Here is a 49,746-nt window from a genome sequence, read left to right on the forward strand (position 1 = left end):
GCGACCGCATCGGCTTAATTGGCCATAACGGCTGCGGCAAAAGTACCCTGCTGAAACTGCTGGACGGCACCCTGCTGCCAAATAGCGGCTCGGTAACACGGGCCAGCGCCTGCCTGATGGCAAGGGTTGAACAACATCTGCCGGAAAGTCTCAATGAGATGACTATGCTGGACGCCGTGCTGGCTCAAATTGAGACGGGTCTGCGCGAGAGTGAACGCTGGCGCGCGGAGGCTCTGCTGGCAAGCATGGGCTTCAACGAAGCCGACTGGCTGCTTACCTCGGGCACGCTGAGCGGCGGGCAGCATACGCGCCTGCTTCTGGCGCGCGCGTTGATTAGCGAACCGGACCTGCTGCTGCTGGATGAGCCGAGCAACCACCTCGACCTGCCTACGCTGCTATGGCTTGAGCAGTTCCTGCGTGGCTGGAACGGCAGCTTCGTGCTGGTTTCACACGACCGCAGCCTGCTGGATAACGTCACCAACGGCAGCTGGATTTTGCGCGACCGCACGCTGCATTTCTTTGCTCTGCCCTGCTCTCAGGCGCGTGCCGCGCTGGATGAACGAGATAAAACCGATGCCCACCGCCGCCAGGCGGAGCAGAAGGAAATTGACCGTATCGCCGCCAGCGCCAAACGCCTTGCTATCTGGGGCAAGGTCTACGACAACGAAGATCTGTCGCGTAAAGCTAAGCAGATGGAAAAGCGCATCGACAAGCTCAAGGATGAGCAAACCGAGCTAACCGCCGGGACACAGTGGCAATTGCGGCTGAAAGGCGAAGCGCTACCGGCCGACCGCCTGCTGGAGCTGGAAGCGCTGGACGTACGCCCCGCGCCCGAGTGCGAGCCGCTGTTTAATCTCCCCTTACAGCGGATTAAAAGCGGCGACCGCGTGGCGATTATTGGCCGCAACGGCTGCGGGAAATCTTCGCTATTGCGCCTACTCTGGCAACAGTATCAGCAGCCGGAGCAGGAGGAAGGCATCCGCCTGCATCCTCGCGTTCATCTCGGTTATTATGACCAGACGCTGCACCAGCTAAAAGACGGCAACACGCTGCTCGAAGCGCTTGAGCCCTTTGCCGCGCTTAGCGAACAGGACCGGAAGATGGCGCTGATTAACGCTGGCTTTCCGTGGCTGCGCCACCAGCAAACCGTCAGCACGCTAAGCGGCGGAGAGCGTTCACGGTTGCTGTTTGTAGGCCTGACGCTGGCGCGCTACTCGCTGCTGATGCTCGACGAGCCGACCAACCATCTGGATATGGAAGGTAAAGAAGCGCTGGCTGAAACGCTGCAAAGCTTTGAAGGTGGCGTGATGCTGGTGACTCACGACCGCGAGCTGATAGCCAGAGGCTGTAATCGCTTCTGGCTGGTGGATAACGGCGAGCTTAGCGAGTGGCACGACCTGGATGCGCTGTACGGCCTGCTTACCGCCGAAGAAACCGGCCAACCGGTTTCCGAAGCTCGTCCTCCTCTCCGGGAGAACAGGCCAAAATCCCGGCACGAAAGCGATGAGCTACTGGAACGGCTAATCGAGCTGGAGGAAAAGCTGGCTGAGGATATGGAGCGTAAGGAAAAGCACCAGAAACCGGCGCTGCAAAGTCAGTGGCGAAGTGAGATTGAAGTGTTAAATAAAAAATTAGCGATATAACTAATAAGGCCACTGTAATGGTGGCCTTATTTTTCATGAAATACATCAGCGCCATTAATTCCCTAATATATTCTTTTCTTTTTTGCGCGGCTTACTTAACATTAATCACCCTGAGATAACCTTATGCTATTTATCGCCGACGGCAAGCCGTTATTTTAAATAGCTGATGTATTTATTGGATCGACTAAAAACGAAAGGATACGACTATGCAAATAGTAAATTTAACGCGAGCCTTGTTTTGCAATAGTGGGAAAGCAGCATACCGGTTAGTTTTAGGTAACCCGCGATTCAGCCGCTTCGCCACCTTTGTCATCTCGATAAAAAACGAAAATGCTCAATTTAAATTAGCTAACGCTAATCTAAGCAGTAAGGAAACGATTCATTTAAAAAACAAAGTAGCCACCTATAGCAGATACTTAGAAAACATAAACTTCCTTAACGCGATGAGAGGATAAATCCCAGGGTTTTCAACAACCTCCCCTGGGTTCATATCAGTTTTATGTTGCCCGGGGGATGTTTTATTGGCCGATAACGTGAAAAACGTTACCTCTTGTCTTGCTGGCGGCATTCAGAGGGAAGAAATAGCGTGCCGCAGTGCGTGCAGACCAGAATTCTGCCTTTCTTTACCTTCGCCGAACTTTGCCGTGACCGGTGCCCGCACCATGGACAGGCCAGACTCACCGAGGGAGAGAAAAACGCTTTAATAAAGCTGATATATGACATCAGGCATATCTCGTGAAGGGGTCTGCAACCTTACGCCCGTTACCCGACAATAGCCCTTTATTTAGTTTTTATTTTCTACTTTTGCGTGGTGTCAGCCACATCAGTGAAATTTTTTGCCAGATGACTCAAAACGAAGCATTAGCGTTCCCGCTCTTAACGCAAGAGAGGGAACGCTCCAAATAATTATTTCAGCGGCTCCGCCAGCTTAATCACCCACAGCTCATTCTGTGATTCTGGCTTCTCCAGCGGCTTCAGCTCGATTTTAGCATCCACTTCTTTTCCGTCTTTCAGCAGGTGACCCTTGCCGTCAACCTGATAGTCGTCGGCTTTATCCAGCACCGCCTGCAGGCCAAAATCGTTATCGTTGATAACCGCGATGGTCTGGTTATCAATCAGCGCCATTCCTTCGGCTTTCTCCTGCTGCCAGCCAAGCTTGCGCAGGTCGGCAACTTCTTTCTTGCTCGCCAGTTTGATACCGCGCGCTTTCAACTGCTCCGCGTCATCAAATTCAGGCGCTTTTTCTTTATCGAAGCTCGACAGGTCAGAAGCGTCTTTCAGGTCAACAACATAGACCAGGTTACGCATCTGTTTATTCTTGTCGCCACCCTGCTCAATCAGCAGCAGGCGATGATTGTCCAGCGCCACAATGTCACCGATTTTGGCATCTTTGGCCTTTTTGTAGACATCAACGTCTATCGGGTAGCCGTACATTTCAGTTTTGCCGGTCGCCGGATCAAGGCTGACCAGGCGAGTAAACTGTGCGCTGTTTTTGGTTTTACCGTCGATGTCGAGCGTGCTTTGCACCGCAGCGATAATACGGCCATCTGGCATACGGGTAATGCCTTCAAAACCGCGGTTCGGCTGGCGCCATTTGACGATGTTTGGCAGCCCGCCGGCCACGCCTTGCTCACCATGCTCCGCCTGCGGGCCGTATTTCTTCAGAATTTTGCCGTTAGCGTCGATGTTTAGCACAAACGGGCCATATTCATCGCAGATCCAATATCCGCCTTTACCGTCCGGCGTGATGCCTTCGGTATCCAGCCCGCGCTTGTCGCTGCTGAGCTGTTTCAACGTGTCGCTGAGCGCGATTTCATTGGTCGCACCGATAAGACCTTCCGGCAGCGGCAGGCCGCTAATTGGCCCCTGGTCATCATGCAGTGGTTTGGCATCCACGGCTTCGGCTTTGCCATTCCCGACACGAATGGTCATCAGCAGCGGGGTAAATTTGGGATTAGCAAAAATCTTTGACTCTTTTTTACCCGCCTTCGGCGAGTCAGCATTTGGCCCGCGATCGGTTACCGTAGCGAACACCAGATCATCGCCCTGCTTGCCGATAAATGTCAGGCCTGAACCCACGCCCACCGGCAAGCCATGCGGGAAGTTAGCGGCGTATTCACCTTTGTATTCCACGCTATCACCTTGCGGGAACGTGACAACGTAACGATCAGTCTGCGCATCAGCAGCGTGACCGGCCAGAGGTAAAACGGTACTGCAAAGCAAGGCAAGTGTTTTTAATTTCATGGTTTTTATACACATCAGTGGTTGAAGTACCGGAGTTATAAAATAGACAGATGACAGTAAGATTACACTTTGTGCGCTTAACTCGCGCGACGGTAAATATCCGGCTCCCTCTGCCGATAACCCTACAGCCAGCAATGACGAAGAGCGTTCGCCGCTGGCAGGGAAAGAATATTTTATCGATGTAAGGATTAATTATGTCAGTCAGGCGTTTTTCGATTTTAGTTTTCAGTACGTTACTGCTTATTTTTCTCGCCAGCACCGCCACCAATATCTGGTCTCTCACCCGCAGCAACCACGCCCTAAATGACGTAAATAGCGAAATTCGCGTTGTGTTATCGGTTATCGACCCGATCAACCATAGCCGCACCATGCGCGTACGCGCGATGCAGGCAGTCCAGGAGATGGACCTGGGTAACGCGGCACAGGCAACAAAGAGCCTTGAAGGCGCAAGCGAAGCGTTGGGCAAAGCTGATTCCAGCTTCCAGGGCTATATCAACGCCGTTAAACAGCCCGGAGAGCAGATGCTTGCCGATGACTACAAAGCAGCTTATCTCACCTATCGTGACCGGGGCCTGCAACCCCTGCTGGATGCGGCAAAAGCCAATGATAAAACGCGCTCTACCGAACTGGTAACGGCGACAATTCCAATGCTCGATCGCCAATTTGAGATAACGCTGGATAAACTGCTTGCCTTCCGGGAACAACATGCCCGCCAGCTAAATGAAAACGCCCAAAGCGGGTTCCACTCAAGCCTGGTCACCCTCGCCCTGTTTGCAGCACTGTTTATCGCTATTCTGGCCGCTATCTTTATTCTGCTTAAAGTCCGCGTGCTTAAAGAACTGGATACCGCCAAAGCCCACTGCACTGAAATTGCTAACGGCCTTCTGCATCGCTCGATTGAGATCAAGTCTAAAGATGAAATTGGTGAAATGATGCATAGCCTCGAGCAGATGCGTCTTTCCCTCACCGAAATCATCGGCCAGGTGCGCGAGTCCAGCCATACCGTGGCTCACGCCTCCGAAGAGATAGCCGCGGGCAATACCGACTTATCCGCCAGAACCGAAGAGCAAGCCGCCTCACTTGGCGAAACTGCCGCCAGTATGGAACAGCTTACGGTGACGGTAAAACGCACCTCAGAAAGCTCGCACCAGGCAAATACGCTGGCTAACGGCATGCTGGCCGCCGCCAACGACGGGCAGCAGATTGTCAATCAGGTTATTGATTCTATGCGCAATATCGAAACCAGCTCCGGCAAAATCGACAGCATTATTTCAATTATCGAGGATATCGCCTTCCAGACGAATATTCTGGCTCTCAACGCGGCGGTTGAAGCCGCCCGCGCAGGAGAGCAAGGCCGTGGCTTCGCGGTAGTTGCGTCCGAGGTGCGTAACCTGGCACAACGTTCCTCCGTCGCCGCGAAAGAGATAAAAGATTTGATTGAGCTTTCCGGGCAGCAGGTGACCAACGGCAGCGAGCTGGTGAACCGCGCCGGACAGAGTATGCAACGCATCTCCTCTTCCATTAATCAGGTCACGACTCTGATGGCAGAAATTGCGGTGTCCACCGGCGAGCAGAGCCGCGGCATCGAACAGATTAACCAGGCCGTGCTGCAAATGGACGTGGTAACCCAGCAGAATGCCGCCTTGGTGGAGCAGGCTTCCGCCGCCGCGATGTCGTTAAAAGAGCAGTCGCAGATGCTAAATGAATCAGTATCGGTATTTAAACTGGCCTGATTCGGCTGGCAAAGTGCCGCCTCGTATCTCAACGCGGCGGCATCTTGTTAATGTTTTGTAGTGATAAATGTTGATCTGGGTCACGGTCTGCCGTTAAATACAGGCTCTTGTTACTATTCTGTTACTCATCATGATCGTTCGTCCACATCAACATTGGCTGGCCCGGCTGTTTGTCTGGCATGGCTCGGTACTGGAAAAAATCTATTCCCGCCTGCTGCTGAACCTCGCACTTTCAATCAGCGTGATTTTCTTTCTGCCGTGGTATGAAACGCTTGGCATCAAGCTGACCATTGCTCCATTCAGCATCCTCGGCGTTGCTATTGCTATCTTTCTGGGGTTTCGCAATAGCGCCTGTTACGCCCGTTTTAACGAAGCGAGACTGCTTTGGGGCCAGCTGGCAATCACCTCCCGCTCGCTGCTGCGCGAGGTGAAAACGCTGTCCGGTGAGCAACCAGAGGCGGTACAGCAGTTCGTCAATTTGCAGGTTGCCTTTTGCAACAGCCTGCGCATGACGCTGCGTAAAAAGCCGCAGCACGAAACGTTGAGCCGCTTTCTTACGCCGCAGGATTTAGCCTGGGTGAGCGAGAGCCACGCGCCCTGCAACCGTATTTTAATGTTGATGGGCAGTTGGCTGAACGACTGGCGTAGGCGCGGTGTTATCTCGGACGTGCTGTGGCGCAGCCTTGATAATCATCTCAACGAGCTGTCTGCGGTTTCTGGCGGCTGCGAGCGCATCATCTCCACTCCTATGCCGTTTGCCTATAGCCTTATCCAGCACCGCACGGTCTATATTTTCTGCATTATGCTGCCGTTTGCCCTGGTGACCGACCTGCATTACATGACGCCGTTTGTCTCGGTCTTTGTTTCCTACACCTTTATCTCGCTGGACTCGCTGGCGGAAGAGCTGGAGGATCCGTTTGGCACCGAGGATAACGATCTGCCGCTGGATGCCATTTGCGTAGCCATCGAGCGTGATTTGCGGGATATGAATGACGAGGCGGAGAAACCGGAAGCCCTGAAGCCTAACCGGCATTATCGGCTGAACTAATCAGCTGCGCTGGGCCTGAAATATCCTCTCCCTGTGTGGGAGAGGAAAACGCTAAAACACCACGCCAAACACTTTCCCCAGCCTGCGCTTGCCGGTGTCGGAAATATGCAGTTCACGGCTGACTAAATCGCGTTTTACCCACCCTTTTTGCTCGCAGGTGTGCAGAAGCGCTTTTCCCAATTGGCCGCCAAGATGCTCGCGCCTTTCGCTCCAGTCCAGGCAGCCGCAGACCTGGCGCCGCCGCGACGAGCCGATATCTATATTTACCCCAAGCCCAAGCAGTTGCTCACGCCCATGATTCGTTAACTCGTAGCCTTCACCCTCCAGCCAGTTAAGCTGAAACAGCGAGTCGTGAATGGCTACCGCAACTTCTCCGGCCATGTGGTCGTAGCAGGTTCGGGCGTAGCGTAAATTGTCGGGGGTTTTGCTGCGCAAAGATGCTCTATCCATTCCCGCAAGCCCCATCAGGCCCTCAAGCGCCCCGGCTATTTGGCTGCTGTAAAGCCGGTAGTAGCGGTGCCGACCCTGCTGCACGCAGGCAATTAGCGACTGTTCCATCAGCTTTGCCAGATGGCTGCTGGCGGTAGAAGGCGCAACATTTGCCATCACGCTCAGCTCGGTAGCCGTCCAGGCGCGGCCGTCCATCAGCGCGCACAGCATGCTGGCACGGGTTTTATCGGCAATCGCGGAGGCGACGGCGGCGAGGCGGGTTTCGAGAAAATTGGTTTCCATATTTCGATGCTCAGCGAAGCGTCCGGTCCGGCGATGATTTAGGGTTAATGCGACATAACAACAAGGAGCAACCTGATGATCGCCGTGATTTTTGAAGTTCTGCCAGCAAAGAATAACTATAACCGCTATCTTGACCTGGCGGCAGAGCTTAAACCGCTGCTGGCGGAAATAGACGGGTTTATTTCAATCGAACGTTTTCAGAGCCTTAGCGAACCGCAGAAAATTCTTTCGCTCTCGTTCTGGCGTGATGAAGCCGCCGTGTTGCAGTGGCGCAATCAGGAGATGCATCGGGGCGTACAAAGCCAGGGGCGCAATTCCGTGTTTGAAAATTACCGTCTGCGGGTGGCTCACGTCGTACGTGATTACGGCATGTTTGACCGGGAGCAGGCCCCTCAGGACAGCCGCAGCGCCCACGAAGGAAATCCTCATGAATGAATTGACGCTAACGCTGGCAATTGCGGCAACCTTCGTGCTGGCGGGCACGGTCAAGGGCGTAACCGGAATGGGGCTGCCGACGGTTGCGATGGGCATTCTTGGTTCGCTTATTTCTCCGCTAGCCGCAGCAGGTATGCTGCTTCTACCCTCCTTCCTGACCAATTTGTTCCAGCTTTATGAAGGCGGCAACCTGCCTGCTTTGCTGAAGCGCCTGTGGCCGATGATGTTGACCATTGTGCTCGGCACGCTGGCCAGCAGCAGCCTGCTAGCCTCCGGGAGTAGCCACGCCACGACTATCGCCCTGGGCACAGCGCTGATTATCTATGCGCTGTGGACGCTATTTGCCAGTCCCCTGCACATTCCTCCACGCCATGAACCCTGGCTTTCGCCGCTGATAGGCCTGCTAACCGGCCTGCTGACCGGCGGAACCGGCGTGTTTGTTATCCCCGCAGTGCCTTATATCCAGTCGCTGGGTTTACAGCGCGATGAGCTGGTACAGGCTCTCGGGCTGTCGTTCACCTTCTCCACTCTCGCGCTGGCCGCCGGGCTTTGGTGGCACGGAGCTCTGCAAGATATTGCCCTGGGCACTTCGGTAATGGCGGTACTCGCCGCGCTTATCGGGCTGTTTGCCGGGCAGCGTATTCGCAAGCGCATCAGCCCGGTTGCGTTTAAGCGCGGCTTTCTGGTCTGCCTGATACTGCTTGGCGCGGATATGGTGCTACGCGCGCTGCTCTAGGCAAAGGCCAGTTTCTCATCTTCCCACCCGGTGATGCCGCCCGGCATCACTTTTACCGGCCTGCCGAGGCGGGCCAGTTTGAGCGCGGCCTGGTCGGCTCCGTTGCAGTGCGGTCCGGCACAATAAACAACGAACAGCGTATCCAACGGCCATTCAGCCATGCGATCCGCGGTAATAAAACGATGGGGTAAATGAATTGCGCCGGGAATATGGCGGCGGGAAAAAGTTTGTTCCGTTCCAACCACATGCAGAATAACGAAGTCTGTTTCGCCGCTCTGGATAGCGGCATTCACATCCGCACAGTCGGTTTCCAGAGACAATTTGTGCAGGTAATGCGCGGCGGCAATATCAGGTGCAGCGGCCGGGTAATCGGTAACATAGCTCATCATAGTCCTCCTTTTAGAATGAGCTTTGATTGTGCCGGACAGGCCCCCTCTTGACAGCTGGCATAAATGACCATTAGCGTAAAGATTATGACAAAATTAATCGCTGCCGCTAAAAATCCGCTGGTCGTCGCAATCGCTTACGACGGGCTTTGCACTTTCGAATTCGGCGTTGCCGTCGAGATCTTTGGCCTGCCGCGCCCGGAAATGGGCGAAAACTGGTATCGCTTTGCCGTTGCGGGGGTTGAACCCGGCGAACTCCGGGCAATGGGAGGTATAAGGCTGACGGTGGACGGAGGGCCCGAGCTGCTCGATACGGCCAGCCTGATAATTGTTCCCGGCTGGCGAGGCGTTGACCAACCTGTGCCGGAAGCGCTTATCCGGGCGTTGCAGGCTGCTCACCGGCGCGGAGCGCGCATCATGTCTATTTGCTCCGGCGTGTTTGTCCTGGCGGCTGCCGGGCTGCTCAACGGCAAGCGGGCAACCACCCACTGGCGCTACACCTCAGCTTTGCAGACTCGCTTCCCGGAAATTGAAGTTGTGCCGGACGTGCTCTACCTGGATAACGGCGATGTGCTGACCTCGGCAGGTAGCGCGGCAGGAATAGATTTGTGCCTTTATCTGGTGCGCCAGGATTTTGGCTCTGCCGCGGCCAATAGCGTCGCACGGCGCCTGGTCGTTCAGCCCCACCGTGACGGAGGCCAGGCTCAGTTTATTGAGCAGGCGGTGCCCGTTGAGTATGAAGGCGAACGCTTTGCTCCGCTGTTTGACCATCTCCAGCGTCATCTGGCAGATAATCATTCCGTGGCGAGCATGGCGGCCTTTGTCGGTATGAGCTCACGAACTTTTTTACGCAGGTTTGAGGCCGCAACCGGTATGACTCCGGCGCGCTGGCTGCTGCAAACCCGGCTCAAACGCAGTCGCGAACTGCTGGAGAACAGCCAGATGCAGGTGGAACAGATAGCCGAACTGGCCGGTTTTGGTTCCGCTGCGACCCTGCGGCATCATTTCCGGAAACATTTACGCACCTCTCCCGGCGCTTATAGAAGTACATTTACTTCTCAAAACGAATAATTTACCACCGGTTAGGCATTGTTTAAGTTGTGTACGCTATGATGGCTCCACTCATCTGAGTAAACCCTTTTTTATCACGCGAGGTATTTCTATAGAAATGCAGTAATCTGGAGGATTAATTATGTTAGGGAACATGAACGTATTTATGGCAGTACTCGGAATAATCTTGTTTTCCGGTTTCCTTGCCGCCTGGTTTAGCCACAAATGGGATGACTAATGAACGGTGACCTTCCCCCACCTACGACGCCTCTCGCGAAATAATATTTCCGGGAGGCGTTTTCTTTTGTACTGCACCAGAAATAAAAAACCGCCAGCAGGCTGACGGTTTGTGAATGAATCGGTCAACTATTACAGCGCTGTTTTACCATATTCAGGTGAGCGAGGCCCGTACAGCAGGCCGTTGCCCCCACCCGCTGACAGCAAACGCGCGCTGGTCACGCCCGCAACATCATGCGATTTATCGGTAGCCGTATTGGCAATCTGCGTCACAGCTGCGGTGATTAAGATACCTAACAGGCTGTTATTGCCGCTGTTATTGTTACCTTCGTCGGACGACGCGGTAGCGCTCTTTTTCCACAGCTCTTTACCGGAACGTAAATCAACCAGGCGAGCGTCAGCCGTTACGCGAGTGCTGCTATTAATAACCTGGTATGAAGTCCCATAGTCCGTCACGTTAAGATATAAAACCGCATCTGCGCCAAAAATATCGTGCAGCTTCTTAACAGGGATAGCGTTAATGTCATTCGCATTGCTCACCCCATTTTGCTTAAAGGTTTCTTCAACCACCGCGACCGGGAAAACGTAATAGCCAGACTCTGCCAGTGGCATTGTCACTTCACTCAGGAAGCTATGCCCGGCATTGATCTCCGGGGAGGCATTTTTCGGCGTCAACACCAGGATGCTGCGCGGTTTGCTCTGTTTAAAAGCTGAATAGTCCGTTTTAGGCGCGTTAGAATTCTGGGCACAACCGCTTAAGACCAGAGCAGAGGCTATGGCAAATAGAGCTAATAATGATTTCATTTCAGGGCACTCTTATTTTTGCTGGTGAGAAAATCGATATAAGTAGCAGATTCAGGGAATGCCCTTTTCTCACTATTAAATTCAGTCATCGCCAGATCCATTTTCCCCGTATTGCTATAAAGCATGCCAAGGTGAGCATGTACGCCAGGAGGAACAGGTTTTGAGCTGGCTTTCGCTTTTTCAATCAGCTGCTGCAGAGCAGCAATTTGCTCCTGCGGGTTCGCATCCTGCGAGTAATATTTGTATACCGTGTCCTGATAATTATCCCATTTATAGATTTGAGTGGGTGCCTTAGCGGCGCAACCTGCCAATAATAATGCAAAAGTAACAAGTGTAACTTTATATAAACCAGTCATTATAAATTCCGTTTAGTTTGTTTTTGCCGGGTTCCAGGCGCCGGAATCGATACCAGCAACAAGATTGTTCACCGCTTCACGAATAGCCAGATCCAGCACTTTGCCGTTTAGCGTGGAGTCATAGCTGGCGGTGCCGCCGAAGCCAATAATTTCGCGGCTGGAAAGCGCGTACTCGCCGGCCCCCTGAGACGAAAAGACCACTTCAGAAGTTTTTACATTAACGACATTGAGAGCAACTTTGGCATAGGCTATTTGCGATTTACCGCGCCCCAGAATACCGAACAGTGCGCGATCACCGGTTTCTTTACGGCCAAATTCCGTGACGTCACCGGTAATAACATAGGTGGCGCCCTTCAGCTGCTGGCTTTTGCCATTAATATCGGCTTCTGCTTTAATTTCCTGCATATTTGCGCGGTCGAGAACGTTGAAACGCCCGGTTTGCTGCAAATCGGTCTGCAAAATAGTCTTAGACTGGTTACCTAATCTGTCTACACCATCCGAAAAAATACCGTTCATGTAATCAGAGCGGTTGTCGAATTTACCAATGGAGATTGGACTGCGAGGGCCCTGCCACGGCGTGTTGTAGCTAGCTACTTTAGCCACTTCGAGCGTACGGGAACTTTCCTGTGCACAGCCGCTGAGCACCAGCGTAGCAACGCACAACGCGCCGAAAGATATTTTTTTATACATTACGTCTTCATTTCCTTGTCAAATGAACGATAAGCCTCTGCAAATCGTGAATAACCCCGAGGATATCGGCAGCGCGACATTCTTCTTTACGGCAATCGCCCCTCCTAAATTTGGTAGATATCGGCACCTTACGGAGGATTTGCTAACAAAAAAATACAGTGCGTAATGAGCAAATCAGGAAAATTCGTTGTCTTCGTTAAACGATTAAACAAAAGCGGACTGGATTTCACTCTGGAGAATTTATGCGCAAGTCGACGAAAGTGGCAGTATTGACAGCGGTATGGCTGGCGGGCGCGTTGCCCTCTTTGGCCTTTGCCTACTCGGGGGATAAACAGCTTAAAGCAACGGCGCCGGGCACGTCCGCGCAATCCTACGAACTTAAAGAATTCTCCTCAGATTTCAAAATGTATAAGATTGGCGATATCGCACCGGAAATCTACCGTAGCGAGCCTTACAACATCAAAAGCTGGCAGCTGCGCCACCTTCCCGCTCCGCAGGCTGGAAGCCACTGGACCTATATGGGCGGCAATTACGTGTTGATTACCGATGCCGAAGGGAAAATACTTCAGGCAATGGCCGGGGATATATTCTACCAGCACTAAGGATTACCCAACCCTAAGGCCGGATATCCTCAGTGTGACCATGGTTTATTTCAATAAATTTCGCAGGGGATCGATATCAGAATATTGATTGTCGATCTCCAGTTGCCCGGCAATATCCAATACCTGTCTGTATTCCTCCGGGCTAATGCGCACCTGATAATTTGCGATATGTCCGCATAGCGTTTCAAACGCCAGTACGTTTTCAGAAAAGTCGATATATTCCAGCGCAAAGTCGATAAGCGACGAATCGAGCCGGTTTTTAAGAGCCTCACCAAAGGTTTTAATTTTTTCGTTGATATCCATGTTGACCACGTAAAGTTAATTGTTATTTGCGTGCCATCATTGCGTAAGAGGATCGGCATCCTGCCGAAATACATCCTTTGGGATATCGGATTACGAGGGGATTTCTTGAGGGGAATTATCAGCTGTATTTTTAAATAACGATCGTTCTCTAACTTTCAGCCAGCCATTTGGCATAATGCTGCGGCCATTTAACAGTTGGCGTTCCGGGCTTACCCATTCCGAACCCGTGACCACCGCTGCTGTAGCGGTGCATTTCTACCGGCACATGCCGCTGCTCGCAGGCTGCCGCCATGATTAGCGTGTTCTGAGGATTGGACACCGGGTCGTCCTCCGCCTGAACCAGGAAGAACGGCGGAGAATGCGGCGTAACATAGTTTTGCACCGACCATTCAGCGTTCTGCGCCGCTGGTGCATCTTTGCCCACCAGAATTTTATGGGTTGAGGTATGGCTATAGGGCTCTTCCAGGGTAATTATCGGGTAAATCAGCGCCGCGCGGTCTGCAAACGCCGCCGTGTCGTCCAGCTTGTCCTGGCGAAGATACGAACGATAGTCCTGCCGCGTAGCGGCCAGGCCAAGCAAATGGCCACCGGCTGAAAACCCCAGCACGCTGACGTGTTTTTCGCGCTGGCGAATCACTCTTAATGCCCGCTGGGCATCCTGGAGCGCCACAAGATTGCCATCGGCCCAGCCTTCCCCCGGCAGCCGGTAGCTGAGTACATAGGCGGTATACCCTCGCTCCGCCAACCATTCGGCGGCGGGCCAGGCTTCTGAGCCCATTTCAATCCGCTTATAGCCTCCACCGGCAGCGACCAGCACCGCATGGCCGTTTGATGAAGCGGGTTCAATAACGGTAAGGACAGGGATCGCAACATTGCTTTGTGCGCCGCGCGCGGAGGTTTGAATACTCCCCGAAGGCCCACCTCCGCCGGGAGGCGAGCCGTTCCACAGCGGAATAACCGAGCGTTTAATGCCTGATGAAGCAAAGGATACGCCAGCCTTTGCGGCTAACAGACTGGCGGTAATACAGGTAATAAAATGACGACGATCCATATTAAGCTCCTGGCAACACAGGCTTTGTAATATGCCAAAACAGTGTTGCTAAACTAGCAGGATAAACGTTAATAAGGTAACCAGCCGTTTCATCAGAATTTATCTGACTACTGTTATCAGGCGCCGCGTCTCCCGAGAATACCGCGCGGCATTTCAGCAATGATGTCGCTTTTGATTTTTTCCATCTGCGACTCAGTTTGAGCCGCCCTGTTCTCATGGGCTTCACGTAGAGTGGTACGTGTTTCCTTCAACTCATCGCGCAGCCTTTCGCTAATGCGGGTTTCCATTTGCTCCATAATTCTGCTTAGCCGTTGCTCAATAACTTCATCAACAATGGCCGGTAGCCGGGATAGGCTGTTTTCGATCTCTTCCTGCTGCTTTTGTATTTCAGCGCTCTTTTCCGTTAATGCAGCAATTGTGATATTTGCCTGTTCAAATGTGCTGCCGGCGTTTTTCTGTGCATCATGAACATCCGTCAGTAAATTTCTAAGCTCTTCTACTTTGCTTATCACTTCGCCAAGCTTTTCACTGGATGCTTTCACTTTGGCAATGGCATCAAAACCTTCTTCAAAAGACATTATTTCCTCAGATTATTTGAGCTAATTCGTCAGCAACTTCCCGGAAAAGAGCGGATTTGATGGCCGCCGCCGGGAGGTCTTTATGTATAGATAAAAGCTGGTGTCGTGTTGGCTTAGCCTCGAGCAGCCAATGGGCGATAGCTTCCCGGGCGTAGGCGTTACTTCCCGCAACTTTGACCAGGAGCGTATGCCCGTCCTCTTCCCAAAAGCGAAGAACACCTTCGGGGACAGCTTGTTGAAAACGCATACGTGTTTCAGTGTCTGATGCCGTTTCATTTAATAATTGCAGGCAGGCAGCAGCAAGATTCAGACCGGGGCTTTCCTGAGTGCCCTCAAGTAAACGAGCCAACTGGGCGGATAATTTTCTCAGGATAGAAGCATCGAGGAGCTCCTCGCTATCTTTTGATGTAATTAATGCACAAAGCGCCTCCGCTGACTCGGCCAGCGTCATGTCTCGCAATGAGGCCAGCTGGAACGCATTATTGTCCACTTTAAAAAACGATTCGAGCGTGTCGCGAAAGGCAACGGCCTGCTCGGGCGTGTATTTCAAACAAGCATTGTACAAGTTCCAGGTAGATTGCAGCCTGCTGCCAAGCTGAGTCCTGCGCACCCAATCCAGCAGCAATGAATAAAGCCCTGGCCAGTTTTCTGTTTCTTTGGCCAGGACATTCAATTTGTCTATCACCACTGACTCGGCCGCTCTACCGTCAATGGACTGGATACGAGCTTTAACCGTGCCGCAAGCTTGAGAGAAGCTGGTTTTTAACCGTCGAACCTCTACCGCCTGCACCGAAAGCTCCTCACCTTGTCCTCTCCCCCAGTCAATGACGGTCCAGGGTTCAATTAATCCCATTTGATAGAGGCGGAAAAGCGTCAACTGGAAACGCAAACCGTTGTGCAAATCTCCACATACGCTCTTTATATGTATTGTTAAGCTGTCTTTCTCTGAATCGCGGATAATCCCATGGAGGCGGGTAACCAGATCCTGTTCATCCGCCAGAGAAATTAATCCCTGCCTGAGAAACCAAAGCTGTGAACGGAAATCACCTCTGGAAGCCTGGCCTCTTGAGGATATTTCGTTTTCCACCGCTTCAGGTGTCAGGTTTGCTTGCAGCTTGAGCCAGATTTGTTCCGCCTCATCGGTTTCTGCGCGGAATAACATATGGCAGTGCGACGGACGGCGATCTCTCCCGGCGCGGCCAGCCTCCTGGTAAAATGCCTCCATTGAGCCAGGCATTCCGACATGCAGCGTATGCCGAACATTAGACTTGTTGACGCCCATCCCAAAAGCCTTGGTGGTGATAATGATATCAAGCAGACCCTTCTTCCAGCATGACTGAACCACCTGCTTATATTGCTCATAATCATTTGACGCCGTCAGAGGTTTATTTTGCAATATCCGCCACGCATTTTCAGGGTTAAAGCTCTTAGGCATAGAGCCGGAAAAGAACCCTATTTTTAAATCACCCCGCTTCTTTGCAAGGCTTTGCGATAATAATTCGACACCATTTTTTCCACTGGCGTACCTCGAAAATATATGCACAGCTGGCGGTGGCTCATCACTATTTACTGGCGCTATTTTCTCAATCTTTTTAATCACTTCGCTGGACGAGTTATCTCCTTTATAGATAGAGAAATTTAACTCAGTGCGGCTTCGGTGCATTTCGTAGGCAATGAACTCATCCGGAATCTGGAATTCGGTTTGAATATCCTTCAACACATTCACGCTTGCCGTTGCCGTAAGCCCGAGAACGGGAATATCACCGGCAATTTTGCGGAGTGTACCCGGCAGGGTGAGATAGGAAGGCCGAAAATCGTGCCCCCACTCACTCATACAATGGACTTCATCAATCACAAACATTCTCAGTAAATGGGCCTGGCGTAGCCGGAGAACGATACGGCGGAACCCTTCTGTTTGAAAACGCTCTGGAGAAACAAATACAAAGCGCATATCGCCGCTTAAGATTCGTTCTTGATAAATTTTATCTCTCAACGCTGCGGGCATGTCGCTGTCAATATTGACGACTCGGCCAGAGAAGCCAGCATTTTCTAGTTCTGCACAGTGATCCCGGCCGAGAGCTTTGATCGGGACCACTACAATGGTGACCCCCTGGCTCAATAACGCAGGAATCTGAAAGCAAAGGGATTTCCCACCTCCTGTCGGCATCAGCCCCAGCGACTTTTGTCCTGATAGCGCATTTAAGATAAGCGTTTCCTGCCCGGGGCGAAAACTGCCATGCCCAAAGATTCGATAATTTAATTCATTCAGGCATTCACCAGAATATAAACCAACAAACCTTTGATCTGGATTTTTCGCGCTTAGATAAGATTTTCCTGAGCACCGCAGCCTGATTAGCTTAGCCGGAGATTGCGTCCCTATAGAGAATGAGTGAGTTTGCACCGGGCTGGTATATATCGTTATACCGGCGGCATTTCCCGCATTATCATCCGGGCGGCTGAAAAGTCGCATATCAAAAAGCAACTCATCATCATCAAAAATAAGGTCGGGAGGAGTAAACACCTGGTTGCGTATTTTTGAAAACAGTGAAAACCAACCAAATAACTCTTCGAACGCCCGACCAATCCATTTGCGCTCTGGATCGGAAATGAAGTCTTGTTTGATATTCACTCGCCAACTGGATGACAGCAAATCTAATTTGCCGCAGGAAATGGCCAGCATTATTGCAATTTGTAGTCTTAGAATGGCGGTTAATTCATACCGCACCGAGGGTTGCTGCTGCTCTCCGTCTGAGAGCATCTTTTTATATCCAGCAAGCTGCTTGCTCTTTTCAAAGTGTGCAGTTAATTGGCTGATAAAATCATAAAAATGATTGTTTTTAAGGCGCATATCCTCAGTTTTTAGGCGCAACGTTTTAATACCATGCTGTACCAGAAAGCCGTCTCTTTGCCGGTCCTTGAGTTTCTGGTGAGTTTCTCCATGCTGCCCTCCATCGATTTCAATAACCAGTTCTGCCTGTGGCAAATAGAAGTCTACTCGTTCAGAGTTGGCCCCGGACATGAGCTTGTAAGACGCACCCAGTGCGCTGAAAAGCGGGTACTCGGGAACCATAAGACCGCAGACAAATTCCCACCCTCTCAGGTAGTTGGGGATTATCTCATCAAAAAATTCCAGGGCAGGGTTGTAGCCATCGTCGCCACCGAGAATAGTCTCTCCCCAATAAGGGTGGGTTTGCGTCGATAATAACAGCGAAGTCTGGGCCAGCTGTTCCCACTGGCAGCTCATAAGCTTGAGAAGCTGAGGAGTTGGCCGGGTTGGAGCACCTCGAGTTAAAATAGCAAAACTATTTGCCACATAATCAGGTACGGCTCCGCATTCATCTGTTAAGCCATCCACCTCGAACAGAATATCTCCCTTAAAATATCCTGCACAAACCGAAATTCGTGTATTTTTTGAAGCAGCAAAGAAAGGTTGCATTACAAACAACGCTGTATAAAAAGACGATCGAAGAAAGATATTCAGCCGCCAGACTTATGTCAACTCATGCTCCAAATTAGTTAAAAAAACGACACTTAAATAGTTTACAGGTGTAACTATCAGCACCCAACATTCATCATACAAATGCACCAGTATTGATCTCGATTAATGTTCAGCTGCCACCGGCTTTTTTAAAATAGTGGCCGTCAGATTTTTTCATTCGCAAAGAGGAGCACTGAAAATGATGATGACCTGGGACCGCAATCGCAATGCCATTACCACAGGTAGCCGTGTGCTGATTAACGGCACGGGCAAAACTGGCGTGATTAAGGCTATTCACGGCGAAGGGAAAAGTGCCGAGCAGATTCGCCGCAGCAAGTGCGTGGAAGTAGAAGGCTGTGAAGGACAATATGAGCCAACGGAATTATTCCGTCTTGGGCTTCACTAATGATTAAAATTACCCGGCATTGTGCCGGGTAATAAAACTATTTGCGCAGCGCTCGTACCTGGGAAAAGCCGTGCTCAAACATGCTGTCAGCGGCGCAGATGATGACAATGACGTCTCCGCCTGAGGCTTCGCTCAGTAAACGCTCCAGTTCGGCGTCCAGCTCGCGGTTCATCTTCGGCATCGCGAGGTGCATTTCGCCCGGATAATCTTCGTCCTCATCGGGAGGCATGTCCTCGATGCGGCTGCCTTTCACCACGTAAATCAGCAACTCGTTGCCATTATGGTTAAGTTGTAGTCTTAAATATTTGCCTACCGGATGTTTAGCCATGCGTTACCTTCAATAGCGTATAAAATAGTTGTCGGCATGTTAGCAAAGCAACGAGGATAAAACGATGCAGGACTGGAACCCCGCGCTCTATTTGCAGTTTGAAGCTGAACGTACCCGCCCGGCGGCCGAGCTGGTTGCCCGAATTAACCACCCTGATGCCAAAACGTTTACCGATTTAGGCTGCGGCCCCGGCAACTCCACCGCCCTGCTGCGCAACCTTGCCCCCACGGCCGCGATTATCGGCCTTGATAACTCTCCGGCGATGCTGGCCAAAGCCGCCGCCGCGCTGCCCGACTGCCGTTTTGAAGAGGCTGATATCGCCAGCTGGCAGCCGGAAGTGAAGCAGGATGTGATTTTTGCCAACGCCTCGTTACAGTGGATACCGAATCATAAGCAGGTGTTTCCGCACCTTGCCTCACAGCTTGCCGCAGGAGGCGTGCTGGCGGTACAGATGCCGGATAACTGGCAGGAGCCGACGCATAGCCTGATGCGCCAGGTGGCGGACGAACTGGGCATTTCGCGTTCCAGCCGCGAGGCGCTGCTCGTTGCGCAGGAGTATTACGATTTGCTGGCGGGATCCGGCTGCCTGGTTGATATCTGGCGCACCACCTACTTCCACGTCATGCCCTCTGCCCGCGCGATCATCGAATGGCTCAGCTCCACCGGCCTGCGCCCTTATCTGAACGGGCTGGACAGTAATCAGCAGGAGGCGTTTCTTGAACGCTATCATCAGTTGCTCCAGCGAGCCTACCGCAAGCAACATGACGGCAACGTGCTGATGCCTTTCCCACGTTTGTTTATCGTGGCGCGTAAACCAGCCTAAAGCGAGGTGCCCTGCTGGCGCAGGGCATCGATATCCTGAAGAGGAGATGCTCCGAACGCGCGGCGGTATTCCCGGCTAAACTGCGAGGGCGAGTCATAGCCCACCTTCCAGGCAACGCTTGCCACATCGCCTTCGCTGCTCAGCAAGCGACGGCGCGCTTCCAGCAGCCTTATCTGTTTTTGATATTGCAGCGGGCTCATGATGGTCAGCGCTTTAAAGCGATGATGCAGGCCAGAGGTGCTCATGCCCACGCGCTTCGCCAGCTCATCAATTATTAGCGGTTCGGCATAATTTTGTTTTATCCAGGCGATAGCTTCCCCTACGCCTTTACCCTGCGCCCAGCCCAGGGCCTGTTTCCAGAAAGCGGCTCCCACCGGGGCAACGACCAATCGGTAAAGGATTTCCTGCTTGATAAGCGGGGCAAGGGCGTAAAGGTGTTCCGGGCTGTCCAGCAGCTGAACCAGCCGCAAAAAAGCCGCCTGAAGCTCTTCTTCCGCGTCGGCAACCCAGGCACCGGTTTTCTCCCCGCTGCCGTCCGGGAGCGTAACTTTCATGTTCACTACCAGGTCGGCTATCTCTTTGCCGTCAAGATCGATGCGCACGCCGTAATAAGGTTTCTGAGCGGTGGCCTCGGTTACCTGGCCGGAAACCGGCATATCCACCGCCGCCAGCGAGTAGCTTCCCGGCCCGTATTCGCTGACGCGTTCGCCAATCAGCATTTTTTTGCTGCCCTGAAGCACCATGCACATGGAAGGCGAAAGCATGCCGCGGTTAAGCAGCGTCGGGCCGTCCAGGCGAATAAAACTCAGCCACGGCAAGGCGCTACCCAATTCTTTCAGGCCTGAGTCTTGTGGCGAAAAACGCCCGGCAACCAACCTGCATAATTCACTGATAATGCGGCCCGCAGGCCGCTCCTCTTGTTGCATCTCACCGCCCCATAATGGCTTTTGGTTCAAGATACGCTTCCAGCCCGTAGACGCCAAACTCCCGCCCCAGACCCGACTGTTTGAAGCCGCCAAACGGTGCGAGCGGCTCGTCGTAAACGCCGTTAATAAACACGCGCCCGGCAATCAGCTGGCTGGCAATAGACGCCGTACGTTGAGCATCGTTCCCGCTGACATAAGCCTGTAGGCCATAAACCGTGTCGTTGGCAATTTGTACCGCTTCGGCATCGTCTCTGTAGGTTATAACAGACAATACCGGCCCGAAGATCTCCTGCCGGGCGATAGTCATATCATTGCGCACGTTGACGAATACCGTCGGCTTAACAAAATAGCCGCTGGTTAAGCCCGCTGGACGACCTTCCCCGCCGCACAGCAGCTCCGCACCTTCTTCGATGCCGGTACGAATGTAATTCTGCACGCGCTGATACTGGCGGGCGGTAACGGCGGTCCCGATAGTAGTCTGCGGGTCGCGCGGGTCACCCACCACCAGCGTATTCAGGTGTTTCAGTATCTGCTCTTTAACTTCTTCCAGACGGTTTTCATGCACCAGCAGCCGCGTTCCGGCAATACAGGCCTGGCCGCTGTTCCACGACATAACCTGCAAGGCCAGAGGAATTGCCCGCTCAAGATCCACATCGTCGAGCAGCACATTGGCCGATTTTCCACCCAATTCAAGCGTTACGCGCTTCATGGTCGCCGCGCCGTCACGGGCAATAGTTTTGCCCACGTCGGTTGAGCCGGTAAAGGAGATTTTGGCAACGTCCGGGTGGCGCGTTATCTCGGCTCCGACCACATTGCCGAGGCCGGTGACAATATTAATCACGCCGTCAGGAAGGCCAGACTCATGCAGACATTCGGTAATCAAGGCCGTTTGCTGCGCGCTTAGCTCGCTGGGTTTAATAACGGCCGTGCTGCCGGAGGCGATAACCATGGACAGCTTATTGGCAATAAAACCGTAATTAGCATTCCATGGCGTAATCAGGCCGACAACGCCAAGCGGCTCCATAACTACTGTAGCCGTACCAACCTGGGTTTCGAATGGATAGTTTTTCAGCAATTCGCTGGCCTGAAGAAAGCCGGTATATGAGCGGATGACGGTGCTTTGGGCAAAGCCGGTCGGGCAACCGTACTCTTCTACCATAGTTTCTATAAGCTCGGACTCACGCGCTTTTAGTGCATCATGCAGCCTTTGCAGCCAAATCATCCGCTGTTCGCGGCTTGAAAGGCGCATCTGGGGAAAAGCTGCTTTTGCGGCGGCGATGGCAAGGCGGGTATCTTCTTCATCCGCCAGGCGAACGTGGGCGACGGGCTGCTCGCTGACCGGGTGAAGCAAAGTCAGCACCTCGGTGCCGTGCGGCGTAAGGTGCTGACCGTTGATATAAATAGTATTGAGGGTTTTCATGGGTTGCGCTCCAGGGGTTGTGTCTACCGTTTAAGTCTCGGTGACTCAGGCCATTTTCCTGTAGCGCAATCCTGTTGGATGATTGCACAATCCTGCAAAAGCGGATTAAATTTTCAACTACCTGTTCTCTGCGGTCTGGAAACGACGCGCCCGTACCCAGTCGTAACACCAGTTATAAAGCACGGTATACGGCAGGAAGAACAAGAAGAAGCCGATTTCAACCATCAGCGCCTGCAGCAGAGTGACGTTAAGCATCCACGCCGCCAGCGGCAGACCGATCAGAATAAAGCCCCCTTCAAAGCCCAGCGCGTGGGCGATGCGCAGAGGCATGCCGCGTTTGCGGGACGGCGGGAAGAATTTATCAAACCCGGTGTTATAAATAATGTTCCAGACCATGGCGACGGTGGACAGCATGATCGCCAGCGCTCCCATCTGGAACAGCGGCTTATTCATCAGCCATGCGGCCGTGGGTGCACAAATACCAATGGCGATAACTTCAAAACCGACGGCGTGCACGATACGTTCGGCGAAGGTTCTGTTTTGCGATTTCATTTTTATGACTCCTGTTTCACAAGGTCGCCATTATCATCGCAATTACTGATATGATTAAGCTAACAGCCATCGATAAAAGCGATAGTTCATGCGTTACTCACCGGAATCTCTGGAAGCCTTCTTACAGGCCGTTGAAACGGGCTCTTTTTCCGCCGCCGCGCGCAAGCTGAAAAAGAGCCAGTCCACCATCAGCAGCGCGATTGCCAATCTTGAGGCGGATTTGGGCGTGACGCTGTTTGACCGCCACGCCCGCCAGCCAACGATTACCGCCCACGGTCAGCGGATTCTGCCCTACGTACAGGCCATATTTGCCGCCAGCGAGCGGCTTGATGAGGTCTCGGTAAGGTTGGCGGATAACGTCGAACCGCGCCTGAGCTTTGTGCTCTCCGACATGTGGCAAACCGCCCATCATGAGTCGATTCTTCAGCAGTTTTCCGCGCTCTACCCGGATATAGAGTTCGAGTGCATGATTGCCGAAGATGAAGACGTTATCGACCTGCTGCAATCCGGCCGCGCCCACGTAGGCGTTTTGCGTGTGCAGAAAAATTATCCGCCGGATATCACCGTCGCACGCCTGCAGGTTGGCGCCGAGATGACCATTTTTATCCATCGTGATCACCCTCTGGCCGCCCGTAAAGAGGTGCGAATGGACGAGTTACATACCGTACGGCAGCTGGTGCTGAAAACTTTTGTTCGCCCGGGTAATGTGGCCGAGCGCGGGCCCGTTTGGTCTTCACCTTCTCTGCTGTTGCTGCTGGAGATGGCGGAACAGGGATTTGGCTGGGGAATATTGCCGAGCTGGCTGGTGAAACAGTTTGGCCACGGCGTGCTGAAGGCGCTGCCGGTGGAAGGCTGGCCTCAAATGCTGGAAGTTGACGTTGCATGGTCGAATAAAACACCGCCGGGCCCTGCCGGGCGATGGATGATAGACAGGTTACGGGAGCGGCAGTAATAAATGCGCACACAGTTTCGGTTGTCAGCCTTTGTATTTTCAGGTTAAAAGTTTTGTTTCCCCACTCACAGAAAGGCCGCAGATGAGCGCTATTACCACTCTTTTCGCAATTACCGCCACCGTTACGTTGGGGGCGATGAGCCCCGGCCCCAGCTTTGTTTATGTGGCGCAGAATGCCGTTGCTCGTTCACGGGCGCACGGCCTGGTGACGGCTTTAGGCACCGGCGTTGGTGCTGCGGCGTTCTCGCTGATGGCGCTTCTGGGTTTACAGGCTTTTCTTCTGGCGGTTCCGGTGGCGTATACCGGAATAAAAATTGCGGGGGGCATTTATCTGCTGTGGCTGGCTTATAAAATCATTCGCCATTCACGCGAGCCGCTACACGTAGGCAATGTCGGCAAAAGTGAGAAGAGCATGTTTTCGACCTTTCGCGACGGGCTTTTCACCCAGCTTAGTAACCCGAAAACGGCGGTAGTTTTTGCCAGTATTTTCACCGCGTTGCTGCCGCGAGAGATCCCGACCTTCTATTATGTGGTGCTACCGTTGCTCTGTTTTGTGATTGACGCAGGCTGGTACTCGATTGTTACGCTGGTGCTCTCATCTGAAAGGCCACGCAACGCGTATCTGCGCTTTAAGACAGTTATCGACAGGCTGGCGGGCGGCGTGATGGGGATTCTGGGGCTGAAGCTGATTTTCTTTTCACGCTGAGCATTAAAACAGAAAGCCACCGCAGACGGTGGCTCATTCGAGAGGAATCAATGAATCCCCAACCGGTGCGCATGGGAGATTTCTTCGCGCAGCTCAAGGTGGGTTAAGCCCAGTAGATCGGCAAACTCCAGTTTTAGCTGCTGCAGGCGGATCAGGAATTGTGCGGGGGTCAACTGCTCCTGCTCACGGCGAAGAAATTCAAACGCTAAGGTGGTTGGGGTTATCTCGGTGTCCATGTTAATCCTCTGTTTGGTTGTGAAATCAGGACGATTGTATCACAAACGAGCTGTGCAAAAAACGGTCAAAACGGCGTTTTCTGGCGCTTTTAACTCTTACCTAAACGACATCAGGAACGAAGCATGTTTTCAAAGCATTATGAAGTTGATGAAAGCCATATTGATTTTCAGGGCGTGGTAGACGGCCTTTATTACCCGTTTTATATGGAGTGGACCCGTCACGCGTATATGCGTGAAGCGCTGGGGATTGATATCGAAGAAGAGTTTCGCCAGGGCAAGCTCTATATGGTGCTGGAATACTCCCTGCGCTTTCGCAAAAGCCTGCAAAAAGGCGACAGCGTCGAAGTCACCTGCCAATTAGAGCGCAATGAGAAGCGTAACCGCGTGAACTTCGCCCAGCAGATAAAAGTCGACGGTGTGGTTTATGCCGAGGCGACTTTTGTCGCAACCTGCCTGGCAAACGGCCGCCCTTCTATGCCGGAAGCCGTGATGAGTGCGTTAGAGCAACTCTGAATATCGTTAAGGCCTGAAAAATGGCCTTAACATTAATATCTTTAATTATTTATGGTTATTCTGTTGCCCAAATCCTGCTAACCTTTGCCGATACGTGAATTCAATTTCAGGATATTGCTATGCAAGAATTTATCCGCCCAATGTTGCAACTGCCTAATAACGAAAAGAAACTGCTGCTGCATTCCTGCTGTGCCCCCTGCTCGGGCGAAGTGATGGAGGCGATTCAGGCTTCCGGTATCGAATACACCGTTTTCTTCTACAACCCTAATATTCACCCGCAGAAAGAGTATCTGCTGCGTAAAGAAGAGAATATCCGCTTTGCCGAGCAACATGGCGTGCCGTTTGTGGATGCCGACTATGATACCGATAACTGGTTTGAGCGGGCAAAAGGGATGGAGTGGGAGCCTGAGCGCGGGGTCAGATGCACGATGTGCTTCGATATGCGTTTTGAACGCACCGCGCTGTATGCCCACGAGCACGGGTTTAACGTCATCAGTAGTTCACTCGGTATTTCTCGCTGGAAAAATATGCAGCAAATCAATGACTGCGGCCAGCGAGCGGCCGCGCCTTATGAAGGCATGAGCTACTGGGATTATAACTGGCGTAAACAGGGCGGCTCTGCACGCATGATTGAGATAAGCAAGCGCGAGCAGTTTTACCAGCAGGAGTATTGCGGCTGCGTTTATTCCCTGCGCGACACCAACCTGCACCGCAAAGCCAACGATCGCCCGCTGATTAAGATAGGCAAGCTTTACTACGGCAAAGACGACGACACTTCGCAGGCATAAATAAACGGGGCGGGTGAACGAGCGTGCGGTGGGGTTAAAAATCCGGGAGCCTGCCGACATCAGTCAGGCCCCGTAATTACTCAGTAAATCCCAGAAGTCCCCTGCACTTTCCTGAGCAGGTCTGCAATTTATAGTCAGCAACCCTGTAAATTGCACGGATATATTCTATTTGATTTTTAAGGCACTTAACGCAAATCATAGCTTTGCAGTTTGCGTTAAGTGCGATTTCACTGTGGCTACATTAATGAGAGCGCTTTCTTCGCGTTATTCTCCCGCCAGCCCGCGATTTTTTAACATCGGCTCGCTGCGTGGATCATGACCGCGCCAATCGCGATACAGCGCTTCCAAATCGCTGCTGTTGCCGCGCGATAAAATAGCCTCCCTGAAACACTGCCCGTTTTCCTGCGTCAGCCCGCCCTGCTCCACAAACCACTGATAGCCGTCATCCGCCAGCATCTGCGTCCAGATATAGGCGTAGTAGCCTGCCGCATAGCCGCCGCCAAAGATATGGGCGAAATAGCTGCTGCGGTAACGCGGAGGAATTTCGGCCAGCCGGATATGCTCTTTTTCCAGCGCCTGAGATTCAAAGAGTGTGACATCCTCAATTTGCGTTCCCGCCTCAAGGCTGTGCCAGTTCATATCCAGCAACGCGGCCGCCAGCAGCTCGGTCATGTCATAGCCTTTGTTAAACTGCGCGGCACGGAACAGTTTGCTGCGCAGCGCTTCCGGCATAGGTTCATTGGTTTGGTAATGGCGGGCGTAGTTGGCAAACACCTGCGGCTGGCTGGCCCAGTGCTCGTTGATTTGCGAAGGAAACTCCACAAAGTCACGCGGCGTATTGGTGCCGGAAAGGCTTGCATAGCGCTGGGTCGCAAACAAGCCGTGCAACGTGTGGCCAAATTCATGGAATAGCGTCACTACGTCATCCCAGGAAATCAGCGCCGCTTCACCGGCCGCCGGTTTAACGTAGTTACAGACGTTGTAGATAACCGGCATAGCGCCAAATAGCGTTGACTGCTCGACAAAGTTGCCCATCCACGCCCCGCCGCTTTTGCTGTCGCGGGCAAAGAAATCGCCGTAGAACAGCGCCATGCCGCGCCCGTCTTTATCGAATATTTCCCAGGTTCGCACGTCCCGGTGATAAGTCGGGATATCAAACCGCTCGACGAAGTTCAGGCCAAAAAGCTGGCTGGCCGCCCAGAACACGCCGTTGTGCAACACGCCGTTAAGCTCGAAGTAGGGTTTAATCTGGCCTTCGTCGAGATCGTATTTAGCGCTGCGAACCTGTTCGGCGTAGAACTGCCAGTCCCAGGCTGCTGCCTGAAAACCACCCTGCTGTTGGTCAATGACATGCTGAATGTCTTTCAGTTCGCGCCGGGCCCGCCCGGTTGCGGCAGGCACAATATTTCTCATAAAGCGCAGCGCCGCATCGGGCGTTTTTGCCATCTGGTCGGCCATTTTCCAGGCCGCATAATTGTCAAAGCCCAACAGCCTGGCCTGTTCTGCCCGCAGTACCGCCAGGCGCGCCACAATGGAACGAGTGTCGTTGACGTCGTTGCGCTGAGAGCGTTCCCAGCCCGCGTTAAACAGTTTTTCACGCGTGGCCCTGTTAGCCAGGCTTTGCAACGCGGGTTGTTGGGTAAAGTTCAGCAGCGGTATAAGCCATTTACCCTCCAGCCCTTTGTCCGCTGCGGCCTGAGCGGCGGCGGCAATTTCAGCGCCGGTTAAGCCTTGCAGCTCGCTGACATCATCAACAACCAGCCCGCCGGCTTTATCTGCCGCATGCAGGCGATTGTTGAACTGGCTGGTCAACTGCGCGCTCTCTTTATTCAGCGCTTTCAGACGCGTTTTATCGCCCTCGCTAAGCGTTGCCCCGGCCAGCTTGAAGTATTGCCATGTGACCTCGATCAGGCGCAGCGATTCCGCATCCAGTTCTAAACCGTGGCGCTGACGATAAACCTCGTCGAGACGGGCAAACAGCCTGTCATTAAGGCGAATGTCATCGGCCAGTTCCGCCAGTTCGGTTGAAAACGCTTCATCGAGCTGCTGCAAAAAATCGCTGGTATGAGCCGACGTCATGGCATAAAAAACGCTGGTCACCCGCCCCAGCATCGCGCCGGTTTGCTCCAGCGCCAGATAAGTGTTTTCAAACGTTGGCGCATCCGGGTTAGCGGCGATAGCGGCAACCTCTTCCCGTTTTATACGCTTACCTTCATCAAAGGCAGGACGATAATGCTCGTTAGCAATGACGTCAAAATGCGGAGCCTGATAAGGCAATAAACTCGGCTGTAAAAATGGGTTGTCGTGCAGCATTCTTTACTCCCGGTGACCTGAAAAGATCTCTAGTTATAGCGTATTTGCCTCTGTTTCTTAATATAAAAACTAAGATTACCGCAGCCCGCTGGCGTGCTAATGTAGGGGAAAACAAAATCATTGAGGAACGAAGAGATGATTGTACTGGTTACGGGCGCTACGGCAGGTTTCGGTGAAAGCATTACCCGCCGCTTTATTAAGAATGGCCATAAGGTTATCGCCACCGGCCGCCGTCAGGAGCGCCTGATAGAGCTGAAAGAAGAGCTTGGGGATAACCTGATGACGCTGCAACTCGATGTGCGCAACCGCGCCGCTATCGAAGAAGCGCTGGCAAGCCTGCCGGGCGCATGGCAGCAGATTGATATCCTGGTGAACAATGCCGGTCTGGCGCTGGGCATGGAGCCAGCGCACAAAGCCAACGTTGACGACTGGGAAACAATGATCGACACCAACAACAAGGGCCTGGTTTACATGACCCGCGCCGTGCTCCCCGGCATGGTCGAGCGCAATCGCGGCCATATCATCAACATAGGTTCCACCGCAGGAAGCTGGCCGTATGCGGGCGGTAACGTCTATGGAGCAACTAAGGCGTTTGTGCGCCAGTTCAGCCTGAACCTGCGTACCGACCTGCATAAAACCGCCGTGCGCGTGACCGATATTGAGCCGGGCATGGTTGGCGGCACAGAGTTTTCCAACGTACGCTTCAAAGGCGACGATGATATGGCGGGTAAAACCTACGAAAATGCCAATGCTTTGACCCCGGAAGACGTAACCGAGGCGGTCTGGTGGGTTGCAACGCTGCCTAAGCACGTTAACATCAACACGCTGGAGATGATGCCGGTTAGCCAATCCTTTGCCGGGCTGAGTATTCACCGCGAAGGTTAATCCTCCCCCTGTACCCGGATGATTACTCCGGGTATAGGTTTTAACGTTATTCGATGTTAAATTTGCCTAAAAGCTCTAATAAGAAAAACGCATGCCACTTTCCAGCGAAATCAATCCCACTCAGCCGGTAAATCAGCAAATTTATCGCATCCTGCGGCACGAAATTGTGCGCTGCCTGATAGCACCAGGTACGCCACTTTCGGAGAAAGAAGTTTCGCTGCGCTTTGACGTCTCGCGCCAGCCGGTGCGGGAAGCGTTTATCAAACTGGCGGAAACGGGCCTGGTGCAAATTCGCCCTCAGCGCGGCACATGGGTAAGTAAAATATCCATCAGCCACGTAAAAAACGGGTGTTTTATCCGCGAGGCCATCGAAAGAGCGGTGGTAAAACGCGCGGCGACGAAAGTAACCCACTCGGATTTATTCACGCTTGAGCATTTACTCAATCAGCAAAGCGTAGCTATCAGCGACGGTAAAATTGATGATTTTTTCTCTCTTGACGATAAATTCCACCAGCAGCTCGCGCTGATTGCGGATTGCAGCCTGGCGTGGGAAACGGTCGAAAATATTAAAGCAACTATGGATCGTGTGCGTTACATGAGCCTCGATCACGTTTCGCCCCCGGCGATGCTGCTGGAGCAGCACCACGACATTTTTAATGCGCTGAAAGCTCAGAATGAAGAAGAAGTTGATGCCGCAATGCACCGCCATTTACATGAAATAAGCCAGTCTATCTTGCAAATCAGGCAGGAAAAACAGGACTGGTTTAGCGACGAGTAATTTTATTTCCCCTACAGCGAAATAAGCATCAGGCGGGTTACCCCGCCCGGTAAATCAGAACTTTGCTACCGTCGCCATTGCGCCGTTTTCCCACAGTTCCAGATACAACTCGGTTACCAGCGCCACAAATTCGCTGTTCGCAGGCAGGTCTTTCCCAAAGATAGTTTCCAGACCAAGCAGGGCGATGACTCGCTCAGCCCCTTCTTCGCTTTGCACCACCTTACTTTTAATCACTCTCGCTAGCGGATCGCTAATTTCTATTGGCTCCCCCAGGTCGTCTACGCCGCCCACATAGCGCAACCAGCCCGCAACGCCGAGCGCCAGCAGATCGTATCTGCTACCGTTGGCGATATGCCATCGAACGGCATCCAGCCAGCGCTGAGGAAGCTTCTGGCTGCCGTCCATCGCAATTTGCCAGGTGAGATGCCGCAGAGCCGGGTTGGTATAACGGCTAATGAGCGAATCAGCATAGATTTGCAGGTCTACGCCCCTCACGCGGAGCGTTGGCGCTTGCTCATCGAGCATCAACCGTTTTGCCACACGGCGATAATTTTCGTCCCACATGCAGTCGGAAATATACCTGTAGCCTGCCAGATAACCCAGGTATGCCAGAAAGGAGTGGCTACCGTTAAGCATTCGCAGCTTCATCTCTTCGAACGGCAGCACGTCGCGGACCAGCTCAGCACCCGCAAGCTCCCAGGCCGGGCGACCGGCAACAAAGTTGTCTTCAATTACCCATTGGCGGAAAGGCTCACAGGCAACCGCCACCGAATCGGCTACGCCAGTTTGCTCCGCCACTAGGGCAAGCGTTTCCGGCGTAACGGCCGGAACTATTCGGTCAACCATGGTCGAGGGAAAAGTCACGCTGGCCTCAATCCAGGCTGCCAGTTCCTCGTCAATAGCTCTCGCCCAGGCGATAATCACGCGGCGGGTTATGCGGCCATTTTCCGGCATGTTATCGCATGACATCACGCTGAATGCCCCAAGGCCTGCTGCTCTGCGCCGAGCCAGCGCCTCCACAATTACGCCCGGTGCGGACTGCGGCCGATGCAGGTTGGCAAGGTCATGTATAAATAATGGATGATCGGTCAGTAATTCCCCGGTTGCTGGGGAATGACAGTAGCCCTTTTCGGTCACCGTCAGGGAGACAATCGCTACTTCAGGCTGGGTTAGCGCGGCCAGCACCGCTTCGATGCCATCCATCTTCGCATGCAGCGCCTGTGTCACTACGCCCACTATACGGGTATGCCAGGCATCAGCAGACATCTCCGCTACGCTATACAAGTTACCCTGCCGTTTCAGGTCAGCAATTTGCTGCTCACCGCCGATTAAGTTGACCTCACAATACCCCCAGTCGCTACCGTGCTCGTCAGCCAGAATATCGGCGTACACAGCCTGATGTGCGCGGTGGAAAGCCCCAAATCCGAGATGGACGATGCGCGTAACCAGCCGGCTTCGGTCGTAGCCAGGAACAACCGCCCTGGCCGCGAGTAATTTATTTTCCATAATAGATTTCCTGTGGATTGCGCTGTGTATAGCGCTTCAGTAGCTACGTGCTTGATCAAGCGCTGGCGTGGCTTTGGGTTCGGCGGCGTCTTCCTCAATACTAAGGTCACGATCCCTGACCTCCGGCATCAACAGCGCGGAAAGCAACCCAATAATCGAGTAACAAACCAGCATCACCACAACGGGCCACCAGGAATCCGTCATATTAACGAAAATACCGGCCAGCACCGGCCCGAAACCAACGGCCACCAGCCCGCCCACTTCCTTGGAAATGGCCATGCGGGTAAAGCGATTACGCGAGCCAAACATTTCCGCCATCGTGATGTTCTCCAGCGCGAACAGCCCCAGGACAGCAACGTTATGAATGATGATAATGGAGGCCATAATCACGCTTACCCCCTTGCTGCTATCAACAATCATCGAGAGCATTGGCCAGGCGAGAATAATCGCCGAAATATTGATGATGATATAAGGTACGCGGCGGCCCACTTTGTCGGACAGCCAGCCAAGAAGCGGAATAGTGATGAATCCGATAGCCGAGCTGATCATTAAGGCATCGGTCGGAATGCTTTTATCAAACAGCAGGGTCTGTACAAGGTAGCCCGCAAGGAAAGTCTGGATCAGACCTGAATTACCCGCCTGACCAAACCGCAGGCCGGTTGCCAGCCAGAAGGATTTGCTGGTGAACATGGCGCTAAGCGAATGGGTGTCGCCGCGCTCTTTTACGCCAGCCGTTGCCTCCTCCTCGCTGACTTTCTCAAACACCGGGCTTTCTTTCAGGTTAAGCCGCAGCCAGATCGCAAATATCATCACCACAGCGCTTGCGAGGAACGGCACGCGCCAGCCCCACGCCAGCAGCTGTTCTTTATCCAGCACAAAGAACATCACCGCCCAGATTGCCGTAGCCGATAACGTACCGCAGTTGGTGCCCATAGCGACCAGGGAAGAAATAATGCCGCGCCTGCCCTTTGGCGCATATTCCGCCAGCATTGTTCCCGCTCCGGAAATCTCGGCTCCCGCCCCCAGCCCCTGTATAATACGCAAGGCAACCAGCAGCAGCGGTGCAAAAATCCCGATTTGTGCGTACGTCGGTAATACGCCAATCAGCGTGGTGCAAATCCCCATCATAGTGATGGTAATAAACAGGACTTTTTTACGCCCGATGGTGTCACCCATACGGCCAAAAATAAAAGCCCCGACTATCCTGGCAATATAACCTGCACCGTAGGTTCCCATTGCCAGAATTAATGCCATGGCAGCAGACTGCTCCGGGAAAAATATTTCGTGAAACACCAGTGCTGCGCCAAGAGAGTAAAGCTGGAAGTCCATGAATTCCAGCGCGGTGCCCAGCCAGCCTGAAACGGCGGCCTTTATCAAGTCTGAAGTGCTTCTTTCCGGCTGTTGCGGATTTAATAGGGTTGTCGTCATAGTTCTGATCTCTGAAATTTATTGTTGTAGGTACAGAAAATATTCAGAAACAGCAGCTGTGGCTCAGAAATTCAATAAGACCTTACAGCAGTGCTGCTGGTCTTTTTCGAAGGTTTCCATCGCCTCAATAATCTGAACATAATTAAAATGATGAGTGATTAGTTTTTTAGGCTGAATAAGCCCGGCCAGCATCCAGCTGATGACCTGAGAAAAGCGATTACTGTTGAGACGGGAGCTATAGATAGTTAGCTCTTTGCTGGTAATGCCCTGCTGGCTAATGACGCAGGGTTCGGAGGCAAAACCCATAATGCCGATACGCGCCGCAGGGGATGCGAGGCGAATCGCCTCCGGCAGAATGGAAGGATGGCAGGCTGCATCGATAATAACCGTCGGGAGGATGCCAAGCACGGTGAGCTCTTCAACCAGATCCAGCCCTGCGTTGTTGATAACGCGATCCGCGCCGCAGGTTTTTGCCATTTGCAGGCGTTCCTCAATGCGGTCGACGGCAATCACCTCTTTTACGCCATACACGCCGCGCAGCGCCTGAATACAGGTCAGTCCCATCGGCCCTGCGCCGTATACCAGGGCGGTATCCAGCTTGCCGGGAGTCAGCTGGCTGCAAAGATTGGCGGCGATGGTAAAAGGCTCAATCATCGTCGCTTCATCGTCAGAGATTGCATCCGGCACAATGTGGACATTTTTAGCGGGGAGCGTCACGTATTCGCTGAAGCCGCCGTCGCGGTGCACGCCGATAACCTGGAGTTCTTCGCAGACGTTAGGCCGCCCGACGGAGCAAGGATAGCAGCGCCCGCAGCTTACTACCGGGTCCCCCGCCACTCGCGCCCCGAGCAGATTTGTGTCAACGCCCTCGCCAACGGCATCAACGTGGCCAAAGAATTCATGTCCGATCACGCGTGGGTATTTAGCAAAAGGATTATGCCCGCGCCAGATGTGCAGGTCCGAGCCGCAAATTCCCGCACTGGCAACACGCATTCGCACCTCGCCCGCCTCCGGGTGCGGGTCTTCGCGCTCTTCGATAACTAAATCATTCGGGGTTCTGACGGTAATAGATTGCATTATTTTTACTCCATCCAGTTTCGATAAAGGCTCGATCACCAGTTCCAGAGCGTGCCGTCTTCCAGGCGAGCCACCGGAAGATAGGCTGGTTCGTAGGGATATTTAGCCGCCAGCTTTTCGTCAAATTCGATGCCGAGGCCGGGCTTATTGCCGGGATGCATATAGCCGCTGTCGAACGACCAGCTATGGGGGAAGACTTCCAGCATCTGCTCTGAATAACCCATATATTCCTGCACGCCAAAATTCGGCACCCAGAGGTCAAAATGCAGCGCCGCGGCCATGCAGACCGGTGAGAGATCGGACGGCCCATGCGAGCCGGTGCGGACCTGGTACAATGAGGCAAAATCGGCAATACGGCGCATGCCGGTAATCCCGCCCGCGTGGGTGATGGTGGTGCGGATATAATCGATAAGCTGCTCTTCAATCAGCTGCTTGCAGTCCCAGATGCTGTTGAACACTTCTCCCACGGCAATTGGCGTCACCGTGTGCTGGCGAATCAGGCGGAAGCACTCCTGGTTCTCCGCAGGCGTTGGATCTTCCATCCAGAACAGGCGGTAGTCCTCAACGCTTTTGCCAAAACGCGCGGCTTCTATCGGCGTCAGCCGATGGTGCATGTCGTGCAGCAGATGCTCCTCGAAGCCAAACTTCGAGCGAACCGCATCAAACAGCTTTGGCGTAAAGTCGAGGTATTTTTCCGTAGACCACAGCTGCTCTTCCGGCCAGTCACCCTTGGTCGCTGGCTCATATGCCTGCCCTTTGCCTTTCGCCATACCGTAAGTCGTTTTCATGCCCGGCACGCCGCACTGGACACGAATAGCTTTGAAACCCATCTCTTTATGGCGGGCATAGTCTTCCAGCACTTCATCAATGGAGTGCCCTGTGGTGTGGCAATAGACCATGACGCCTTCGCGCGACGCCCCACCCAAAAGCTGGTAGAGCGGCATTCCGGCGGCCTTGGCTTTAATATCCCACAGCGCCATATCCACAGCCGAAATGGCAGACATTGTGACCGGCCCGCGCCGCCAGTAGGCGCCTTTGTAGAAAAACTGCCAGATATCTTCGATGCGCTGGGCATCGCGGCCTATAAGCTGCGGGCAGACGTGATCCCGCAGATAGGAGGCGACCGGCAATTCACGCCCGTTGAGCGTGGCATCCCCCAGCCCGGTTATTCCCTCATCGGTGGTTATTTTCAGCGTGACAAAGTTACGCCCCGGGCAGGTGACAAACACCTCGGCACTCACTATTTTCATTACCTGATTCCTTGCGGCAGATTGCAGCGGCGACAATTATTGAGGCAGAAACTACCTTCAACGCAACTACCATACAAGTATGCAAATAATGATATCCGAAGATGAGTCACACTTTATGTATGACTCAATGCAACGTATACATCCGAAATGGGAAGAGGATTGAAGGGAAAAAAAAGAGAATCAGGCCCGGCCCCAGCCGGCGACGATAATCAGCATGCCGCAGAAGGCAATGGCCGCCCCGGTCCAGTCATAAACGCTAAGTTTTACGCCATCAACAATGCGCAGCCAGAGCAGCGCGGTGACCACATAGACTCCGCCATAGGCCGCATATACCCTGCCGCTCGCCGCCGGATGCAGCGTTAACAGCCAGACAAAAATCGCCAGAGAGAGCGCAGCAGGCAGCAGTAACAACACCGAACCGCCTCGCCTCAACCATAGCCAGGGCAGAAAACAGCCGATAATTTCCGCAAGCGCGGTGGCAAAAAACAGCAATGTCGTTTTGATCATATTGTGATTTATTCAGTAATAATGGTTGCAGAAGATTGACGCATATAGGCGCAATCCTGGACGAATGGTATTATTCGCTCTGAAAACTGCTTAACCCTAAAAGGAAATTGCAATGAACTCAATCCTTCGTAAGCCTCTGTCATGGATGCCGTTAGCCTTGCTGGGTGCAGCGCTCATGGTTTCCGTTCCGGTGCAGGCAGATACGAACGTTGTCGTCGTCCAGCCAGGCTCCGGCAACACCGTGGGCGGTCAGGAAAACTCGCTGACCCGCCAGCGCGCCGCTGAAGAAAAAGAACAGTGGAACGACACCCGCACTCTGCGCCAGAAGATTAACCGCCACAACGAAAAAGTATTCGATCGTGAATCTGCCCGTGGTGATAAAAACTGGGACAAAGAAGATGCCGCCCAGGACAACTTCGACAAATGCCAGCAAAGCGCCAACGTCAACGTCTACTGGGAGCCAAACACAATGCGCTGCCTGGACCGCCGTACCGGCCGCATTGCTAACCCATAATTTCACTCGTCTTTAAAGGCTCCTGCCGCCGGGAGCCTTCCCCATCTGCGCAAGGACAAGCCATGAGTCAGGAATTAACAATTCGCCTTCGCCCGCTTGAGCGCGAAGATCTTCGCTTCGTTCACCAACTGGACAACAATGCCAGCGTGATGCGCTACTGGTTTGAAGAGCCTTACGAAGCGTTTGTGGAGCTTTCCGACCTTTACGACAAGCACATTCACGACCAGAGCGAACGCCGCTTCGTTATCGACTGCAACGGCATGAACGCCGGCCTGGTGGAGCTGGTAGAAATAGACCATATTCACCGCCGCGCGGAGTTCCAGATAATTATTACCCCGGATTATCAGGGCAAAGGCCTGGCCTCACGCGCCGCCAAGCTGGCGATGGATTACGGTTTTACCGTGCTCAATCTCTATAAGCTGTATTTGATTGTCGATAAAGAGAACGAAAAAGCGGTGCATATCTACAAGAAGCTGGGCTTTATTGTGGAAGGCGAATTGATTCACGAGTTCTTTATTAACGGCCAGTATCGGGACGCTATCCGCATGTGCATTTTCCAGCATCAGTTTTTGGCGAAAAAAACGCCGGAAAACACTTTACTGAAGCCTACCGCACAGTAGGCCAGAACCCTCTCCCGGCCCGGGGAGAGGGCATTAATCCCGGCTACTGATTCGCCGCCTGGCGCAGGTCGCACACCCGAATAGCCTTTCCTTCCGAACGCGGCAGGCTGCCGCAGTTAACGATAGTAATATCGGTAGAAATCCCCACCATCGACTTGATGCGATGACGCAGCTCGTGGCACACGCCGCAGCGCTGTTCATGGCTGAGATAGAGGCTGCTTTCCTTCAGTTCCACCTTGATTGCCAGGGTGTCGAGATGCCCGCGGCGATGCACTTCCAGCTGATAGTGCGGCGCAAGATGCTGGAATTTGAGGATCTCTTCTTCCAGCTGCGACGGGAAGACGTTTACCCCGCGGATAATCAGCATATCGTCCGAACGCCCGGTGATTTGGTCCATGCGGCGCATAGTGCGCGCGCTGCCGGGCAGTAGGCGCGTCAGGTCGCGCGTGCGGTAGCGAATAACCGGTAATGCTTCTTTGGTGAGCGTGGTAAACAGCAGTTCGCCTTGCTCACCGTCTTCCAGCGGCACGCCGCTCTGCGGATCGACAATTTCCGGATAAAAATGATCTTCCCAGATGGTCGGCCCGTCGCGAGATTCGAGGCACTCCATGGCAACGCCTGGCCCCATCACTTCCGACAGGCCATAAATATCCAGGGCGGTAATACCCAGGCGACGCTCTATTTCCGCGCGCATGGCTTTAGTCCACGGCTCCGCGCCAAACACACCAACCCGCAGGGAGCAGCCGCTGGCATCCCCGCCCATCTGGCGCTCCATCTCTTCAATCAGATTCAGGCACCAGGATGGCGTCACCATAATCATATCCGGCTTAAAATCACGGATCAGCTGCGCCTGTTTTTCGGTCTGGCCGCCGGACATCGGGATCACCGTAGCACCGAGTCTTTCTGCGCCGTAATGCGCACCCAGCCCGCCGGTAAACAGGCCATAGCCGTAGGAAACGTGGATTTTATCTTTGGGCGTTCCGCCAGCGGCACGCAGAGAACGGGCAACCAGGTTAGCCCAGGTATCGATATCGTTCTGGGTATAGCCCACTACCGTGGGTTTACCGGTGGTGCCGGAAGATGCGTGAATACGCACCACTTGTTCCATCGGCACCGCGAAAGTGTCAAAAGGATAGTTATCGCGTAGATCCTGCTTAGTGGTGCAAGGAAACAGGCGAATATCCTTCAGCTCTTTAAAATCATCAGGGTGAACGCCAACGGCGTCAAATTTACGTTTATACATTGGGACATTGTTATAAGCGTGATTCAGGGTCCACTTCATGCGCTCCGTTTGCAGGGCCTGAAGTTCATCCAGCGATGCGGTTTCAATCGTTTCCAGCTTGGTTGCAGAGGTTATCATTATAGGGTACTCGCAGGTTTGATTAGCTCACACGCTCAAGGATCAGGGCAATACCCTGACCCACACCGATACACATGGTGCAAAGGGCATAGCGCCCGCCGCGCCGGTGCAGCTCCAGGCTGGCCGTCAATGCCAGTCTGGCTCCGCTCATCCCCAGCGGGTGCCCTAAGGCGATGGCGCCGCCGTTAGGATTCACATGCGGGGCATCATCCGGGAGCCCCAGTTGACGAAGCACGCCGAGCGCCTGCGCGGCGAACGCTTCGTTTAATTCAATTAAATCCATGTCGTGAATACTGAGCCCGGCGATTTCCAACACTTTTCGTACCGCAGGAACCGGGCCAAGCCCCATCAGACGGGGTTCGACGCCTGCGGTTGCCATAGCAACAATTCGCGTTTTCGGGGTCAGACCCTGACGTAACGCGGCAGATTCGCTGGCAATAATCAGCGCCGCCGCCCCGTCGTTCACCCCGGATGCGTTACCAGCCGTTACCACGCCGTTTGCACGGAACGGGGCCTTCAATCCTGCCAGCTGTTCCAGCGTCGTTTCCGCTCGCGGATGCTCGTCTTCACGCACTTCAGTTACCGCCCCCTTGCGCCCGCTAAGGGTCACCGGAACAATCTCTCCGGCCAGAATTCCCTTCTGCTGAGCCTCCGCGGTGCGCTGCTGGCTGCGCCAGGCGAAGGCATCCTGATCGGCACGACTTATATTTAACAATTCCGCTACATTCTCTGCCGTTTCCGGCATGCTGTCAGTACCAAATTGCGCGGCCATGAGCGGGTTCACAAAACGCCAGCCGATGGTAGTGTCGAACATCTCCGCCTGGCGCTGAAACGGCGAGCTGGCCTTGCCCATCACAAACGGCGCCCGCGACATGGACTCCACTCCACCCGCCAGCATCAGCTGTGCGTCGCCCGCTTTTATTGCACGAGCAGCGAAGCCCACGGCATCCAGCCCGGAGCCGCACAGGCGGTTAATAGTGGTGCCCGGCACGCTCTGACCTAATCCCGCCAGCAAGGTCGCCATACGCGCCACGTTGCGGTTATCTTCTCCGGCCTGGTTGGCACAGCCGAAAATCACGTCGTCCACCGCGCTCCAGTCCAGATTCGGGTAACGAGCCAGCAATTCCCGGAGAGGAATCGCCGCTAAATCATCCGCGCGCACGCCGGAAAGCACACCGCCGTATCGGCCAATCGGAGTGCGAACGCCGTCGCATATAAAAGCCTGATTCATAATTTTGCTCCCGAAACGGTAGTCCCGATGCGATGCGCACGGCCGCGAAACAGCGCCAGCGTTTTCTCATCCTGATTGATAATTTCGATGTCGTAGACCCCGGTCTGCCGTCCCTGATGGCGCACCTGAGCCACCGCTTTCAGGCGGTCACCTTCTTTACCCGGGCGCATGAAATCGATATTGCAGCCCGAAGCGACCGCCGCCAGTCCCTGGCTGTTGCAGGCGTAGGCAAAAGCGGTATCGGCAAGGGTAAAAAGCTGCCCGCCGTGGCAGGTCTGGTGCCCGTTGAGCATTTCGGCGGTAATCGTCATGGTCAGCACCGCAAACCCTTCGCCCATTTCGATGATTTCAATGCCCATTTGCTTTGCGCAGTTGTCGCGGGCGTACATTTCGCGGGCGTTAGCCCATGCATTAGTGCTCATGTTGGTTCTCCAGCAGCGCGCGCTGGCGCAACAGTGAGGTTGGCCGGTAACGCTCTTCTCCGTAGTGGCGCTGGAGGTTTTCCAGCAGCGTTAGCACGTTCTGCCAGCCGAGTTTTGCGCCCCAGGCGAGCGGCCCCTGCGGATAATTGACGCCCAGGCGCATAGCGGTATCGATATCCGCCTCGCTGGCGACGCCTTTTTGCAGCGCATCCAGCGCCTCGTTTGCCAGCATCGCGACTGTGCGCCAGACCAGCATTCCGGGGTAATCTTTAATCACCAGCACGCGCTTGCCCTGCTGCTGGAAATAATGAATAACTTTCGCCAACTGCAAAGAAGTGACCGATGCAGATGCCGCCAGTATCTCCAGCGAGGTGTCGGCCAGCCTGTCTCTCAGCACCACCGGGCGCTTTAGCTCTGCCGACAGCGCCGTTGCGGTAATCCCGCTGGTCACCGCCACCAGAACTTCATCCAGCTCGAGCGTTTTACCCGTATGTACCACCTGCGTAGCGGCGTTATCGTCCGGCTGCCCGGCCTGATATTCCGGCTGGACATCCAGCGGCCAGCGGTATACGCCCTGCCCGGTTTTCTTGCCGAGGCGTTTGCCCAGCACTAATTCTTGCTGAGCCAGGGACGGCAGGAATCGGCGCTCCTGCCAGAAGGCGTTAAACACCGAGCAGGTCACGGCAAAATTTACGTCCTGACCAATCAGGTCAGTCAGCGCCAGCGGCCCCATCGGGAAACCGGCGCCCTCACGTAAAGCGGCATCAATCACTGCCGCAGGAGCAACCTGCTCCTCCAGCGCTCGCCACGCTTCGGCGTAATAAGGACGAGCCACTCGGTTAACGATGAAGCCCGGCGTGGACTGGCAGCACACCGGCTGTTTTCCCCAGCGCAGAGCCAGCTCGCTCAACTGCCCGGCAACCTCAGAAGAGGTCTCCAGGCCGCTAACAATTTCCACCAGCTTCATGACCGGCGCGGGATTAAAGAAGTGCAGTCCGGCCACGCGCTGAGGGTTTTCAATTCCACTGGCGAGAGCGGTAATTGAAATCGATGAGGTATTACTGGCAAAAACCGCATCCGGAGAGCAAATTGCAGCAAGATCGCGGAAAATTGCTTGTTTGATATCGATTTGCTCGGCGGCGGCTTCGATGACCAGGCCAACATCGGCCAGGTCTGCCAGCTTTTCTGCCGCATGCAGACGGGCCACCGTCGCCAGCCTGCTGGCTTCATCAAGCTTTCCCTTTGCCACACGGGCGCTGAGCGCGGTGGCAATACCGTCGATGGCGCGTTTAGCCGCGCCGGGCTGAATGTCGTAGAGCCAGACGCGATGACCGGCACCGGCGGCAACCTGCGCAATACCCGCGCCCATTGTGCCGCTGCCGATCACCGCAATAACTGCATCAGGCGTCAGCATGATCATTTCCCCTTAAAGGTTGCCGGGCGCCTGGCCAGAAACGCAGAAACGCCTTCACGGTAATCTTCGCTGCGCCCGGCGAGGCGCTGGTAATCACGTTCCAGATCCAGTTGGGCATCAAGCGTGTTGGTTTCTGAGGCATAAAGCGCTTTTTTGATTAGCCCAAGGCCGAAGGTCGGCTGGCTGGCAAAATGGGTCGCCAGCTGGCGCGCGGTATCGCCCAGTTGCTCGTCGTCCACTACCTGCCAAATCATGCCCCACTGGTGAGCCTGTTCGGCGCTAAGCGTATCGCCCATCAGCGCCAGGCCCATTGCCCGGGCGCGGCCCGTAAGGCGGGGTAAAAACCAGGTGCCGCCGCAGTCGGGAACCAGGCCCAGCTTGCTGAAAGACATAATGAATTTTGCCGAACGTGCGGCGATAACCATATCGCAGCCCAGCGCAAGCGTAGCGCCCGCTCCGGCAGCCACGCCGTTTACCGCGGCGATGACCGGTTTTGGCAATTTAGCCAGGCGGCGCATCAGCGGGTTATAGAAAGTCTCTACCGAATAGCCGAGATCGGGCACTTCGCCGCTCGGGTCAACATTGCGGTCATTAAGATCCTGCCCGGCACAGAACCCGCGCCCCGCGCCGGTAATCAACAGGCAGCGAATAGTTTCATCGCGTTCGGCCTGGGTCAGAACTTCCGCCAGCTGGCGGTGCATCTCATCGTTAAAACTATTGAGGCGCTCCGGGCGGTTCAGGGTCAGGGTCATTACCCCGTTTTGCACATCGCTAACAATAAAATTCATGATTAACGTCCTTTGAAGGCGGCAGGTCGTTTTTCCAGGAAGGCGGCAATGCCCTCATGGCGATCTTCGGTGGCTGCTAGCAGGGTAAAAAGCTGGCGTTCCTGCAACAGTCCCTGATTAAGGCCAGTTTCCTGAGCCTGACGAAGAGCCGTTTTTGCCGCCTGAAGCGCAAGTGGAGCGTGGCGGGCAATTTGCGCGGCCAGCTTTTGTGCATACTCGAGGGTAAGCGCCGAAGGGTGAACCTCCGCAACCAGCCCGGCCTGCAAGGCCCGCTGCGCATCAATTGGCTCGCCGCTCAGCACCATGCGGTAGGCCAGCGCTTTTCCTACGCTGCGGATAAGCCGCTGCGTACCGCCTGCCCCCGGCATAATGCCGAGCGTAATTTCCGGCAGGCCGAAGCGGGCATTATCCCCGGCAATAATAATGTCGCTTAGCAATGCCAGTTCGCAGCCTGCGCCGAGCGCATAGCCGTTAACGGCGGTAATCAGCGGTTTAGAAAAGCGTTCAATGTGCGCCCAAAGCTGCGGGCGCGGGTCGTTGAGCGTGGCTGGCATATCGCGGCTCGCCATCTCTTTTAAATCCGCTCCGGCGGCAAAAAAACGTTCGTTGCCTGCAACAACAACGGCGCCAATGCTTTGCTCCTGCTGCGCCGCTTCCAGCGCTTCGGCGAGCTTCGTCAACAGCTCATTATTCAGGGCATTACGCGCCTGGGGGCGGTTCAGCGTCAGGGTTAAAACTCGCCCGATCTGGTGGCTCAATATTTCGCTCATCACAGCCCCTGCGCGTCAAAATCGAGTACCACATCGTCACCCTTCGGCAGCGCCTGGCAGCTCAGCACATAGCCCGCCGCCAGCTGATCCGGCTCCAGGCTGTAGTTGACGCCCATTTCCACTTCACCGCTTATTACTTTGCAGCGGCAGGTGGCACAGACGCCGCCCTTGCAGGCATACGGCAGGTCAGCCCCCTGACGCAGCGCCGCATCAAGAATGCTTTCGTCCCCGGCGGTAAGCGTAATCTGGCGAGCGACTCCGTCCTGGCGCAGGGTGACAACTTTGCCTGCGGCCTGCGCCCGCGAGCGGGAACTCGGGGTGATGCCCGGCGTGTTGAAGTGTTCGATATAGATATTCTGCTGCGCTACGCCAAGCTCCAGCAGCGTGGCCTCGGCTTCCTGCATCATGCTTTGCGGGCCGCAGATAAAGGTGCGATCAAAGCCTTTGAGATCCAGCAAATGGTCGCCCAGCGCCCGGAGTTTCGCGCCGTCCAGCCGTCCGCTGAGCAGGTCACTTTCCGGCTTTTCCTGGCTGAACAGATAGATAAGCTGTAGCCGCTGCGGGTAGCGGTCTTTAAGATCGGCCAGCGCCTGGCGGAACATCATGCTGCCGCTGCTGCGGTTGCCATAAACCAGCGTGATGCGGCTTTGGGGTTCAGCGGCGAGCGTAGAGCCGATAATGGCCAGCATCGGCGTAATGCCGGAGCCAACCGCCAGCGCCAGATAATTGCCTGTGGTTTGCGGGTTTGGCTGGTAGCCAAATGTCCCCTGTGGAACCATCACTTCCAGCGACATACCTGCCGCCAGGTCGCTTAATGCATATTGAGAAAAGCGCCCGCCTTCAATGGCTTTTACCGCCACGCAAATTTCGCCCGGCTTTTCCTCACGGCAAATGGAGTAACAGCGGCGCAGCTCTTCGCCGCCCAGCTTCGCCTTCAACGTCAGGTGCTGGCCGGGACGAAAACGATAATGGCCGCGCAGCTCGTCGGGAACGGCAAAAGTGATAGCCACCGCTTCCGGGGTTTCAGGTTCAATACGCGCCACTTTCAGGGAATGAAACGTCGTCATGGCAACCTCAAATACATTTAAAGTAATCAAAGGGTTCGCGGCAGCTGTCGCAGCGGTAAAGCGCTTTACAGGCCGTGGAACCGAATTCGCTAATCAGCGAGGTGTGCTCGCTGCCGCAGCGCGGACAGGTCACCTGTGCCGCCAGAGTCGCGTGGCACGAATGCCCCTGAGGCGGACTGATGCCGTAGGCACGCAGTCGGGATTTAGCCTCCGGCGTCATCCAGTCTGTTGTCCATGCGGGATGCAGAACCTGCTTGATATGCACCGGGATTAGCTCCGCCGCTTCCAGCGTTTCGCGAATCGCAGCGAGTAAAAACTCGGTCGCCGGGCAGCCTGAATAAGTCGGCGTAAAGCCGATGTGCCAGCCGTCCTGCCGGTGCTCCACGCTGCGAACCATGCCCAGGTCGGTGATGGTCAGCACCGGAATTTCCGGGTCGCTTATCTCACCAAGCAGGCGCCATACGTCGCGCACGGCTGCGGGTTGAAGCGTTGCGGTTTGCATCCTGTTCTCCTTACCACTGCTGATTCGGATAAGCGCGCTGGAGGTATTGCATTTCTGCCAGCAGCGGGCCGAGGTGTTCGGTGTGCAGGCCCTGCTTGCCGCCGGTGCGGTACGGCGCTTCTGCCGGTATCTGCAACGAGGCTTCGCTCAGCCCGGCGACGACCTCCAGAAGCCATTCGTCTCTGAGAGCCCTCGAGTCAACCGCAATGCCCTGCTCCGCCAGCTCAATCTCCAGCTCATCGGCGACAAACATTTCGCCGCTAAAGCGCCACAGTTTGTTTAGGGCGTTTTGCATTTTTTCTTGCGACAACGCCGTCCCGTTACCCAGGCGCAGCAGCCAGCCGCGGCTAAAACGCAGGTGGTAACGCACCTCTTTAATCGCTTTGGCAGAGATGGCCGCAAGCTGCTGGTCTTTGCTGTCCACCAGGCGGCTGAACAGTGCGACATGCCAGGCGTCCAGCAGGTACTGGCGCATTAAAGTTTCGGCAAAATCGCCGTTTGGCTGCTCGGCCAGCAGCAGATTTTTGTATTCGCGTTCATCGCGCCCGAATGCCAGCTTGTCTTCATCCAGACCGCTGCCTTCACGTTCCGCCGCATAAGTCAGGAAATTGCGGGCCTGTCCCAGCAGGTCGAGGCCGATATTTGCCAGCGCGAGATCGATTTCCAGTTCAGGGGCATGGCCGCACCAGGCGCTGAGGCGCTGGGCCAGCACCAGGCAGGTATCGCCGAGGCGCAGGCTGTATGTTGCTACGGGATCGAGTGTCATTGGCTGCCTCACATATGCTCGATGCCGTCAGGCAGCGTGTAGAAAGTGGGATGGCGGTAAACTTTGCTGTCCGCGGGGTCGAAGAATTCCGGGCGCTCTTCCGGCTGGGAAGCCACTATCTCGCTGGCCTTGACGACCCAAATAGAGCAGCCTTCGCTGCGGCGGGTATAAGCATCGCGGGCGTTTTCCAGCGCCATACGATCGTCGGCGGCGTGCAGGCTGCCTACGTGACGGTGGGATAATCCTTTTTTATTACGGATAAAAACTTCGTACAGCGGCCAGTAGACATTGCTCATTTTTCTCTCCTTCAGGCGGCGTTGCGTGCCTGTTGTTTTTCGGCATACGCAAGGGCGGCTTCGCGCACCCATGCCCCTTCTTCCCAGGCTTTACGTTTGGCGGCCAGGCGCTCTTCGTTGCAGACCCCGCGCCCGGCAACCACTTCATTAAATTCCTGCCAGTCAATTTCACCGAAGCGGTAATGACCGCTTTCTTCATCAAGGTGCAGGTCTTTGTCCGGTGCGGTCATGCCCAGCAGTTCAACCTGCGGGACGGTGTTGTCCACAAAGCGCTGGCGCAGTTCATCATTGCCAAAACGTTTGATTTTCCAGGCCAGGCTTTGTGCGCTGTTTGGCGAGTTGTCGTCGTTCGGGCCAAACATCATCAGCGCCGGCCACCAGAAGCGGTTGATGGCGTCCTGCAACATCTGACGCTGTTCGGGGCTGCCGTTTGCCAGCACCGCGCAGGCTTCAAATCCTTGTCGCTGGTGGAAACTTTCTTCTTTGCAGATTTTCACCATTGCTCTGGCATAAGGGCCATAAGAGGTGCGGCACAGCGCCACCTGGTTAACGATGGCGGCCCCGTCTACCAGCCAGCCAATGACACCGATGTCGGCCCAGTTCAGCGTCGGGTAGTTGAAGATTGAGGAATACTTCATCTTGCCGTCGAGCATCTTCTGGTAGAGATCTTCCCGCGCACAGCCCAGCGTTTCGGCCGCGCTGTAGAGGTAAAGGCCGTGCCCCGCCTCGTCCTGCACTTTTGCCAGCAATATTGCCTTACGGCGCAGGCTTGGGGCGCGAGTAAGCCAGTTCCCCTCCGGCAGCATGCCAACTATCTCAGAGTGGGCGTGCTGCCCAATCTGGCGAATCAGCGTTTTACGGTAGGCCTCCGGCATCCAGTCCTGAGGCTCAATAGCGGTTTCCTGGCGGATCCGCTCCTCAAAGCGTTGTTGTTCTGTCACGGCATCACCTTATGATTCAGTTCAAATCCACAAGTCGTTAAAATGTGAATCACGTAATGATTAAAAGTTACAGATAAGTTAATGGAGATCGCAAAGCCATCACCACACGTTTGTGAGGCTTATCACGATAAATATCCACAAACATCTATTTATCATTGAGATAACCTAATGACGGATAAAACACAAAATCACACTGTTAATAAATTATTAAATTACGACTTGATTTTTATGATTCACAAAACAAACACTATATGAATTAAATGCAGTGAATTATGGAGAGTGTGATGCAACAGTTAACCAGCTATCTGGCCGGGCAGTGGTTTACCGGTCACGGTAAAGAAAGAACTATTTTTCATGCCGTTAGCGGCGAACCTTTGTGGCAGGTCACCAGCGAAGGTGCGGATATGGCGCAGGCGCGCCGCTTTGCCATAGAGCAAGGCGGCAAAGCGCTTCAGGAAATGACCTTTATTCAACGAGCGGCGATGCTAAAGGCGGTTGCCAAACATCTGATGGCAAACAAAGAGGCGTTTTACGAGGTTTCCTACCAGACCGGCGCAACCAAAGCAGATAGCTGGGTCGATATCGAAGGCGGCATTGCTACCCTTTTTGCCTATGCGGGAATGGGCAACCGCGAACTGCCGGACGACATCCTCTGGCCGGAAGATGAGTTAATTCCGCTGTCAAAACAAGGAGGCTTTGCCGCCCGCCACGTACTGACTTCAAAATCCGGCATGGCGCTGCACATCAACGCCTTTAACTTCCCCTGCTGGGGCATGCTGGAAAAACTGGCCCCGACGTGGCTCGCGGGTATGCCAGCCATCATCAAACCCGGCACCGCCAGCGCGCAGTTGACTCATGCTATGGTGAAGTCGATTGTTGAGTCTGGCCTGGTGCCGGACGGCGCTATCAGCCTGATCTGCGGAGGCGTTGGCAACCTTTTCGAACAGCTGGACGAGCAGGATGTGGTGACCTTCACCGGCTCCGCCAGCACCGGCCAAAAGTTACGTTGTCACTCAAATATTGTCGCCCGATCCATCCAGTTCACCATGGAGGCAGACTCGCTTAACTGCTGCGTGCTTGCGGAGGATGTTTCGCCGGAGCAGCCTGAATTTGCCTTGTTTATTCGTGAGATAGTCCGCGAAATGACCGCCAAATCAGGCCAGAAATGTACCGCTATCCGTCGCATCATTGTTCCCCACAAGCAGCTTGATGCCGTGGTCAGCGCTCTGAAAGTGAAACTGGAAAAAATTCAGCCTGGCGATCCGGCAGTGGAAGGCGTGCGCATGGGCGCATTAGTCAGCGTGGAGCAGCGCGAAGACGTTCAGCGCAGAGTCGATCAACTTGTCGAGGCCGGTTGCGAAGCCGTGCTCGGCGGCAAGGCTGATGCCTCGCTGCGCGGCGCATTCTTCCCGCCAACCCTGCTGCTCTGTCAGCAGCCGGACGAAACGCCTGCGGTACATGAGCTTGAGGCCTTCGGCCCGGTGGCAACCGTTATGCCGTATCGCGATATGAACCACGCCATGGCGCTGGCTTGCGCAGGCCAGGGTAGCCTTGCCGGAACGCTGGTTACGGCCGACGAGAAAATCGCCCGCGAATTTATTCTTGGCGCGGCGCGCGCGCATGGCCGAATTCAGGTACTCAACCAGGAGTCAGCGGTTGAATCTACCGGCCACGGCTCGCCGCTGCCAATGCTGGTTCACGGTGGCCCCGGGCGAGCAGGCGGCGGCGAGGAACTAGGAGGCCTGCGGGCGGTGAAGCATTATATGCAGCGCACGGCAATTCAGGGCAGCCCGACGATGCTGGCCGCCATCAGCCAGCAGTGGAACTATGGCGCTAAAGTTCAGGAAGATGCGGTGCACCCATTCCGCAAGCACTTTGAAGAACTGCGCCTCGGCGAAAGTATTCTTACAGCACGCCGAACGATTACCGAGGCCGATATTGCGAACTTCGCAAACCTCAGCGGCGACCGTTTCTATGCTCATACCGACAAGATAGGGGCGGCGGAATCTTTCTTCGGAGAGCGTGTGGCACACGGCTACTTTGTTGTCTCTGCCGCAGCCGGGCTGTTTGTTGACCCAGGCGTAGGCCCGGTTATCGCCAACTACGGCATGGAAAACCTGCGTTTTATCGAGCCGGTCAAAATTGACGATACCATTCAGGTGCGCCTGACCTGCAAACGCAAAACGGCAAAACCGCAGAAAAGCGCGGAAGATAAGCCGGTTGGCGTGGTGGAATGGGCGGTGGATATCACCAACCAGCATCAGCAGATTGTCGCCCGCTATTCGATTCTTACTTTAGTGGCCCGTTTACACGGTGATTTCGCCTTGTAGTTTTACTCACCTTGCAGCAAGTGCCGCGCTTCAGGCCCGCAGCGATGCCCTTGCCCCTGGCTCTCATCGTCCCCGGCTTTGACCCATTGCAGGCGGGGTGGAGCTGCCGGGAGCAGCGAAAGAGAGCGATCGTCGGGAACGGAGCATAACCAACCTTGCGGAAGTTATCTCTCCGGGTTACAGCCGTTTATGCACGGCCGTAGATGATTCCGGTCACTTCCAGCGCTGCTTTATATGCAGCCACCGAACCGGTGAACGTCTCAGGGGAGTCACCGTCACTCCCCTGAGCACCCGGACTCCCGGCGAGATAAATCGCCGCAAGCGGTAAACCTCCGTTTTATCTCCCAGCCCTGGGTCGGCTGCGATGCGTTCCCGACGCTCACAGCCTCCGCCCGCTCCCGGCGTCCGGACCCTGGTCAGTCGGAGAGAAAACGGAGGCGATTTAAGCCGGAACCAGGGACTCGCTTTTAGCCCACAGCCATTCTGAAACTCCGCGTCGCTTTAAATTCCGCAGCCACGCCCTTGTCCCCGGCTCTCATCGTCCCCGGCTTTGACCCATTTCAGGCGGGGTGGAGCTGCCGGGAGCAGCGAAAGAGAGCGATCGTCGGGAACGGATCGCGAACGACCCCGAATGTTTGGGTGATAGCCGGGGGTTTACCGCTTTAGCGGCGATGAGTTTGCCGGGCGCCGGGGGTGGTCAGGGGGAATGGCGTATTTCCCCCTGACACGTTCACCTTTCTCTGCGCGTGCAGAGAAAACAGATTTACGGGTGAACGGAACATAATCATGGTCACAGAGGTTATCTCTCCTGATTACAGACGTTTATACACGCCCGAAGATGATTCCGTTCACTTCCAGACCTGCTTTATATGCAGCCACCGAATCGGTGAACGTCTCAGGGGAGTCACCGTCACTCCCCTGAGCACCCGGACTCCCGGCGAGATAAATCGCCGCAAGCGGTAAACCTCCGTTTTATCTCCCAGCCCTGGGTCGGCTGCGATGCGTTCCCGACGCTCACAGCCTCCGCCCGCTCCCGGCGTCCGGCCCCTGGTCAGTCGGAGAGAAAACGGAGGCGATTTAAGCCGGAACCAGGGACTCGCTTTTAGCCCACAGCAATACTGAAAATAACAGTAGCTTCAGGTCCCACAACCACGCCCTTGCCCCCGGCTCTCAGCGCCCCCGGCTTTGACCCATTTCAGGCGGGGTAGAGCTGCCGGGAGCAGCA

The 49,746-nt window shown here is 54.4% G+C and carries 53 protein-coding genes (1 of these 53 cut by a window edge); 20 read left to right on the forward strand and 33 right to left on the reverse strand.

The window, feature by feature from the left end:
• Together HMPREF0201_RS10275 and HMPREF0201_RS10280 are read left to right on the forward strand one after the other, a co-directional pair.
• A protein-coding gene (locus HMPREF0201_RS10275) for an ABC-F family ATP-binding cassette domain-containing protein (RefSeq protein WP_016536553.1) crosses the window boundary here: on the forward strand, nt 1–1,643 show its 3' portion. The gene continues 88 nt to the left of window position 1, outside the view; only the last 1,643 of its 1,731 coding nucleotides appear in the window; its start codon lies off the left edge, out of view; it ends in the stop codon at nt 1,641–1,643.
• 206 nt (nt 1,644–1,849) lie between these two features.
• Nucleotides 1,850–2,098 carry a hypothetical protein gene (locus HMPREF0201_RS10280; RefSeq protein ID WP_016536554.1) on the forward strand — a complete coding sequence of 83 codons (249 nt, stop codon included), beginning with the start codon at nt 1,850–1,852 and terminating at the stop codon, nt 2,096–2,098.
• 88 nt (nt 2,099–2,186) lie between these two features.
• Here HMPREF0201_RS10280 and HMPREF0201_RS23350 read toward each other — a convergent pair whose 3' ends face one another.
• Together HMPREF0201_RS23350 and HMPREF0201_RS10285 are read right to left on the reverse strand one after the other, a co-directional pair.
• Nucleotides 2,187–2,366 (reverse strand): YnfU family zinc-binding protein, encoded by a 180-nt coding sequence (locus tag HMPREF0201_RS23350; protein WP_115586240.1) that lies wholly within the window; start codon nt 2,364–2,366, stop codon nt 2,187–2,189.
• 183 nt (nt 2,367–2,549) lie between these two features.
• Nucleotides 2,550–3,887: an esterase-like activity of phytase family protein gene (locus HMPREF0201_RS10285; protein ID WP_039899315.1), complete on the reverse strand. Its 1,338-nt coding sequence runs from the start codon at nt 3,885–3,887 to the stop codon at nt 2,550–2,552.
• 194 nt (nt 3,888–4,081) lie between these two features.
• Here HMPREF0201_RS10285 and HMPREF0201_RS10290 point away from each other — a divergent pair, with 194 nt between their 5' ends.
• Together HMPREF0201_RS10290 and HMPREF0201_RS10295 are read left to right on the forward strand one after the other, a co-directional pair.
• Nucleotides 4,082–5,620, forward strand: a complete 1,539-nt coding sequence (locus tag HMPREF0201_RS10290) for a methyl-accepting chemotaxis protein (RefSeq protein WP_016536557.1) — start codon at nt 4,082–4,084, stop codon at nt 5,618–5,620.
• A 130-nt stretch (nt 5,621–5,750) separates the two neighbouring features.
• Nucleotides 5,751–6,668: a bestrophin family protein gene (locus HMPREF0201_RS10295; RefSeq protein WP_016536558.1), complete on the forward strand. Its 918-nt coding sequence runs from the start codon at nt 5,751–5,753 to the stop codon at nt 6,666–6,668.
• Nucleotides 6,669–6,719: 51 nt separating this feature from the next.
• Here HMPREF0201_RS10295 and HMPREF0201_RS10300 read toward each other — a convergent pair whose 3' ends face one another.
• Complete coding sequence (locus tag HMPREF0201_RS10300) at nt 6,720–7,400, reverse strand: ArsR/SmtB family transcription factor (RefSeq protein ID WP_016536559.1); 681 nt, start codon at nt 7,398–7,400, stop codon at nt 6,720–6,722.
• 75 nt (nt 7,401–7,475) lie between these two features.
• On the opposite strand from HMPREF0201_RS10300, the gene HMPREF0201_RS10305 reads away from it, so the two are divergent.
• The gene (locus HMPREF0201_RS10305) at nt 7,476–7,835 is read left to right on the forward strand and encodes an antibiotic biosynthesis monooxygenase family protein (RefSeq protein ID WP_016536560.1); all 360 of its coding nucleotides are present in this window, start codon (nt 7,476–7,478) and stop codon (nt 7,833–7,835) included.
• Complete coding sequence (locus HMPREF0201_RS10310; protein ID WP_016536561.1) at nt 7,828–8,571, forward strand: sulfite exporter TauE/SafE family protein; 744 nt, start codon at nt 7,828–7,830, stop codon at nt 8,569–8,571. Before HMPREF0201_RS10305 ends, HMPREF0201_RS10310 begins: the two co-directional genes overlap by 8 nt.
• On the opposite strand, the gene HMPREF0201_RS10315 is transcribed toward HMPREF0201_RS10310, so the two are convergent.
• Nucleotides 8,568–8,957 (reverse strand): rhodanese-like domain-containing protein, encoded by a 390-nt coding sequence (locus HMPREF0201_RS10315; protein ID WP_039898260.1) that lies wholly within the window; start codon nt 8,955–8,957, stop codon nt 8,568–8,570. The genes HMPREF0201_RS10310 and HMPREF0201_RS10315 overlap by 4 nt on opposite strands.
• A gap of 66 nt (nt 8,958–9,023) precedes the next feature.
• Here HMPREF0201_RS10315 and ftrA point away from each other — a divergent pair, with 66 nt between their 5' ends.
• Both ftrA and mgtS read left to right on the forward strand, forming a co-directional pair.
• Complete coding sequence (ftrA, locus tag HMPREF0201_RS10320) at nt 9,024–10,028, forward strand: transcriptional regulator FtrA (RefSeq protein WP_016536563.1); 1,005 nt, start codon at nt 9,024–9,026, stop codon at nt 10,026–10,028.
• A gap of 121 nt (nt 10,029–10,149) precedes the next feature.
• Nucleotides 10,150–10,245 (forward strand): protein MgtS, encoded by a 96-nt coding sequence (gene mgtS / locus HMPREF0201_RS23055; protein ID WP_039898262.1) that lies wholly within the window; start codon nt 10,150–10,152, stop codon nt 10,243–10,245.
• A 131-nt stretch (nt 10,246–10,376) separates the two neighbouring features.
• On the opposite strand, the gene HMPREF0201_RS10325 is transcribed toward mgtS, so the two are convergent.
• From HMPREF0201_RS10325 to HMPREF0201_RS10335, 3 genes are read right to left on the reverse strand one after another with little or no spacing between them, the layout of a single operon-like run.
• The gene (locus HMPREF0201_RS10325; protein ID WP_016536565.1) at nt 10,377–11,048 is read right to left on the reverse strand and encodes a DUF799 domain-containing protein; all 672 of its coding nucleotides are present in this window, start codon (nt 11,046–11,048) and stop codon (nt 10,377–10,379) included.
• Nucleotides 11,045–11,404, reverse strand: coding sequence for a DUF4810 domain-containing protein (locus HMPREF0201_RS10330; RefSeq protein ID WP_016536566.1), 360 nt, complete (start codon nt 11,402–11,404; stop codon nt 11,045–11,047). The genes HMPREF0201_RS10325 and HMPREF0201_RS10330 overlap by 4 nt, the downstream gene beginning before the upstream one ends.
• Before the next feature lie 12 nt (nt 11,405–11,416).
• A complete protein-coding gene (locus HMPREF0201_RS10335; RefSeq protein WP_016536567.1) occupies nt 11,417–12,094 on the reverse strand; it encodes a CsgG/HfaB family protein in 678 nt (225 codons plus the stop codon).
• Nucleotides 12,095–12,336: 242 nt separating this feature from the next.
• Here HMPREF0201_RS10335 and HMPREF0201_RS10340 point away from each other — a divergent pair, with 242 nt between their 5' ends.
• Nucleotides 12,337–12,696: an RcnB family protein gene (locus HMPREF0201_RS10340; RefSeq protein ID WP_016536569.1), complete on the forward strand. Its 360-nt coding sequence runs from the start codon at nt 12,337–12,339 to the stop codon at nt 12,694–12,696.
• A 45-nt stretch (nt 12,697–12,741) separates the two neighbouring features.
• On the opposite strand, the gene HMPREF0201_RS10345 is transcribed toward HMPREF0201_RS10340, so the two are convergent.
• From HMPREF0201_RS10345 to HMPREF0201_RS10360, 4 genes are all read right to left on the reverse strand, one after another.
• Nucleotides 12,742–12,999: a MafI family immunity protein gene (locus HMPREF0201_RS10345; RefSeq protein ID WP_016536570.1), complete on the reverse strand. Its 258-nt coding sequence runs from the start codon at nt 12,997–12,999 to the stop codon at nt 12,742–12,744.
• A gap of 148 nt (nt 13,000–13,147) precedes the next feature.
• Nucleotides 13,148–14,050: an alpha/beta hydrolase gene (locus HMPREF0201_RS10350; RefSeq protein WP_016536571.1), complete on the reverse strand. Its 903-nt coding sequence runs from the start codon at nt 14,048–14,050 to the stop codon at nt 13,148–13,150.
• Between the two features lie 116 nt (nt 14,051–14,166).
• The gene (locus tag HMPREF0201_RS10355) at nt 14,167–14,628 is read right to left on the reverse strand and encodes a hypothetical protein (RefSeq protein ID WP_016536572.1); all 462 of its coding nucleotides are present in this window, start codon (nt 14,626–14,628) and stop codon (nt 14,167–14,169) included.
• 7 nt (nt 14,629–14,635) lie between these two features.
• Nucleotides 14,636–18,064 carry a DEAD/DEAH box helicase gene (locus HMPREF0201_RS10360; RefSeq protein ID WP_016536573.1) on the reverse strand — a complete coding sequence of 1,143 codons (3,429 nt, stop codon included), beginning with the start codon at nt 18,062–18,064 and terminating at the stop codon, nt 14,636–14,638.
• Between the two features lie 244 nt (nt 18,065–18,308).
• On the opposite strand from HMPREF0201_RS10360, the gene ydfZ reads away from it, so the two are divergent.
• Entirely contained in the window at nt 18,309–18,512 is a 204-nt protein-coding gene (gene ydfZ, locus HMPREF0201_RS10365; protein WP_039899317.1) for a putative selenium delivery protein YdfZ, read from the forward strand.
• Nucleotides 18,513–18,549: 37 nt separating this feature from the next.
• Here the strand turns inward: ydfZ and HMPREF0201_RS10370 are convergent, their stop codons facing one another.
• Nucleotides 18,550–18,840 carry a hypothetical protein gene (locus tag HMPREF0201_RS10370; protein WP_016536575.1) on the reverse strand — a complete coding sequence of 97 codons (291 nt, stop codon included), beginning with the start codon at nt 18,838–18,840 and terminating at the stop codon, nt 18,550–18,552.
• A gap of 64 nt (nt 18,841–18,904) precedes the next feature.
• Here HMPREF0201_RS10370 and tam point away from each other — a divergent pair, with 64 nt between their 5' ends.
• The gene (tam, locus tag HMPREF0201_RS10375; protein WP_016536576.1) at nt 18,905–19,663 is read left to right on the forward strand and encodes a trans-aconitate 2-methyltransferase; all 759 of its coding nucleotides are present in this window, start codon (nt 18,905–18,907) and stop codon (nt 19,661–19,663) included.
• Here the strand turns inward: tam and HMPREF0201_RS10380 are convergent.
• From HMPREF0201_RS10380 to HMPREF0201_RS10390, 3 genes are all read right to left on the reverse strand, one after another.
• Nucleotides 19,660–20,589, reverse strand: coding sequence for an AraC family transcriptional regulator (locus tag HMPREF0201_RS10380; RefSeq protein ID WP_016536577.1), 930 nt, complete (start codon nt 20,587–20,589; stop codon nt 19,660–19,662). The genes tam and HMPREF0201_RS10380 overlap by 4 nt on opposite strands.
• A 1-nt stretch (nt 20,590) precedes the next feature.
• Entirely contained in the window at nt 20,591–22,009 is a 1,419-nt protein-coding gene (locus tag HMPREF0201_RS10385) for an aldehyde dehydrogenase family protein (RefSeq protein ID WP_016536578.1), read from the reverse strand.
• Nucleotides 22,010–22,126: 117 nt separating this feature from the next.
• Entirely contained in the window at nt 22,127–22,561 is a 435-nt protein-coding gene (locus tag HMPREF0201_RS10390; protein ID WP_016536579.1) for a multidrug/biocide efflux PACE transporter, read from the reverse strand.
• Nucleotides 22,562–22,649: 88 nt separating this feature from the next.
• On the opposite strand from HMPREF0201_RS10390, the gene HMPREF0201_RS10395 reads away from it, so the two are divergent.
• Nucleotides 22,650–23,513, forward strand: a complete 864-nt coding sequence (locus HMPREF0201_RS10395) for a LysR family transcriptional regulator (protein WP_016536580.1) — start codon at nt 22,650–22,652, stop codon at nt 23,511–23,513.
• An 82-nt stretch (nt 23,514–23,595) separates the two neighbouring features.
• Nucleotides 23,596–24,219: a LysE family translocator gene (locus HMPREF0201_RS10400; RefSeq protein WP_016536581.1), complete on the forward strand. Its 624-nt coding sequence runs from the start codon at nt 23,596–23,598 to the stop codon at nt 24,217–24,219.
• 47 nt (nt 24,220–24,266) lie between these two features.
• Here HMPREF0201_RS10400 and HMPREF0201_RS10405 read toward each other — a convergent pair whose 3' ends face one another.
• A complete protein-coding gene (locus HMPREF0201_RS10405) occupies nt 24,267–24,455 on the reverse strand; it encodes a YdiH family protein (RefSeq protein WP_016536582.1) in 189 nt (62 codons plus the stop codon).
• Nucleotides 24,456–24,578: 123 nt separating this feature from the next.
• Between HMPREF0201_RS10405 and HMPREF0201_RS10410 the strand changes: the two genes are divergently transcribed.
• Nucleotides 24,579–24,968, forward strand: coding sequence for an acyl-CoA thioesterase (locus tag HMPREF0201_RS10410; RefSeq protein ID WP_016536583.1), 390 nt, complete (start codon nt 24,579–24,581; stop codon nt 24,966–24,968).
• A gap of 119 nt (nt 24,969–25,087) precedes the next feature.
• Nucleotides 25,088–25,756, forward strand: a complete 669-nt coding sequence (locus HMPREF0201_RS10415; protein WP_016536584.1) for an epoxyqueuosine reductase QueH — start codon at nt 25,088–25,090, stop codon at nt 25,754–25,756.
• Nucleotides 25,757–26,020: 264 nt separating this feature from the next.
• Here the strand turns inward: HMPREF0201_RS10415 and dcp are convergent, their stop codons facing one another.
• Complete coding sequence (gene dcp / locus HMPREF0201_RS10420) at nt 26,021–28,069, reverse strand: peptidyl-dipeptidase Dcp (RefSeq protein ID WP_016536585.1); 2,049 nt, start codon at nt 28,067–28,069, stop codon at nt 26,021–26,023.
• Between the two features lie 135 nt (nt 28,070–28,204).
• On the opposite strand from dcp, the gene ydfG reads away from it, so the two are divergent.
• Nucleotides 28,205–28,954: a bifunctional NADP-dependent 3-hydroxy acid dehydrogenase/3-hydroxypropionate dehydrogenase YdfG gene (ydfG, locus tag HMPREF0201_RS10425; protein ID WP_016536586.1), complete on the forward strand. Its 750-nt coding sequence runs from the start codon at nt 28,205–28,207 to the stop codon at nt 28,952–28,954.
• Nucleotides 28,955–29,045: 91 nt separating this feature from the next.
• Nucleotides 29,046–29,732: a GntR family transcriptional regulator gene (locus HMPREF0201_RS10430; RefSeq protein WP_016536587.1), complete on the forward strand. Its 687-nt coding sequence runs from the start codon at nt 29,046–29,048 to the stop codon at nt 29,730–29,732.
• Nucleotides 29,733–29,786: 54 nt separating this feature from the next.
• Here HMPREF0201_RS10430 and HMPREF0201_RS10435 read toward each other — a convergent pair whose 3' ends face one another.
• From HMPREF0201_RS10435 to HMPREF0201_RS10455, 5 genes are all read right to left on the reverse strand, one after another.
• Complete coding sequence (locus HMPREF0201_RS10435) at nt 29,787–31,238, reverse strand: mannitol dehydrogenase family protein (RefSeq protein ID WP_016536588.1); 1,452 nt, start codon at nt 31,236–31,238, stop codon at nt 29,787–29,789.
• Between the two features lie 36 nt (nt 31,239–31,274).
• Complete coding sequence (locus HMPREF0201_RS10440; protein ID WP_016536589.1) at nt 31,275–32,666, reverse strand: MFS transporter; 1,392 nt, start codon at nt 32,664–32,666, stop codon at nt 31,275–31,277.
• Nucleotides 32,667–32,729: 63 nt separating this feature from the next.
• On the reverse strand, nt 32,730–33,743 hold the full coding sequence (locus HMPREF0201_RS10445; protein WP_039898265.1) for a Zn-dependent oxidoreductase: 1,014 nt from the start codon (nt 33,741–33,743) through the stop codon (nt 32,730–32,732).
• Between the two features lie 35 nt (nt 33,744–33,778).
• Complete coding sequence (gene manD / locus HMPREF0201_RS10450; protein WP_016536591.1) at nt 33,779–34,993, reverse strand: D-mannonate dehydratase ManD; 1,215 nt, start codon at nt 34,991–34,993, stop codon at nt 33,779–33,781.
• A gap of 180 nt (nt 34,994–35,173) precedes the next feature.
• Complete coding sequence (locus HMPREF0201_RS10455) at nt 35,174–35,500, reverse strand: YnfA family protein (protein WP_016536592.1); 327 nt, start codon at nt 35,498–35,500, stop codon at nt 35,174–35,176.
• Nucleotides 35,501–35,612: 112 nt separating this feature from the next.
• Here HMPREF0201_RS10455 and HMPREF0201_RS10460 point away from each other — a divergent pair, with 112 nt between their 5' ends.
• A complete protein-coding gene (locus HMPREF0201_RS10460) occupies nt 35,613–36,014 on the forward strand; it encodes a DUF1283 domain-containing protein (RefSeq protein WP_016536593.1) in 402 nt (133 codons plus the stop codon).
• A 62-nt stretch (nt 36,015–36,076) separates the two neighbouring features.
• On the forward strand, nt 36,077–36,634 hold the full coding sequence (gene speG / locus HMPREF0201_RS10465) for a spermidine N1-acetyltransferase (protein WP_016536594.1): 558 nt from the start codon (nt 36,077–36,079) through the stop codon (nt 36,632–36,634).
• Between the two features lie 43 nt (nt 36,635–36,677).
• Here the strand turns inward: speG and paaK are convergent, their stop codons facing one another.
• The 11 genes from paaK to paaA are packed head-to-tail and all read right to left on the reverse strand — an operon-like array spanning nt 36,678 to nt 46,191.
• Nucleotides 36,678–37,994 (reverse strand): phenylacetate--CoA ligase PaaK, encoded by a 1,317-nt coding sequence (paaK, locus tag HMPREF0201_RS10470; protein WP_016536595.1) that lies wholly within the window; start codon nt 37,992–37,994, stop codon nt 36,678–36,680.
• Nucleotides 37,995–38,016: 22 nt separating this feature from the next.
• Nucleotides 38,017–39,225 (reverse strand): 3-oxoadipyl-CoA thiolase, encoded by a 1,209-nt coding sequence (pcaF, locus tag HMPREF0201_RS10475; RefSeq protein ID WP_016536596.1) that lies wholly within the window; start codon nt 39,223–39,225, stop codon nt 38,017–38,019.
• Nucleotides 39,222–39,647 (reverse strand): hydroxyphenylacetyl-CoA thioesterase PaaI, encoded by a 426-nt coding sequence (gene paaI, locus HMPREF0201_RS10480; protein ID WP_016536597.1) that lies wholly within the window; start codon nt 39,645–39,647, stop codon nt 39,222–39,224. Before paaI ends, pcaF begins: the two co-directional genes overlap by 4 nt.
• Nucleotides 39,637–41,061, reverse strand: a complete 1,425-nt coding sequence (locus HMPREF0201_RS10485; RefSeq protein ID WP_039898267.1) for a 3-hydroxyacyl-CoA dehydrogenase — start codon at nt 41,059–41,061, stop codon at nt 39,637–39,639. The genes paaI and HMPREF0201_RS10485 overlap by 11 nt, the downstream gene beginning before the upstream one ends.
• Nucleotides 41,062–41,063: 2 nt before the next feature.
• Nucleotides 41,064–41,852, reverse strand: a complete 789-nt coding sequence (paaG, locus tag HMPREF0201_RS10490) for a 2-(1,2-epoxy-1,2-dihydrophenyl)acetyl-CoA isomerase PaaG (protein ID WP_115586241.1) — start codon at nt 41,850–41,852, stop codon at nt 41,064–41,066.
• On the reverse strand, nt 41,852–42,619 hold the full coding sequence (gene paaF, locus HMPREF0201_RS10495; protein ID WP_016536600.1) for a 2,3-dehydroadipyl-CoA hydratase PaaF: 768 nt from the start codon (nt 42,617–42,619) through the stop codon (nt 41,852–41,854). The genes paaG and paaF overlap by 1 nt, the downstream gene beginning before the upstream one ends.
• Nucleotides 42,619–43,686: a 1,2-phenylacetyl-CoA epoxidase subunit PaaE gene (gene paaE, locus HMPREF0201_RS10500; protein ID WP_016536601.1), complete on the reverse strand. Its 1,068-nt coding sequence runs from the start codon at nt 43,684–43,686 to the stop codon at nt 42,619–42,621. Before paaE ends, paaF begins: the two co-directional genes overlap by 1 nt.
• A 7-nt stretch (nt 43,687–43,693) precedes the next feature.
• The gene (gene paaD, locus HMPREF0201_RS10505; protein WP_016536602.1) at nt 43,694–44,188 is read right to left on the reverse strand and encodes a 1,2-phenylacetyl-CoA epoxidase subunit PaaD; all 495 of its coding nucleotides are present in this window, start codon (nt 44,186–44,188) and stop codon (nt 43,694–43,696) included.
• A gap of 10 nt (nt 44,189–44,198) precedes the next feature.
• The gene (gene paaC / locus HMPREF0201_RS10510; protein ID WP_016536603.1) at nt 44,199–44,954 is read right to left on the reverse strand and encodes a 1,2-phenylacetyl-CoA epoxidase subunit PaaC; all 756 of its coding nucleotides are present in this window, start codon (nt 44,952–44,954) and stop codon (nt 44,199–44,201) included.
• Nucleotides 44,955–44,962: 8 nt separating this feature from the next.
• Nucleotides 44,963–45,250, reverse strand: coding sequence for a 1,2-phenylacetyl-CoA epoxidase subunit PaaB (paaB, locus tag HMPREF0201_RS10515; protein ID WP_016536604.1), 288 nt, complete (start codon nt 45,248–45,250; stop codon nt 44,963–44,965).
• Nucleotides 45,251–45,261: 11 nt separating this feature from the next.
• Nucleotides 45,262–46,191, reverse strand: coding sequence for a 1,2-phenylacetyl-CoA epoxidase subunit PaaA (gene paaA, locus HMPREF0201_RS10520; protein ID WP_016536605.1), 930 nt, complete (start codon nt 46,189–46,191; stop codon nt 45,262–45,264).
• A gap of 284 nt (nt 46,192–46,475) precedes the next feature.
• On the opposite strand from paaA, the gene paaZ reads away from it, so the two are divergent.
• Entirely contained in the window at nt 46,476–48,521 is a 2,046-nt protein-coding gene (paaZ, locus tag HMPREF0201_RS10525) for a phenylacetic acid degradation bifunctional protein PaaZ (protein WP_039898269.1), read from the forward strand.
• The last annotated feature ends 1,225 nt before the right edge of the window (nt 48,522–49,746 follow it).

The organism is Cedecea davisae DSM 4568 (assembly GCF_000412335.2).
GTDB lineage: Bacteria > Pseudomonadota > Gammaproteobacteria > Enterobacterales > Enterobacteriaceae > Cedecea > Cedecea davisae.

What these genes read in the sequence shown, in the direction of transcription:
- mgtS (WP_039898262.1), top strand. Translation starts at nt 10,150, where the DNA reads ATGTTAGGGAACATGAACGTATTTATGGCAGTACTCGGAATAATCTTG.
- paaK (WP_016536595.1), bottom strand. Translation starts at nt 37,994, where the DNA reads ATGATAACCTCTGCAACCAAGCTGGAAACGATTGAAACCGCATCGCTG.
- paaD (WP_016536602.1), bottom strand. Translation starts at nt 44,188, where the DNA reads ATGCAAACCGCAACGCTTCAACCCGCAGCCGTGCGCGACGTATGGCGC.
- HMPREF0201_RS10335 (WP_016536567.1), bottom strand. Translation starts at nt 12,094, where the DNA reads ATGTATAAAAAAATATCTTTCGGCGCGTTGTGCGTTGCTACGCTGGTG.
- HMPREF0201_RS10400 (WP_016536581.1), top strand. Translation starts at nt 23,596, where the DNA reads ATGAGCGCTATTACCACTCTTTTCGCAATTACCGCCACCGTTACGTTG.
- HMPREF0201_RS10395 (WP_016536580.1), top strand. Translation starts at nt 22,650, where the DNA reads ATGCGTTACTCACCGGAATCTCTGGAAGCCTTCTTACAGGCCGTTGAA.
- HMPREF0201_RS10350 (WP_016536571.1), bottom strand. Translation starts at nt 14,050, where the DNA reads ATGGATCGTCGTCATTTTATTACCTGTATTACCGCCAGTCTGTTAGCC.
- paaB (WP_016536604.1), bottom strand. Translation starts at nt 45,250, where the DNA reads ATGAGCAATGTCTACTGGCCGCTGTACGAAGTTTTTATCCGTAATAAA.
- HMPREF0201_RS10390 (WP_016536579.1), bottom strand. Translation starts at nt 22,561, where the DNA reads ATGAAATCGCAAAACAGAACCTTCGCCGAACGTATCGTGCACGCCGTC.
- HMPREF0201_RS10330 (WP_016536566.1), bottom strand. Translation starts at nt 11,404, where the DNA reads ATGACTGGTTTATATAAAGTTACACTTGTTACTTTTGCATTATTATTG.
- ydfZ (WP_039899317.1), top strand. Translation starts at nt 18,309, where the DNA reads ATGATGACCTGGGACCGCAATCGCAATGCCATTACCACAGGTAGCCGT.
- paaI (WP_016536597.1), bottom strand. Translation starts at nt 39,647, where the DNA reads ATGAGCACTAATGCATGGGCTAACGCCCGCGAAATGTACGCCCGCGAC.
- HMPREF0201_RS10385 (WP_016536578.1), bottom strand. Translation starts at nt 22,009, where the DNA reads ATGAAAACCCTCAATACTATTTATATCAACGGTCAGCACCTTACGCCG.
- HMPREF0201_RS10485 (WP_039898267.1), bottom strand. Translation starts at nt 41,061, where the DNA reads ATGCTGACGCCTGATGCAGTTATTGCGGTGATCGGCAGCGGCACAATG.
- HMPREF0201_RS10300 (WP_016536559.1), bottom strand. Translation starts at nt 7,400, where the DNA reads ATGGAAACCAATTTTCTCGAAACCCGCCTCGCCGCCGTCGCCTCCGCG.
- HMPREF0201_RS10380 (WP_016536577.1), bottom strand. Translation starts at nt 20,589, where the DNA reads ATGCAACAAGAGGAGCGGCCTGCGGGCCGCATTATCAGTGAATTATGC.
- HMPREF0201_RS10285 (WP_039899315.1), bottom strand. Translation starts at nt 3,887, where the DNA reads ATGAAATTAAAAACACTTGCCTTGCTTTGCAGTACCGTTTTACCTCTG.
- ydfG (WP_016536586.1), top strand. Translation starts at nt 28,205, where the DNA reads ATGATTGTACTGGTTACGGGCGCTACGGCAGGTTTCGGTGAAAGCATT.
- paaC (WP_016536603.1), bottom strand. Translation starts at nt 44,954, where the DNA reads ATGACACTCGATCCCGTAGCAACATACAGCCTGCGCCTCGGCGATACC.
- HMPREF0201_RS10290 (WP_016536557.1), top strand. Translation starts at nt 4,082, where the DNA reads ATGTCAGTCAGGCGTTTTTCGATTTTAGTTTTCAGTACGTTACTGCTT.
- HMPREF0201_RS10345 (WP_016536570.1), bottom strand. Translation starts at nt 12,999, where the DNA reads ATGGATATCAACGAAAAAATTAAAACCTTTGGTGAGGCTCTTAAAAAC.
- HMPREF0201_RS10355 (WP_016536572.1), bottom strand. Translation starts at nt 14,628, where the DNA reads ATGTCTTTTGAAGAAGGTTTTGATGCCATTGCCAAAGTGAAAGCATCC.
- HMPREF0201_RS10315 (WP_039898260.1), bottom strand. Translation starts at nt 8,957, where the DNA reads ATGAGCTATGTTACCGATTACCCGGCCGCTGCACCTGATATTGCCGCC.
- tam (WP_016536576.1), top strand. Translation starts at nt 18,905, where the DNA reads ATGCAGGACTGGAACCCCGCGCTCTATTTGCAGTTTGAAGCTGAACGT.
- HMPREF0201_RS10295 (WP_016536558.1), top strand. Translation starts at nt 5,751, where the DNA reads ATGATCGTTCGTCCACATCAACATTGGCTGGCCCGGCTGTTTGTCTGG.
- HMPREF0201_RS10305 (WP_016536560.1), top strand. Translation starts at nt 7,476, where the DNA reads ATGATCGCCGTGATTTTTGAAGTTCTGCCAGCAAAGAATAACTATAAC.
- paaE (WP_016536601.1), bottom strand. Translation starts at nt 43,686, where the DNA reads ATGACGACGTTTCATTCCCTGAAAGTGGCGCGTATTGAACCTGAAACC.
- HMPREF0201_RS10455 (WP_016536592.1), bottom strand. Translation starts at nt 35,500, where the DNA reads ATGATCAAAACGACATTGCTGTTTTTTGCCACCGCGCTTGCGGAAATT.
- HMPREF0201_RS10440 (WP_016536589.1), bottom strand. Translation starts at nt 32,666, where the DNA reads ATGACGACAACCCTATTAAATCCGCAACAGCCGGAAAGAAGCACTTCA.
- HMPREF0201_RS10405 (WP_016536582.1), bottom strand. Translation starts at nt 24,455, where the DNA reads ATGGACACCGAGATAACCCCAACCACCTTAGCGTTTGAATTTCTTCGC.
- HMPREF0201_RS10340 (WP_016536569.1), top strand. Translation starts at nt 12,337, where the DNA reads ATGCGCAAGTCGACGAAAGTGGCAGTATTGACAGCGGTATGGCTGGCG.
- HMPREF0201_RS10415 (WP_016536584.1), top strand. Translation starts at nt 25,088, where the DNA reads ATGCAAGAATTTATCCGCCCAATGTTGCAACTGCCTAATAACGAAAAG.
- HMPREF0201_RS10460 (WP_016536593.1), top strand. Translation starts at nt 35,613, where the DNA reads ATGAACTCAATCCTTCGTAAGCCTCTGTCATGGATGCCGTTAGCCTTG.
- HMPREF0201_RS10370 (WP_016536575.1), bottom strand. Translation starts at nt 18,840, where the DNA reads ATGGCTAAACATCCGGTAGGCAAATATTTAAGACTACAACTTAACCAT.
- speG (WP_016536594.1), top strand. Translation starts at nt 36,077, where the DNA reads ATGAGTCAGGAATTAACAATTCGCCTTCGCCCGCTTGAGCGCGAAGAT.
- HMPREF0201_RS23350 (WP_115586240.1), bottom strand. Translation starts at nt 2,366, where the DNA reads ATGTCATATATCAGCTTTATTAAAGCGTTTTTCTCTCCCTCGGTGAGT.
- ftrA (WP_016536563.1), top strand. Translation starts at nt 9,024, where the DNA reads ATGACCATTAGCGTAAAGATTATGACAAAATTAATCGCTGCCGCTAAA.
- HMPREF0201_RS10430 (WP_016536587.1), top strand. Translation starts at nt 29,046, where the DNA reads ATGCCACTTTCCAGCGAAATCAATCCCACTCAGCCGGTAAATCAGCAA.
- pcaF (WP_016536596.1), bottom strand. Translation starts at nt 39,225, where the DNA reads ATGAATCAGGCTTTTATATGCGACGGCGTTCGCACTCCGATTGGCCGA.
- HMPREF0201_RS10435 (WP_016536588.1), bottom strand. Translation starts at nt 31,238, where the DNA reads ATGGAAAATAAATTACTCGCGGCCAGGGCGGTTGTTCCTGGCTACGAC.
- HMPREF0201_RS10325 (WP_016536565.1), bottom strand. Translation starts at nt 11,048, where the DNA reads ATGAAATCATTATTAGCTCTATTTGCCATAGCCTCTGCTCTGGTCTTA.
- HMPREF0201_RS10360 (WP_016536573.1), bottom strand. Translation starts at nt 18,064, where the DNA reads ATGCAACCTTTCTTTGCTGCTTCAAAAAATACACGAATTTCGGTTTGT.
- HMPREF0201_RS10410 (WP_016536583.1), top strand. Translation starts at nt 24,579, where the DNA reads ATGTTTTCAAAGCATTATGAAGTTGATGAAAGCCATATTGATTTTCAG.
- paaZ (WP_039898269.1), top strand. Translation starts at nt 46,476, where the DNA reads ATGCAACAGTTAACCAGCTATCTGGCCGGGCAGTGGTTTACCGGTCAC.
- paaF (WP_016536600.1), bottom strand. Translation starts at nt 42,619, where the DNA reads ATGAGCGAAATATTGAGCCACCAGATCGGGCGAGTTTTAACCCTGACG.
- dcp (WP_016536585.1), bottom strand. Translation starts at nt 28,069, where the DNA reads ATGCTGCACGACAACCCATTTTTACAGCCGAGTTTATTGCCTTATCAG.
- HMPREF0201_RS10445 (WP_039898265.1), bottom strand. Translation starts at nt 33,743, where the DNA reads ATGCAATCTATTACCGTCAGAACCCCGAATGATTTAGTTATCGAAGAG.
- HMPREF0201_RS10280 (WP_016536554.1), top strand. Translation starts at nt 1,850, where the DNA reads ATGCAAATAGTAAATTTAACGCGAGCCTTGTTTTGCAATAGTGGGAAA.
- HMPREF0201_RS10310 (WP_016536561.1), top strand. Translation starts at nt 7,828, where the DNA reads ATGAATGAATTGACGCTAACGCTGGCAATTGCGGCAACCTTCGTGCTG.
- manD (WP_016536591.1), bottom strand. Translation starts at nt 34,993, where the DNA reads ATGAAAATAGTGAGTGCCGAGGTGTTTGTCACCTGCCCGGGGCGTAAC.